This window comes from Sneathiella sp., from assembly GCF_047631475.1.
In the GTDB taxonomy this organism is placed as follows: domain Bacteria; phylum Pseudomonadota; class Alphaproteobacteria; order Sneathiellales; family Sneathiellaceae; genus Sneathiella.
The window spans coordinates 1-57,671 of record NZ_JBLHZT010000006.1 but is presented as its reverse complement, the minus strand read 5'-3'; the positions used below and the strand labels follow the sequence as shown (position 1 = coordinate 57,671).

General features: G+C 50.5%; 55 protein-coding genes (1 of these 55 running past the window's edge). 12 read left to right on the top strand and 43 right to left on the bottom strand.

The genetic code is table 11. From position 1 onward, the window contains the following. Both ACJAYR_RS03945 and ACJAYR_RS03940 read right to left on the bottom strand, forming a co-directional pair. Positions 1-792, bottom strand: the 5' portion of a protein-coding gene (locus tag ACJAYR_RS03945; RefSeq protein ID WP_415235381.1) for an amidohydrolase family protein. It extends 396 nt beyond the left edge of the window; 792 of the gene's 1,188 nt are visible here — the first part of the coding sequence; the start codon lies at positions 790-792; its stop codon lies beyond the left edge, outside the window. Positions 793-884: 92 nt separating this feature from the next. Then, positions 885-1,850 carry an ABC transporter ATP-binding protein gene (locus ACJAYR_RS03940; RefSeq protein WP_415235452.1) on the bottom strand — a complete coding sequence of 322 codons (966 nt, stop codon included), beginning with the start codon at positions 1,848-1,850 and terminating at the stop codon, positions 885-887. 168 nt (positions 1,851-2,018) lie between these two features. Here ACJAYR_RS03940 and ACJAYR_RS03935 point away from each other — a divergent pair, with 168 nt between their 5' ends. The 3 genes from ACJAYR_RS03935 to ACJAYR_RS03925 all read left to right on the top strand — a co-directional run bounded on the left by ACJAYR_RS03935 (position 2,019) and on the right by ACJAYR_RS03925 (position 6,101). Next, entirely contained in the window at positions 2,019-2,198 is a 180-nt protein-coding gene (locus ACJAYR_RS03935; RefSeq protein ID WP_169543585.1) for a zinc-finger domain-containing protein, read from the top strand. Between the two features lie 76 nt (positions 2,199-2,274). Next, a complete protein-coding gene (gene polA / locus ACJAYR_RS03930; RefSeq protein ID WP_415235380.1) occupies positions 2,275-5,151 on the top strand; it encodes a DNA polymerase I in 2,877 nt (958 codons plus the stop codon). A 5-nt stretch (positions 5,152-5,156) separates the two neighbouring features. After that, positions 5,157-6,101: an AEC family transporter gene (locus ACJAYR_RS03925; RefSeq protein WP_415235379.1), complete on the top strand. Its 945-nt coding sequence runs from the start codon at positions 5,157-5,159 to the stop codon at positions 6,099-6,101. Here the strand turns inward: ACJAYR_RS03925 and ACJAYR_RS03920 are convergent. After that, positions 6,098-6,532 carry a MarR family winged helix-turn-helix transcriptional regulator gene (locus tag ACJAYR_RS03920; RefSeq protein WP_415235378.1) on the bottom strand — a complete coding sequence of 145 codons (435 nt, stop codon included), beginning with the start codon at positions 6,530-6,532 and terminating at the stop codon, positions 6,098-6,100. The genes ACJAYR_RS03925 and ACJAYR_RS03920 overlap by 4 nt on opposite strands. A gap of 84 nt (positions 6,533-6,616) precedes the next feature. Here ACJAYR_RS03920 and ACJAYR_RS03915 point away from each other — a divergent pair, with 84 nt between their 5' ends. Continuing rightward, positions 6,617-7,282 carry a glutathione S-transferase family protein gene (locus ACJAYR_RS03915; RefSeq protein ID WP_415235377.1) on the top strand — a complete coding sequence of 222 codons (666 nt, stop codon included), beginning with the start codon at positions 6,617-6,619 and terminating at the stop codon, positions 7,280-7,282. Between the two features lie 52 nt (positions 7,283-7,334). Here the strand turns inward: ACJAYR_RS03915 and ACJAYR_RS03910 are convergent, their stop codons facing one another. From ACJAYR_RS03910 to ACJAYR_RS03900, 3 genes are all read right to left on the bottom strand, one after another. Next, a complete protein-coding gene (locus ACJAYR_RS03910; protein WP_415235376.1) occupies positions 7,335-8,147 on the bottom strand; it encodes a class I SAM-dependent methyltransferase in 813 nt (270 codons plus the stop codon). A gap of 103 nt (positions 8,148-8,250) precedes the next feature. Then, on the bottom strand, positions 8,251-8,676 hold the full coding sequence (gene arfB, locus ACJAYR_RS03905) for an alternative ribosome rescue aminoacyl-tRNA hydrolase ArfB (RefSeq protein WP_415235375.1): 426 nt from the start codon (positions 8,674-8,676) through the stop codon (positions 8,251-8,253). Between the two features lie 36 nt (positions 8,677-8,712). Then, on the bottom strand, positions 8,713-9,327 hold the full coding sequence (locus ACJAYR_RS03900) for a DJ-1/PfpI family protein (protein ID WP_415235374.1): 615 nt from the start codon (positions 9,325-9,327) through the stop codon (positions 8,713-8,715). A gap of 90 nt (positions 9,328-9,417) precedes the next feature. On the opposite strand from ACJAYR_RS03900, the gene ACJAYR_RS03895 reads away from it, so the two are divergent. Then, on the top strand, positions 9,418-10,755 hold the full coding sequence (locus ACJAYR_RS03895) for a PLP-dependent aminotransferase family protein (protein WP_415235451.1): 1,338 nt from the start codon (positions 9,418-9,420) through the stop codon (positions 10,753-10,755). A 64-nt stretch (positions 10,756-10,819) separates the two neighbouring features. Here ACJAYR_RS03895 and ACJAYR_RS03890 read toward each other — a convergent pair whose 3' ends face one another. Beyond that, positions 10,820-11,806 (bottom strand): 2-hydroxyacid dehydrogenase, encoded by a 987-nt coding sequence (locus ACJAYR_RS03890; RefSeq protein WP_169543576.1) that lies wholly within the window; start codon positions 11,804-11,806, stop codon positions 10,820-10,822. Positions 11,807-11,980: 174 nt separating this feature from the next. Here ACJAYR_RS03890 and ACJAYR_RS03885 point away from each other — a divergent pair, with 174 nt between their 5' ends. Then, a complete protein-coding gene (locus ACJAYR_RS03885; protein ID WP_415235373.1) occupies positions 11,981-12,475 on the top strand; it encodes an SH3 domain-containing protein in 495 nt (164 codons plus the stop codon). A 6-nt stretch (positions 12,476-12,481) separates the two neighbouring features. On the opposite strand, the gene ACJAYR_RS03880 is transcribed toward ACJAYR_RS03885, so the two are convergent. The 26 genes from ACJAYR_RS03880 to tsaB all read right to left on the bottom strand — a co-directional run bounded on the left by ACJAYR_RS03880 (position 12,482) and on the right by tsaB (position 38,126). Next, positions 12,482-13,069 (bottom strand): DUF3501 family protein, encoded by a 588-nt coding sequence (locus ACJAYR_RS03880; protein ID WP_415235372.1) that lies wholly within the window; start codon positions 13,067-13,069, stop codon positions 12,482-12,484. Between the two features lie 12 nt (positions 13,070-13,081). Beyond that, the gene (locus ACJAYR_RS03875) at positions 13,082-14,422 is read right to left on the bottom strand and encodes a heterodisulfide reductase-related iron-sulfur binding cluster (RefSeq protein WP_415235371.1); all 1,341 of its coding nucleotides are present in this window, start codon (positions 14,420-14,422) and stop codon (positions 13,082-13,084) included. Positions 14,423-14,497: 75 nt separating this feature from the next. Beyond that, positions 14,498-14,914, bottom strand: coding sequence for a rubrerythrin family protein (locus ACJAYR_RS03870; protein WP_169543572.1), 417 nt, complete (start codon positions 14,912-14,914; stop codon positions 14,498-14,500). Between the two features lie 139 nt (positions 14,915-15,053). Continuing rightward, a complete protein-coding gene (gene irrA, locus ACJAYR_RS03865; RefSeq protein ID WP_415235450.1) occupies positions 15,054-15,464 on the bottom strand; it encodes an iron response transcriptional regulator IrrA in 411 nt (136 codons plus the stop codon). A 129-nt stretch (positions 15,465-15,593) separates the two neighbouring features. Further along, positions 15,594-16,991: an NAD(P)H-dependent flavin oxidoreductase gene (locus ACJAYR_RS03860; protein ID WP_415235370.1), complete on the bottom strand. Its 1,398-nt coding sequence runs from the start codon at positions 16,989-16,991 to the stop codon at positions 15,594-15,596. A gap of 132 nt (positions 16,992-17,123) precedes the next feature. Beyond that, on the bottom strand, positions 17,124-19,229 hold the full coding sequence (gene pnp, locus ACJAYR_RS03855; protein ID WP_415235369.1) for a polyribonucleotide nucleotidyltransferase: 2,106 nt from the start codon (positions 19,227-19,229) through the stop codon (positions 17,124-17,126). Positions 19,230-19,433: 204 nt separating this feature from the next. Beyond that, a complete protein-coding gene (rpsO, locus tag ACJAYR_RS03850) occupies positions 19,434-19,703 on the bottom strand; it encodes a 30S ribosomal protein S15 (RefSeq protein ID WP_415235368.1) in 270 nt (89 codons plus the stop codon). A gap of 16 nt (positions 19,704-19,719) precedes the next feature. After that, complete coding sequence (gene truB, locus ACJAYR_RS03845; RefSeq protein ID WP_415235367.1) at positions 19,720-20,616, bottom strand: tRNA pseudouridine(55) synthase TruB; 897 nt, start codon at positions 20,614-20,616, stop codon at positions 19,720-19,722. Further along, positions 20,616-20,999, bottom strand: coding sequence for a 30S ribosome-binding factor RbfA (gene rbfA / locus ACJAYR_RS03840; RefSeq protein ID WP_415235366.1), 384 nt, complete (start codon positions 20,997-20,999; stop codon positions 20,616-20,618). The genes truB and rbfA overlap by 1 nt, the downstream gene beginning before the upstream one ends. A gap of 81 nt (positions 21,000-21,080) precedes the next feature. Next, on the bottom strand, positions 21,081-23,789 hold the full coding sequence (infB, locus tag ACJAYR_RS03835) for a translation initiation factor IF-2 (protein WP_415235365.1): 2,709 nt from the start codon (positions 23,787-23,789) through the stop codon (positions 21,081-21,083). Between the two features lie 19 nt (positions 23,790-23,808). Further along, a complete protein-coding gene (locus ACJAYR_RS03830; protein ID WP_246201940.1) occupies positions 23,809-24,468 on the bottom strand; it encodes an RNA-binding protein in 660 nt (219 codons plus the stop codon). Beyond that, positions 24,416-25,978: a transcription termination factor NusA gene (gene nusA / locus ACJAYR_RS03825; protein WP_169543564.1), complete on the bottom strand. Its 1,563-nt coding sequence runs from the start codon at positions 25,976-25,978 to the stop codon at positions 24,416-24,418. Before nusA ends, ACJAYR_RS03830 begins: the two co-directional genes overlap by 53 nt. A gap of 25 nt (positions 25,979-26,003) precedes the next feature. After that, the gene (gene rimP / locus ACJAYR_RS03820; RefSeq protein WP_169543563.1) at positions 26,004-26,495 is read right to left on the bottom strand and encodes a ribosome maturation factor RimP; all 492 of its coding nucleotides are present in this window, start codon (positions 26,493-26,495) and stop codon (positions 26,004-26,006) included. A 186-nt stretch (positions 26,496-26,681) separates the two neighbouring features. Next, the gene (trmB, locus tag ACJAYR_RS03815) at positions 26,682-27,380 is read right to left on the bottom strand and encodes a tRNA (guanine(46)-N(7))-methyltransferase TrmB (RefSeq protein WP_415235364.1); all 699 of its coding nucleotides are present in this window, start codon (positions 27,378-27,380) and stop codon (positions 26,682-26,684) included. 7 nt (positions 27,381-27,387) lie between these two features. Further along, the gene (gene metK / locus ACJAYR_RS03810) at positions 27,388-28,557 is read right to left on the bottom strand and encodes a methionine adenosyltransferase (RefSeq protein WP_169543561.1); all 1,170 of its coding nucleotides are present in this window, start codon (positions 28,555-28,557) and stop codon (positions 27,388-27,390) included. Between the two features lie 133 nt (positions 28,558-28,690). Next, positions 28,691-29,101 (bottom strand): helix-turn-helix domain-containing protein, encoded by a 411-nt coding sequence (locus ACJAYR_RS03805; RefSeq protein ID WP_415235363.1) that lies wholly within the window; start codon positions 29,099-29,101, stop codon positions 28,691-28,693. 214 nt (positions 29,102-29,315) lie between these two features. Beyond that, positions 29,316-30,875 carry an apolipoprotein N-acyltransferase gene (gene lnt / locus ACJAYR_RS03800; protein WP_415235362.1) on the bottom strand — a complete coding sequence of 520 codons (1,560 nt, stop codon included), beginning with the start codon at positions 30,873-30,875 and terminating at the stop codon, positions 29,316-29,318. Further along, positions 30,872-31,789: a transporter associated domain-containing protein gene (locus ACJAYR_RS03795; RefSeq protein WP_415235361.1), complete on the bottom strand. Its 918-nt coding sequence runs from the start codon at positions 31,787-31,789 to the stop codon at positions 30,872-30,874. Before ACJAYR_RS03795 ends, lnt begins: the two co-directional genes overlap by 4 nt. Continuing rightward, positions 31,786-32,388 carry an rRNA maturation RNase YbeY gene (gene ybeY, locus ACJAYR_RS03790; protein WP_415235360.1) on the bottom strand — a complete coding sequence of 201 codons (603 nt, stop codon included), beginning with the start codon at positions 32,386-32,388 and terminating at the stop codon, positions 31,786-31,788. Before ybeY ends, ACJAYR_RS03795 begins: the two co-directional genes overlap by 4 nt. A gap of 7 nt (positions 32,389-32,395) precedes the next feature. Beyond that, on the bottom strand, positions 32,396-33,436 hold the full coding sequence (locus ACJAYR_RS03785; RefSeq protein WP_415235359.1) for a PhoH family protein: 1,041 nt from the start codon (positions 33,434-33,436) through the stop codon (positions 32,396-32,398). Between the two features lie 20 nt (positions 33,437-33,456). Beyond that, positions 33,457-34,818, bottom strand: coding sequence for a tRNA (N6-isopentenyl adenosine(37)-C2)-methylthiotransferase MiaB (gene miaB, locus ACJAYR_RS03780; protein WP_415235358.1), 1,362 nt, complete (start codon positions 34,816-34,818; stop codon positions 33,457-33,459). A gap of 171 nt (positions 34,819-34,989) precedes the next feature. Beyond that, a complete protein-coding gene (locus ACJAYR_RS03775; RefSeq protein ID WP_415235357.1) occupies positions 34,990-35,772 on the bottom strand; it encodes a lysophospholipid acyltransferase family protein in 783 nt (260 codons plus the stop codon). Between the two features lie 28 nt (positions 35,773-35,800). Beyond that, positions 35,801-36,286 (bottom strand): Fur family transcriptional regulator, encoded by a 486-nt coding sequence (locus ACJAYR_RS03770; RefSeq protein WP_169543554.1) that lies wholly within the window; start codon positions 36,284-36,286, stop codon positions 35,801-35,803. An 80-nt stretch (positions 36,287-36,366) separates the two neighbouring features. Next, the gene (locus ACJAYR_RS03765) at positions 36,367-36,783 is read right to left on the bottom strand and encodes a MucR family transcriptional regulator (RefSeq protein WP_415235356.1); all 417 of its coding nucleotides are present in this window, start codon (positions 36,781-36,783) and stop codon (positions 36,367-36,369) included. A gap of 171 nt (positions 36,784-36,954) precedes the next feature. Beyond that, positions 36,955-37,422 carry a ribosomal protein S18-alanine N-acetyltransferase gene (rimI, locus tag ACJAYR_RS03760; RefSeq protein WP_415235355.1) on the bottom strand — a complete coding sequence of 156 codons (468 nt, stop codon included), beginning with the start codon at positions 37,420-37,422 and terminating at the stop codon, positions 36,955-36,957. Further along, positions 37,419-38,126: a tRNA (adenosine(37)-N6)-threonylcarbamoyltransferase complex dimerization subunit type 1 TsaB gene (gene tsaB / locus ACJAYR_RS03755; RefSeq protein WP_415235354.1), complete on the bottom strand. Its 708-nt coding sequence runs from the start codon at positions 38,124-38,126 to the stop codon at positions 37,419-37,421. The genes rimI and tsaB overlap by 4 nt, the downstream gene beginning before the upstream one ends. Positions 38,127-38,241: 115 nt before the next feature. Here tsaB and ddpX point away from each other — a divergent pair, with 115 nt between their 5' ends. Genes ddpX through ACJAYR_RS03740 form a run of 3 tightly spaced genes read left to right on the top strand, consistent with a single transcriptional unit; the run spans position 38,242 to position 40,653 of the window. Further along, the gene (gene ddpX / locus ACJAYR_RS03750) at positions 38,242-38,799 is read left to right on the top strand and encodes a D-alanyl-D-alanine dipeptidase (RefSeq protein WP_415235353.1); all 558 of its coding nucleotides are present in this window, start codon (positions 38,242-38,244) and stop codon (positions 38,797-38,799) included. 14 nt (positions 38,800-38,813) lie between these two features. Beyond that, a complete protein-coding gene (locus ACJAYR_RS03745) occupies positions 38,814-39,875 on the top strand; it encodes a polysaccharide deacetylase family protein (protein ID WP_415235352.1) in 1,062 nt (353 codons plus the stop codon). A gap of 7 nt (positions 39,876-39,882) precedes the next feature. Then, on the top strand, positions 39,883-40,653 hold the full coding sequence (locus ACJAYR_RS03740; protein WP_415235351.1) for an HpcH/HpaI aldolase family protein: 771 nt from the start codon (positions 39,883-39,885) through the stop codon (positions 40,651-40,653). Here the strand turns inward: ACJAYR_RS03740 and ACJAYR_RS03735 are convergent. From ACJAYR_RS03735 to ACJAYR_RS03710, 6 genes are all read right to left on the bottom strand, one after another. Then, the gene (locus ACJAYR_RS03735; protein ID WP_415235350.1) at positions 40,638-41,669 is read right to left on the bottom strand and encodes a glucosaminidase domain-containing protein; all 1,032 of its coding nucleotides are present in this window, start codon (positions 41,667-41,669) and stop codon (positions 40,638-40,640) included. The two genes, ACJAYR_RS03740 and ACJAYR_RS03735, sit on opposite strands and share 16 nt — an antisense overlap. A 280-nt stretch (positions 41,670-41,949) precedes the next feature. Beyond that, positions 41,950-42,438, bottom strand: coding sequence for a universal stress protein (locus ACJAYR_RS03730; RefSeq protein WP_415235349.1), 489 nt, complete (start codon positions 42,436-42,438; stop codon positions 41,950-41,952). Positions 42,439-42,490: 52 nt separating this feature from the next. Beyond that, on the bottom strand, positions 42,491-43,459 hold the full coding sequence (locus tag ACJAYR_RS03725) for a DUF2333 family protein (protein ID WP_415235348.1): 969 nt from the start codon (positions 43,457-43,459) through the stop codon (positions 42,491-42,493). 97 nt (positions 43,460-43,556) lie between these two features. Beyond that, positions 43,557-44,555, bottom strand: coding sequence for a tryptophan--tRNA ligase (gene trpS / locus ACJAYR_RS03720; protein WP_415235347.1), 999 nt, complete (start codon positions 44,553-44,555; stop codon positions 43,557-43,559). Positions 44,556-44,686: 131 nt separating this feature from the next. After that, positions 44,687-46,243: a murein biosynthesis integral membrane protein MurJ gene (gene murJ / locus ACJAYR_RS03715; RefSeq protein ID WP_415235346.1), complete on the bottom strand. Its 1,557-nt coding sequence runs from the start codon at positions 46,241-46,243 to the stop codon at positions 44,687-44,689. After that, positions 46,240-49,023 (bottom strand): [protein-PII] uridylyltransferase, encoded by a 2,784-nt coding sequence (locus tag ACJAYR_RS03710; protein WP_415235345.1) that lies wholly within the window; start codon positions 49,021-49,023, stop codon positions 46,240-46,242. Before ACJAYR_RS03710 ends, murJ begins: the two co-directional genes overlap by 4 nt. Before the next feature lie 107 nt (positions 49,024-49,130). On the opposite strand from ACJAYR_RS03710, the gene ACJAYR_RS03705 reads away from it, so the two are divergent. Then, a complete protein-coding gene (locus ACJAYR_RS03705; RefSeq protein ID WP_415235344.1) occupies positions 49,131-49,763 on the top strand; it encodes a LysE/ArgO family amino acid transporter in 633 nt (210 codons plus the stop codon). On the opposite strand, the gene ACJAYR_RS03700 is transcribed toward ACJAYR_RS03705, so the two are convergent. The 3 genes from ACJAYR_RS03700 to mutS all read right to left on the bottom strand — a co-directional run bounded on the left by ACJAYR_RS03700 (position 49,760) and on the right by mutS (position 53,630). Continuing rightward, positions 49,760-49,966 carry a GDCCVxC domain-containing (seleno)protein gene (locus ACJAYR_RS03700; protein WP_415235343.1) on the bottom strand — a complete coding sequence of 69 codons (207 nt, stop codon included), beginning with the start codon at positions 49,964-49,966 and terminating at the stop codon, positions 49,760-49,762. The two genes, ACJAYR_RS03705 and ACJAYR_RS03700, sit on opposite strands and share 4 nt — an antisense overlap. 127 nt (positions 49,967-50,093) lie before the next feature. Next, a complete protein-coding gene (locus ACJAYR_RS03695; RefSeq protein ID WP_415235449.1) occupies positions 50,094-50,870 on the bottom strand; it encodes an SDR family NAD(P)-dependent oxidoreductase in 777 nt (258 codons plus the stop codon). A gap of 90 nt (positions 50,871-50,960) precedes the next feature. Continuing rightward, complete coding sequence (gene mutS / locus ACJAYR_RS03690; protein ID WP_415235342.1) at positions 50,961-53,630, bottom strand: DNA mismatch repair protein MutS; 2,670 nt, start codon at positions 53,628-53,630, stop codon at positions 50,961-50,963. Between the two features lie 107 nt (positions 53,631-53,737). Between mutS and ACJAYR_RS03685 the strand changes: the two genes are divergently transcribed. Both ACJAYR_RS03685 and ACJAYR_RS03680 read left to right on the top strand, forming a co-directional pair. Continuing rightward, a complete protein-coding gene (locus tag ACJAYR_RS03685) occupies positions 53,738-56,002 on the top strand; it encodes an NADP-dependent malic enzyme (RefSeq protein WP_415235341.1) in 2,265 nt (754 codons plus the stop codon). Between the two features lie 150 nt (positions 56,003-56,152). Continuing rightward, positions 56,153-56,752, top strand: a complete 600-nt coding sequence (locus ACJAYR_RS03680) for a GNAT family N-acetyltransferase (protein WP_415235448.1) — start codon at positions 56,153-56,155, stop codon at positions 56,750-56,752. Here the strand turns inward: ACJAYR_RS03680 and ACJAYR_RS03675 are convergent. Further along, positions 56,749-57,671 (bottom strand): AMP-binding protein (locus ACJAYR_RS03675; protein WP_415235340.1); only part of this gene is annotated, 923 nt, incomplete at its 5' end. The two genes, ACJAYR_RS03680 and ACJAYR_RS03675, sit on opposite strands and share 4 nt — an antisense overlap.

Below are 57,671 nucleotides of genomic sequence, written 5' to 3'. Positions count from 1 at the left end.
ATTCTTGACGGCGGCCAGTGTGGGCACCAGATATGTGCCGCGTTCCAGCATGGCTTCCAGACATTGATCATCCATAAAGATACCATGCTCGATGGATGTAATGCCGCCTAGAACGGCGTTCATGATGCCCTCGGCCCCTTGCGCATGAGATGCGGTTGTCCGGCGGAACCGTTTGGCTTCGTTGATGCCGGCGGCCATTTCTTCTGCACTATAATGGGCATCTTCCGGATCGACGCCTTTGGTCATGACCCCGCCCGTTGCCATGATTTTCACAAGATCGCTGCCCGCATGAACCTGTTCGCGCACCGCTTTGACCACTTCATCGCAGCCATCTGCGACCCGGCCATGTCGGTTGCCGTGGCCCCCGGTCATGCAAATCATCCGGCCGGATGCCATGATATTGGGGCCTGTGAAGCGACCGCTGTTACAGGCATCGCGTACCGGGAATTCCAGATATTTGTGACCGCCGCAATCGCGAACTGCCGTCACGCCGGTTTTCAGACTGGACTGCGCATTTTCAAGAGCACAAAGCGTAATTTCGGCAGGATTTTGTCCTTCAACTTCTTCGGAAGGGCGGGCCCCGCCTTTATAGACAAGGTGAACATGGCAATCACCGATACCGGGCATGATGGTGCCCCCTGAAATATCGACTGTCTGACCATCAAATCCCGCAAAATTACCCACAGGGGCGACTTCTGTAATTGTGTCACCTTCGACCATGACGGCATGATCGGTCAGCATTGTTTCCTGTCCGTCGAAAACCTGACCACCTGTATAGAGAACTCTTGTCATTTAATTTCTACCTTTGGCAATTAAAGATGCACCCATTGTTTGCGCCCCAACAGTATGGCAATTGGTGAGATTTGAAAAGTGACGGCGGGTATTTATTTCTTTTTGGACGATGTCATTTGCAAAAACGCATCTTCCAGATCTGGCTCGTGGGTTGTCAGATCTACGATCGACAGGCCACTTGCAGAGACCTCCGACAGGATCTGGCTGATCCCAACTTCGCTGGGTTTGTAATCAATTGTCAGATGGCGCCCCAATTTCAAGGACGGGTTAAAACGCGCAAGACAGTTCGGTATTTCGGGGATGTCCGTTTCCAGTACCAACGTTATGGTTTTGGCATCCAGCTTGGACAGAAGTTTTTCTGTTGGCTCGCAGGCCACCACTTCCCCATGATTGATAATGGCGATCTGGTCGCATAGCTCCTCGGCTTCTTCCAGATAGTGGGTTGTCAGAATGATGGTTGTACCTGCTTCGTTCAGCAGGCGGATATGATGCCAAAGTTGCTGACGAAGTTCGATATCCACACCGGCTGTCGGTTCGTCCAGAATAAGAACTTCGGGTTGGTGAACCATCGCTTTGGCGACCAGAAGACGACGGCGCATACCGCCTGAAAGGGTGCGGGCATAGGAATCGGCTTTATCTGTCAGTCCCATTGCGGCCAGAATTTCGTCAGTCCGGCGGGCGGATTTTGGAACGCCGTATAATCCGGCCTGAAATTCCATAACTTCACGGGCCGAGAAAAAGGCATCCAGGTTCAGTTCTTGAGGCACAACACCTAAGGATCGACGCGCGGCGCGCATGTCCTTCTCGATATCAAATCCACAGACCCGCGCATGACCGGAGCTTTTATTCACGAGACCGGCGAGAATGTTGATCAGCGTTGATTTTCCGGCGCCATTGGGGCCCAGAAGGGCAAAGAAAGAACCACGGGGCACATCCAGATTAATCCCTTTCAGGGCTTCTTTGTCTGGTGCGCCGCCTTTTCCTTTATAGATTTTTCTAAGGTCCCGAACTTCCAGAGCGTTTTCGGTTCCGATTTCGTGAGCTGCAACAGCGGACATGAAGTGATACTCTTTCTTGGTGAAGAGCGGTTTTACGCATTTCAAACTTGCGAAAGCAACCGCAATCGATATCATCCGACCCCATACTGGTCATTCTGTGCAAAGACTTAATCACATTGGAACCGGTATGCAAGTCTGGCATATGAATTAGTGGAAATGGAACGGGTCATGGACGCACCTGAAAAAAGTGAAGTTGAAAGCCTTAAAGTGCATTGCGATGGAGGGAAAGGCGCCTTGGGGCACCCTCGTGTTTACCTCAATCTTGGCAATGACAACAAAGTTGAATGTCCTTATTGCGGGCATTTGTTTGTTCTAAAAGAAGGCGCAAAAGTTTCGGGTGATCACTGATCGTCTGATCAGCAGGACACGCGAACACTTAATCCAAATAAAGATGCCTTTCAGGGGCATGTAAAAGCGAGGCAGTATGCAAGAAAAAGACGTAACCGGCGATCCGAACCAGAAACATCGTGTCTATCTGGTGGATGGATCCGGTTATATTTTTCGTGCCTATTTTGCCATGATCCGAGGACGCGGGCCGATTTCGCGTTCGGACGGCACACCGACGGGGGCGGTGCTGGGTTTTTCGAACATGCTGTTCAAATTGATACAGGATACCCAGCGTGATGGGCGTATCAGTCATTTGGCGGTGATCTTTGATACAAGCCGAAAAACGTTTCGTACTGAAATATACCCCGAGTATAAAGCCAACCGGGACGCCCCGCCTGAAGATCTTATCCCGCAATTTCCGCTGGTGCGGGAAGCAACCCGGGCCTTTAACGTCCCGGCCATCGAAAAGCAGGGGTTTGAAGCGGATGATATCATTGCGACCTACGCGCGTCAGGCCCGTGAAAAAGACATGGAATGTGTCATCGTATCATCCGACAAGGATTTGATGCAGTTGGTTGGCGGCCTGGTGACCATGCTCGATCCGATGAAGGGTAAAGACATCGGCGTTGAAGAAGTGCATGAAAAATTTGGCGTTGGTCCGGATAAGGTGGTCGATATTCAGTCGCTGGCGGGGGATAGTGTGGACAATGTTCCGGGCGTGCCCGGGATTGGCATCAAAACGGCAGCCTTGCTGATTAACGAATATGGCGATCTGGATACCCTGTTGGAGCGGGCCGGCGAAATCAAGCAAAAAGGCAGACGGGAAAAACTGCTTGAGCATGCCGAAATGGCGCGTGTCAGCCGGGAACTGGTGCGCTTGAAAGATGATGTTGAACTGGACCTGGCGGTCGAAGATCTGAACCTTAACGAACCTGTAGCGGACGATCTGGGTGCGTTTTTGGCTGAAAACGAGTTTCGTCAATTAAGCAGCCGTGTTTCTGCTTTTTATGGCAGTGAGTTTAAAATAAATATCCCCAAAATAGAAACCGCGAAACCGAGGGAAGATGAACGGCCAACAAGTGATCTGAACCTGTCCGCAGTCGAAACGGAATATGAAACAGTTACGACCATGGCTGATCTTCAGCGTTGGATTGATCTTGCAACCTATAAAGGGCATGTGGCGGTGGATACAGAAACCACCAGTCTGAACGCCATGCAAGCCAAGTTGGTTGGGGTGTCGCTGGCCGTTGAGCCGGGAAAAGCCTGCTATATTCCGCTTGGTCACACAAAACCGGCGGCTCAGGGTGGTTTTGATTTCGGCGATGACGCGGCCTCTGATCAAGACGGCGAGGCGCTGGACCAGTTGCCGAAAGGGGAAGCGCTGGCGGCCCTGAAACCGTTATTGGAAGACCCATCCGTGCTTAAAATCGGGCAGAATATTAAATATGACCTTGTTATTCTTGCCAACGAAGGGGTTCATGTCAGTCCCGTTGATGACACGATGCTGATCTCTTATTGTCAGGAAGCAGGATTGCACGGGCATGGCATGGATGAACTCTCCAAGCTGCATTTTGGTATTTCGCCGATCCCGTTTAAAGAAGTCTGCGGAACAGGAAAATCCCAGATCACCTTTGCGGAAGTTCCGATCGATAAAGCAACGGCCTATGCGGCAGAGGACGCCGATTTGACATTGCGCCTGCATATGCAGCTTAAACCTGGCATTGCCGCGCAAAATGTAACCCGGCTGTATGAGCGAATTGAACGGCCGCTTGTGCCTGTCGTCGCCCAGATGGAACGGGAAGGGATTAAAGTTGATGTGCCGTTTCTGAGCAACCTGTCCGAAGATTTTGGCGCCCGAATGGCAGATTTTGTGACGGAAATTCATGAACTTGCCGGGGAAGAGTTTAATGTTGCGTCTCCGAAACAATTAGGAGAAATCCTGTTTGATAAAATGGGGATTAAGGGCGGCAAAAAAGGTAAAAACGGCGCGTATACAACGGATGTCGGAGTGTTGGAGGGATTGGCGGCAGACGGTGTTGAGCTTGCCCGTAAAGTGCTGGACTGGCGGCAGCTGTCGAAACTGAAAAGCACCTATACGGATGCCTTGCAGGCACAGGTCAATCCAAGCACCAACCGAATTCATACCTCTTTTAGCTTAGCGGCGGCGGCCACCGGGCGTCTGGCGTCCTCTGAACCAAATCTGCAAAATATCCCCATTCGGACGGAAGAAGGCCGGAAACTGCGGCAGGCTTTTATTGCTGAGCCCGGCCATAAGCTGATCAGTGCAGACTATTCACAGATTGAATTGCGTATTCTGGCCCATATGGCGAATATCGAAAGCCTGAAAGAGGCGTTTGCGAACGGACAGGATATCCATGCCAAAACAGCGTCTCAGGTCTTTGGTATTCCCATGGAAGGCATGGATCCGATGCAACGCCGGGCAGCGAAGGCGATTAACTTTGGCATCATTTATGGGATCAGTGCTTTTGGTCTGGCCCGTCAGCTGGGTGTTTCACGGACCGAGGCGCAAGGCTATATTGAAGCCTATTTTGAGCAATATCCCGGTATTCGAAAATATATGGACGAAACCAAAGCGTATTGCCATGAGCATGAATATGTCGAAACCATTTTTGGCCGCAAAGTTCATCTGCCGGGCATAAATGACAAGAACGGGGCGCGGCGCGGCTTTTCAGAACGGGCAGCGATTAATGCCCCTATTCAGGGATCCGCGGCGGATATAATCAAACGGGCGATGATCCGCCTGCCAGATGCACTGACGGCAGCCAAGCTGAACGGTCGGATGCTGCTGCAGGTCCATGATGAATTGATTTTTGAAGTTCCGGAAAGTGAAACTGAACAAACGGCCGCCGTGATCAAGGACGTTATGGAAAATGCGGCCTTGCCGGCTGTTGAAATTTCCGTGCCGCTGATTGTTGATGCCGGGATCGGGGATAACTGGGGCGAGGCTCATTAAAGCCAATGCTTGAGGTTTTATCCGTTGTCGGCCCGATTTTTGGATTGGTTGCCATTGGGTATCTAAGCGTTCGCTTTTCGCTTTATCCAGCCGCAGGTGTGCAGGGCCTGATTAGTTTCGTCAATAATTTTGCGACCCCGTGCCTGTTGTTTCAGGCCATGTTAAAAATCGACTTTGCGAAATTGTTCAACCCGCACTATTTGTCATCCTTTTATATTGGGGCCTTCGCCTGCTTTGCGGTTGCTTTTCTAATTGCCCGATGGGCGTTCCGGCGCCGGCCGGGTGAGTCTGTGGCGGTTGGCTTTTCGGCCTATTTTTCAAATACGATTTTGCTGGGGTTGCCGATCATTCAGCGGGCCTATGGCGACGAGGCATTGCCCTATCTGTTCGCAATTGTTGGATTTCATGCACCTGTATTGATGAGCTCGGGCATGGTAGCGATGGAAATCGCCCGGCGGGATGGAGCACCCCTTAAGAGCACGATAAAGGAAGCGCTAAGCCGCATTTTAAGCAATCCGTTGCTGATCGGTATCAGTCTTGGAATTTTCGCAAACCTGACCAGTCTGCCGGTTCCCGGGCTGATCAATGATGTGACCAAAATGCTGGCGCTGGCAGTATTGCCGGCTGCATTGTTCGGATTGGGCGGAGCCCTTAATCAATATCAGTTGCGAGATAGTTGGGAACAGGCGCTTGTCTCCTCGCTTATCAAGTTGGTTCTGCACCCGTTTATTGCGTTGGTTCTTAGTCATTATGTGTTCGGGCTGGATTGGAATATGACACGGGTTGCCGTCATTACTGCCGCCATGCCATCGGGACTGAATGTCTATATCTTCGCGACTTTCTATAATCGATCAGTTGATATCGCGGCGAATACGGTTTTGCAAAGCACCCTGTTAGGGGTCGTGACAATTTCAAGTTGGCTTCTGGTTTTGAGTTGGCTCGCCCCTTAATCCATCAGGGGTTTTAGCAAAGACGCGATCTTTCTTTGCTGGTCTAGTGACAATCGGCGGCCAACGGCCTGCTCTAATGCTTCCTGATAGATCGGCCACATGGCAAGCCGGGTTTTCTGACCGGCTGGCGTCAGGAAAAGCTGTTGCGCCCGCCTGTCTTCCTCGCAGGGTCTTCGGCGAATATACCCAGCTTTTTCAAGACGATCGAGAATACGCGATACCCCATATTGCGGGAGCAAAAGAGCATCGTTTAACTCGCTTGGACGCAGCCCTGCTTCGCCCGCCTGTTCAAGCTCCCAAAGGCAGTCATACCAGGCAAGAGGCGGAAATCCTGCCTTCTTTAACGCTGTCTCGATGGTGCTTAGCGCCCGCTCATGGGCACGCACCAAACGGATCCAAACCTGAACGGTTTCTTCATTCATTGATTTCATAAACACAATTTACATGCAAGTGCATTGAATTTCCAGCAATAAAGAACTAAATATATGCAACTGCATGTATAAGGAGAAATAACCATGAACGACCTGCATCTGATAAGCCACCATCTTTGTCCATATGTCCAAAGAGCCGTTATTGTATTGGACGAGAAAAAGATCCCTCATGAACGGACCTATATTGATTTGGCGAATAAACCGGATTGGTTTTCAACCCTGTCCCCGCTGGGACGGGTCCCGCTTCTACAGCATCAGGAGGCTGTGATCTTTGAAAGTCAGGTGATCGCTGAATATCTGGATGAAATAACAGCGGGGTCCCTGCATCCTTCGAACCCTTTGGAAAAAGCGCGGCATAGATCCTGGATCGAATTTGGGTCCGAAACCCTGAAAGAGATCGGGCGTTTTTATTCGGCGAAAACCCGGGCGGAGTTTGAGTTGAGTAGAACAGACCTCATTGCCAAATTACAGCGGATCAGTTCAGAGATTGACGGTCCTTTTTTTGGAGGGGCGACCTTTCATATGATTGATGGTGTCTATGGGACCATTTTCAGATATTTTGATGTCTTTGAGACCGAGTTCAATCAGTCTTTGACTGAGACACGGACCACACTTCATAACTGGCGCACAAGCATTGCCCAACGTCCGTCTGTGATCAATGCAGTGCCTGCGGGATATGAGGACAGGCTGAAAAACTTTCTAATCCAACGCGCTTCGTATTTATCAGGCTGCAGGACAGGCGTATCCTGAGGTGGTTCAGGCACGGGGGTCTCGTTTGGGGGTCTTTTTAGCGCGGCTTTTGCTAGGAAAATGCGGTGATTACATGTCCCCTGATTTTACTGTTGACCGGGCCGTCACCAAATCGTGCGGCAATTGCCTTTGTGGCAATGTCCGTTACATGGCCAAGTTTTTCAGGATCTCTTTGCTCAATCTCGTTTCGAAGCGGGGTGCCCTGACAATAGGCAATTGCAGGGATGCTGGCATTTAAAGCGCTGCTTTGTTTTTCCAGTGTTTCGATCTTGATCTTAGAGAAGCCCGCTTCTCTCAGTTCTTCCTCGATTTGAGAGATGTCATGATATCCGTGGGGCGTGCGCGCCAGGAAACGAGGAGGTGCCTCCGGGAACACTTCGGCCGCGGCTTGGGTCACAACATCGGCAAACTCGTTGACCGATATTTCGTCCCACACATTGAAAGCAAGCGCACCGTCTGGTGTAAGAACGCGTCTGGCTTCTTTATACCCGGCCACTCGATCGGGGAAAAACATGACGCCAAACTGGCAAATTGCGACGTCAAAACTTGACGAATTGTAAGGAAGGTTCAAAGCATCAGCCTGTTGCCAGATTATACGAGCATCGGCCGTTTGTTTGGTTTTCGCGTGGTCCAGCATGGCTTGATTAAGATCGGTCACACAATAATGTGACCCGGCCTTCAGCTTGGGAGCTAGGGCACGGGTGACAACACCACTTCCGGCTGCGATCTCCAGTATTCTGCTGGGTGACAGGTCACAAACGCGTTGTGCCAGATCATTGGCAAATTCTTCAAAGATCAGGGGGACCAAATAGGTATCATAGAATTCCGGTATAGATCCGCTGAATATTTTGTCGGTGTTAGACATGGCGCCTTCCAACTCTAATGAAATTCTAGGGACGCCCACTATATTCAATTTTTTTTATATTAGATAGGTCAAGTTGCCCGTCTCACCTTTGACGGTCAGTTGATCAATAATCGGACCGTGAAACCCGGCCGCGGTTTTTCTTGATAGCCCCGCGCTGGGTTTTCTTTTCCATGCGTTTTTGTTTGGACGAGTAGGTGGGTTTTGTCGGGCGTCTGTATTTGGGAACGACCGTGGCTTCACGGATCAATGATACAAGCCGTTCCAACGCCGCTTTGCGGTTTCGGTCCTGACTGCGAAACTCGCTGGCAGTCAGGATAAGAACACCTTCTTTGGTCATTTTCTGGCCGGCGATCCTGACCAGCCGATTATACACAGCGTGGGGCAGGTTAGGGCTTTCTTTTGCTTTGAAACGGAGCTGAACAGCCGTTTCGACTTTGTTCACATTCTGGCCACCAGGACCGGATGACCGAATAAAGCTCTCTTCAATTTCATCTTCGTGAATAAATATCTGTGGCGTAATCTGGATCATGCCAAATCATACCGGTTGAACGGTTTTTGAAAAGCGCTATGTTGCAACAGTCGCAGATAAAAAAGGGCGCGTGATGTCACGGGCACGTGCCACATAGTCTTCTTTTTCTCCGACCGGAGCTACATAGTGCAGGGCGTTCTCTGCGGCCTTTAGCCCCTCTGTCCGCGCAAGCACCCAAAAAGCCAGATATTGGGAGGCCAAGCACCCGCCGGCAGTTGCGATATTCCCAGAGGCATGAAACGCCTGATCAAGCACCTCTATCCCCGCCTCTTCCACCCATGGCCGGGTTGTAAGATCCGTACAGGCCGGTATATCGCTGAGGAGCCCCAGCTTAGCCAACAGAAGGGTTCCAGAACATTGTGCCCCGATAAGATGATGACGCGGGTTAAGGTCGATCTGGCCCATCAGGGAATGATCATTGGCAATTTCCCGCGTTTTTGACCCACTACCAACAAGAACAACCTCTGTCTTGCAGGCTTCTTCCAGTGAAATGTGACGTTCTAGGACTACACCGTTCATAGAGCGGACTGTGCGCGTTGGGCTTGCTATGGACACCCGCCAGTTCTGTTTTTTGACACGATTGAGAATGCCCAGAGCAATAAGGGTGTCCAGTTCGTTAAAGCCGTCGAAGGTCAAAAGGGAAATATGCATCGGAAATAAGCCTTGTTGTTTAGGGTTGTTGAGTGTCAGCATAGCCGCTAAAATCATGACAATAAAATTATTGTCATGGATACAATTGATATGCCGCAAGCCCGCTATAAACAGGTAGTCGACCGAATTGCTGCTGATATCCGAGCCGGCAACATAGCGCCCGGGACCCGATTACCCACCCATCGGCAATTATCTGCAATGAAAGGAATTGCGCTGGTTACAGCAACCCGGGTATACGCTGAGCTGGAACAAATGGGCCTTGTCAGCGGGGAGCGAGGGCGCGGGACATTTGTCCGCGAAAGCGCAGTTCCAGATGGCCACGGTGCGGACCAGCATCCTGTCGCTCCCGATATGATCGATTTGACGTTTAACTATGGGGTTCTTCCTCAGCAATCGGATCATTTGAGAAATGCCTTGAGGCAGTTGGCGGGGGGCGGTGAGGTGGAGACACTGCTTCGTTATCAACCTCATGAAGGGCGCCTTCATGAACGCCGTGTGATTACCGACTATCTTGCGTCGCAGGGTGTTAATACGTCGTCAGAACAGGTTATGATTGTCAGCGGCGCCCAGCACGGGTTGTCTCTGGCTGTAATGTCACTGTTGCGTCCGGGGGATGTGATTGCCGTCGATGCTTTGACTTATCCGGGAATAAAGGTGGTTGCTGATGCGTTTCGGGTAGAACTTGTGCCAATCCCTGCGTTGGATCACGGTCCGGACCTGTCGGCGTTAAATGAAATTTGTCAGGCGCGAACAGTTCGGGCCCTTTATGTCATTCCAACGCTTCATAATCCGTTAGGCTGGGTTCTGGATCTGGCCCAAAGAAAAGAATTGGTGTCGATTGCCCGAAAATACGATCTTTGCATTATCGAAGATGCGGCCTATGCATTTTTGGCCGAAAACTCCCCTGTTCCGCTTGCCGCCCTTGCCCCTGAAAGAACGGTTTATGTTTCAGGTGTATCCAAAAGCATAGCGACAGGATTGCGAGTTGGATTCTTGTCCGCGCCCTCTGAGTGGGTTCCCGCAATAAGAAGATCTATCCGTGCGACCACCTGGAACACACCACCGGTAATGACAGCGATTGTGTGCAAGTGGCTGACGGATGGCAGTATCCAGTGGTTGGAAGAGGAAAAACGCAAAGACGCGGAAAAACGGCAGGCTATTGCCCGTAAGGCGCTGAAAGGGTTGAACTATAAAGCCCATCCGGCCTCATATTTTGTGTGGATCTCGTTGCCTCAAAATGTGCGGGCCGATCAGCTTGTTATGGATTTGGCGCGTCAGAATATTTCTATTTCAACGGCCGAGCCGTTTGCGGTTTCCAAAGATGTGCCCCATGCTATCCGGCTGGCGCTTGGCTCTGTTGATTTGAGCCTGTTGCCGGACGCGTTGATCAAAGTCCGCAAAGCGATTGAGGAACGGGCACTCTATTAGCCGTCCCCCACAAAGGGTATTTGCACGGTAAAAAGAAAAGGCCCGGATTTCCGGGCCTTTTAATTCAAAGCATAGCTGCCAGCACCCGGTCTGTCGGGGTATGACCATCAATGAAGGTTTTAATGTTGATCAAAACCTTTTCACCCATATCGATCCGGCCTTCTATGGTCGCAGAACCCATATGGGGCAGAAGGATAACGTTATCCAGTTCTAGCAGTTTCGGATTGACAGCCGGTTCATGTTCAAACACGTCCAGGCCAGCACCAGCGATGTCGCCATTGCGCAGCATACGGGTCAGTGCATTTTCATCAACCACCTCACCGCGGGATGTATTCACGATATAGGCATGCTTCTGCATCAGCTGCAAACGACGGGAATTCAACAGATGGAAGGTTCCGGGTGTATGCGGACAGTTGATGGAAATGATATCCATCCGGGCTAGCATCTGATCCAGACTTTCCCAATAGGTTGCCTCCAGCTCATCCTCGATATAATCGGGAAGCTTGTTGCGATTGTGGTAATGAATAGACAGGCCAAAGGCTTTCGCCCGGCGGGCAACCGCTTGACCGATCCGGCCCATGCCCACAATTCCAAGACGTTTGCCCCAGATGCGATGTCCCAGCATGCTGGTCGGCGACCATCCGGTCCAGTCACCACTTCGCATCAGGCGTTCACCTTCCGTCAGGCGGCGAGGAACAGCCATAATAAGCGCCATCGTCATATCTGCGGTGTCTTCTGTCAGAACGCCGGGTGTATTTGTCACCGTGATGTTGCGTTGCCGGGCTGTCGCCAGATCAATATGATCGACACCGGTTCCGAAACTGGCAATCAGTTTAAGATCTGGATTGGCTTGTGACAGGACGCCAAGATCGATTTTATCCGTCACTGTTGGTACTAATACATCAGCGACTTTTACCGCTTCGACAAGTTCTGCTTGTGACATGGGTTTGTCGTTGTGGTTGAGACGTGTATCAAATAGCTCCATCATGCGGGTTTCAATCGCATCCGGAAGCTTTCGGGTAACAACGACAACAGGTTTTTTCTTTGACATTCGAAGCCTCTCTGGTCCCGGTCTCTTTTTAAAGTTGACCACTCATTTTCTAGCAGATCATCCGGGATCAGACAATTCCGCCTTGTGCGTTTGCGAAATTTTTTTGCTTTCTTGACCCGGAACAGGGTTGCACGGCATAAAGATGAGGACTTTTTCCAATTGAGGCCAGTTGTAATGTTCCGTGCGCTTTCTCTTTGCGTTCCGTTTTTCGTAAGTCTGATTCTGATGGGCAGCACTTTTGTTGCCACTGCGCAGACCGGGCTGCCTGTTCCGCGTTTTGTGTCCCTTTCTGTTGATGAGGTCAATGTGCGTGTCGGGCCCGGACGCCGGTATCCGATTGCCTGGACATTTGTTCGGGTTGGCTGGCCTGTGGAAGTGATCGCGGAATATGAACACTGGCGTCAAATAAGGGACATCGAAGGAGCCACCGGCTGGGTTCACAAAAGCCTCTTATCGGGGCGCCGGACCATATTGATTACAGGGGATCGCCGACCCGTTTATGAAGAACCCGATACAGACAGCGAGGTCGTGTTGCTGGCCGAGCCGGGTGTTCAGGGAACTCTGGCAGAATGCGATGGTTTATGGTGTGAGGTTGATATCGCGGGCAATCGCGGCTGGCTCAAAGCCAGCCACTTTTACGGGGTGTATGAAAACGAGAAAATCCGTTAAGCCGATTTAAAGATCGGTTGCAAGAGCGCTGCGTGTCGCTTCGTTCAGACGGGCCATATGGCCGTATTCCGGATGTTCAATGCTAATGATAACTTCGGCGTCCGGTGCTTTCATGGCGGTTGCCATTGTGTCACTCAAGGGAAAATGCAGAAAATGAATGGCGGACGTTTTACCGTCTTCTGTCGTCCGCTCCACATCCTGTTCCGGAACGGCCAGACATTTTTCACCGCCGATAGACAAATAGATCTTGTCTTCGATATGGCCTAGCTGACGCAGGGTAAAGTCCCGTCGCACCGGATCATCGATTTCGATCATGAATGTTGCGACAAGTTCATTTCCCTGCGGGATAAGCGGATTATAGGCAGAAAGTTCATCCGCGATCTGGTCTTCACCGCCCCGTTCGATATACAGCATCTCATGGATCTGCGACCACATGGTATCGTAATTTTCGAAGTAGAAGGTTGCGAAAGGGCCAACTGCGACCCGACGATCTTTTTTGATGGCAATCAGCTTCTGCTTGTTTTCTTTTCGGATCTTTCCATAATCAGAAATGTCCAGAATATCACTGCGTGAAATGTTCCGTTTTACTGTCATAATAAATATGCCTTATTCAAAACCGTAGGCTTTTGCGATCAATTCAATAGGGTGGGCGGTCGTCTTTTCCTTTGCGGCTTCCGCGTCCTGCTTTTCAATGCCTTGCAACAGATGTTCTGCGGCGAGGGGACATTCAGAAGCGATGAAGGGTGCGCCGGATTTTAGAGCATTTTTGGCCGCTGTCTTGCCGACTTTCAAGGCTGTTTCGTAATTGCCTTTCATAATCCCCCAGGATCCACCATGCCCTGAACAGCGTTCCACGATAGCGACGCGGGTTTTCGGGATCAGCCGTAGCATTTCGGCGCCTTTAGCCCCCATATTTTGCGCGCGGGCATGGCAGGCCAAATGCATGGAAACAGGGCCTTCAAGAGCCTCCATCCCCTCGGCAATGCCTTCTTTTTTTGCAATATCGACGATATATTCGGACACATCATAGGTTGCCTTGGCAAGTTTCGCCAGATTTTCATTTTCCGGATCAATCAAGGGCCATTCAAATTTCAGCATCAGGGCACAGGATGACACCAGTGCAATGACGTCATAGCCTTTGTCGATCCATGTGCATAATTCGGCAGAAACCATTTTTGCATTTTTGGCAACGCCTTCAATGTCGCCCTGTTCCAGCAGTGGCATACCGCAACAACCGGGATAAACCACTTCAGTTTCAACACCGTTTTTGGCCAGCACCTTGCGGGTGGCTTCACCAATGTCGGGGTTGTTGTAGTTTCCAAAGCAGGTGGCATATAAAACGACTTTTCGGCCAAAGCCCGGGGCTTCCTGGTTCAGGGTCAGTGTGTTTGCCTTGGTCCGATCCAAAAGGGTCTTGCTATTATATTCTGGTAACGCTGCTTCCCGGTGAATACCGAGTGTTTTTTCCATAATGCCGCGGGTTGTTGTGTTCTTTGTGTCGGTTGCCCAATTGGCAAGGCCGGCCACCGGTTTAGCAAGCTTACCGTTTCGGTCCGTTTTGGACAGTTGCCGCGAAACAAAACTGTCTTCACCTTTTTTCTTTTCCACCGCCCGGTAGCGAAGCATCAAATGGGGAAAATCCAAATTAAATTCATGGGGTGGGACATACGGACATTTAGTCATGTAGCACATGTCGCAGAGCGTACAGGCATCGACCACAGGTTTAAAATCATCGGACGAGACGGAGTCAAGTTCTTCCGTTTCTGAGGCGTCAATCAGGTCAAACAGCCGGGGGAATGAGTCACATAGATTAAAACATCGGCGACATCCGTGGCAAATATCAAAGATGCGTCTAAGTTCTTCGTCTAACAGTTTTTCGTCGTAGAAATCTGGACTGTTCCAGTCAATCGGATGCCGTGTAGGGGCATCAAGGCTGCCTTCGCGCATGATTTATATCCCGTTTTTTGTGAGGGGAAACGGGCGGCGGTGTCGCCGCCCGAAAATCAGGTAATGGTCCTGATATTAGTCCAAATCGTCCAGTGCTTTCTGGAAACGACCTGCATGGCTTTTTTCAGCTTTTGCAAGGGTTTCGAACCAATCAGCAATTTCGTCATGGCCTTCTTCGCGTGCAGTTTTAGCCATTCCTGGATACATGTCTGTATATTCGTGGGTTTCACCAGCAACAGCGGCTTTCAGGTTGTCGCTTGTACCACCGATTGGCAGACCGGTTGCCGGATCGCCAACTTCTTCAAGATATTCAAGATGGCCGTGCGCGTGACCTGTTTCACCTTCTGCGGTTGAGCGGAAAACAGCAGCAACATCGTTGTAGCCCTCAATATCCGCTTTCTGGGCGAAATATAGGTAACGACGGTTGGCTTGAGATTCACCAGCAAAGGCATCTTTTAGATTTTGTTCTGTTTTACTTCCCTGTAGAGACATTGAAGACCTCCTCAATCGGGGTTGGCGGGTTCACATTCTTCACCATTAAAGAATTGCGAAGAGTATAAAACCGCCAAGACAGGCTGTCAATAAACTAGAATGTTTCTAAAGAGGAAAAAATTGTTTTTAAAACAGGTTGTTAGGAATTGTTCGCATTAGAAACACGAACAATGACATCAATGCTGGAGATCTTGGTTCCATCCGGAAGATCCGGCAGGTTGGTAACCGCCATTTTTTCGCAGCAAATGTCTTCCAGTAACCCCTTATCTTCATGGAAGAAATGGTGATGGGGCGTAACATTTGTATCAAAGTATGATTTGCTGGCATCGACGACAACTTCGCGCAGCAGCCCGGCTTCTGTAAACTGGTGCAGGTTGTTGTAGATGGTTGCGAGAGAAATGCGGACACCCGCATCCAAGGCTTCGCCGTGCAATTTTTCGGCTGTAATATGCCGGTTTCCGGAAGCAAACAGAAGTTCGGCCAACGCTATACGTTGTTTGGTCGGCCGAAGCTGAGCAGTCCTGATTTTGTCTTCAAGCTCTGCTTTCATCGGCGAAATATTTCTGTCGATCGGGTTCATAATACCGGCACTCACTTTATTACTGCTGAATTATTCCTACTTTATATAGTGTATTATTTGGAATAATTCAAATCAGCAATTAAGAAAACGATAAAATATTTATTTCCCGGTCATTATTCGGTCAATCAACTCTTTTACGGTTGGAACAAAGCCATCCGCATAGAAAGGGTCTGTCGCAAACCGGTAGGCGCCGTGTCCGGCGAACATCAGGTTATTGTCTACGTTTTCCGAATGAATAACATCCTGCAGTGTTTTTTGAATGCAGAAACTTCTTGGGTCTGCCTTGCGTCCGGTATTTCCGGTTTCGCCTTCAGCCCAGTTGGAGAACGAACATTGTGACAAACAACCCATGCAATCAACCTGATCTTTCCGAATTTCAGCCATTTTCTCTGGCTCAACAAAGATCATGGTGGAATCTGGCGTTTTCAGACCGGATGTATAGCCTTGAGCAACCCATTTCTCTGCATTGGCCTTGTCCGCCGGTGTCAGATAAATCTCGCGCTTGCGGGCCCCGAAGCTGAACGCTTCACTATGTTCACCGATTGGCGATGTCACAAACGCAACCTGACGGTCGGAGCGGCCTTTTAATTCTTCCAGAAACTCGTTGCGGACCGCAGAGGACCAGAAGCCAGTTGGACTGAATTTATTGAGGAACACGTCACCCTTTTTCAGCGTCAGAAGTTTTTTCTTCCAAGCGTCGGAGATCGGGCTTTCTTTCGTCAAAAGCGGGCGGGTGCCAAACTGGAATGTAATGGGGCCAATTTCCGGATTGTCCAGCCAATGCTCCCAGTCCTGAATATGCCAGACACCGCCGGCCATGATGATCGGGACATTATGCAATCCCATTTCGTTCATCAACGTCCGCAGAGACGCGACTCGTGGATACGGATCTTCCGGCACCATGGCATCTTCAGAATTGCTGAGGCCGTTATGACCACCCGCGAGCCACGGATCTTCGTAGACCACGCCGCCCAGCCAGTCAGCAAATTTGTGATAGGCCCGTTTCCAAAGGGCACGAAACGCGCGCGCAGAAGAAATGATCGGGTAATAATGAATTTGATAATCTGCTGCGATCTGCGCAACACGGTAAGGCATACCGGCGCCGCATGTGATGCCGTCAATCAGGCCACGAGCACCTTCCAGCACACCATGCAGAATTCGCTCTGCACCGCCCATTTCCCACAACACATTCATGTGGATGGCACCTTGGCCATTGGAAATTTCGTGCGCTATCTGAGCCTGAGCGATACCCCCCTGGATACCATATGCAACAAGCTCGTCGTGGCGTTCACGACGGGTACGGCCATGATAGACTTGTGGAATGATCTGCCCATTCTCGTCATAGCTGTCTGCATTTACACCGGAAAAGGTGGCGACACCGCCGGCCGCAGCCCACGCACCAGAGCTTTCGCCAGAGGAGACAGCGATACCTTTACCGCCTTCGATGAGGGGAAGAACTTCTTTTCCCGACATAACAATGGAGTTCAGTGACTTCACGAGACAATCCCTACAGCAGAGTTACTTTGTACCTTACCACTTAGAGCAAGTTTGGCTTAGCTTCAAGCGGTGAACAGTATATGGAGCGGCCCAGCCACGCTGAGCCGCCCCCATTTTCTTGAAAAATCAGCCTTATTCGGCGTCTTCTTCGGTTGTTCCTTCTTCGGCCTGTACAGCCTTGATGGACAGGCGAACCTTACCTTTACCATCAATTTCCAGAACCTTAACACGAACTTCGTCACCTTCGTTGACAATATCTGTCACTTTAGCAACACGTTTCGGTGCGAGTTCAGAAATATGAACCAGACCATCGCGGTTACCAAAGAAATTCACAAAGGCACCGAAGTCGACAACTTTAACAACCTTACCAGTATAGATAACGCCTACTTCAGGATCATCAACAATTGACTTGATCCAGGCAACAGCGGCATCTGCGCTTTCGGTTGTTGTCGCAGCAACTTTAACAGTTCCGTCATCTTCAATATCGATTTTGGCGCCAGTTGTTTCGCAGATTTCGCGAATAACCTTACCACCAGTACCGATGATATCACGGATCTTGTCTTTCTTGACCTGAAGCTGTGTGATGCGCGGGGCACCGTCACGAACGCCTTCACGGGCGGCATCAATGGCTTTTGCCATTTCGTCCAGAATGTGAAGACGGCCTTCAGTCGCCTGAGCCAATGCAATACGCATGATCTCTTCAGTAATGCCGGCGATTTTAATATCCATCTGTAATGATGTAATACCTTTATCTGTACCTGCAACCTTAAAGTCCATATCACCCAGATGATCTTCATCACCGAGGATGTCTGAAAGAACAGCAAACTGGCCGTCTTCTTCCAGAATAAGACCCATTGCGATACCAGCACATGGCCGTTTCAAAGGCACACCTGCATCCATCAAAGCCAAAGACGTACCGCAAACAGTCGCCATGGACGATGAACCATTGGATTCAGTGACTTCAGAAACAACACGCAATGTGTAAGGGAACTGATCTTTACCCGGTAGCAGTGGGTGCAATGCCCGCCAGGCAAGCTTACCATGCCCGACTTCGCGGCGGCCAGTAAAGCCAACACGGCCAGCTTCACCTACTGAGTAAGGAGGGAAGTTGTAATGTAGCATGAAGTTTTCGCGATATTCGCCTTCAAGGGCGTCAACGATCTGTTCATCCTGGCCCGTACCCAATGTCGTAACGACCAGCGCCTGAGTTTCACCGCGTGTGAACAGGGCAGAACCGTGTGCGCGAGGCAGGGCGCCAACTTCAGCAACGATTGGGCGGACAGTTTTTGTGTCACGTCCGTCGATACGAGTGCCGTTGGAAATGATGTTTCCGCGAACGATGTTTTTCTCAATTTTCTTGAGGATCCCACCAGCGGCTTCAACTTCATCTTCTTCAAGCGCTTCAAGAGCAGCGGCTTTCGCCTCTGAAATCTTGTCCGTCCGTGTCTGTTTGACCTGTTCTTTGTAAGCGTCAGTCAAAGCAGCTTCGGCAGCTGATTTTACTTTGGCTTCAAGAGCAGCATCCACTTCTGGTGGCTGGAAGTCCCAAGGTTCTTTTGCACAATCTTCGGCCAGATCAATGATCGCATCGATAACAGCCTGTGTTTCTTTGTGACCGAACATAACGGCGCCCAGCATCTGTTCTTCAGACAGTTCGCTCGCTTCAGACTCGATCATCAAAACCGCTTCGTCTGTACCAGCAATGACCAGATCCAGATCTGTATCAGCCATCTGTTCAGATGTTGGGTTAAGAACATATTCGCCATCGATGAAACCAACGCGGGCTGCACCAACCGGGCCAAGGAACGGAATACCTGAGATTGTCAGGGCCGCAGAGGCACCAACCAAGGCAACAACATCCGGATCATTTTCAAGATCGTGGGCCAAAACAGTACAGATAATCTGTGTTTCGTGTTTAAAACCGCTGACGAATGATGGGCGCAATGGGCGGTCGATCAGACGGGAAACCAGTGTTTCCTTTTCTGTCGGGCGTCCTTCACGCTTGAAAAAGCCGCCCGGGATTTTACCGGCAGCATAGGCTTTTTCCTGATAATTTACTGTGAGCGGGAAAAAGTCGATTCCCGGCTTTGGGGTCTTTGCAGCAACTGCTGTACAAAGGACCTGAGTACCACCGTAGGTGATCATGACAGCACCGTCAGCCTGACGGGCAACTTTCCCTGTTTCCATTACGAGCGGACGTCCGCCCCACATCACTTCTTTGCGATGTACTTCAAACATTTTCTTTCCTTCCAATGCAAACAATGCCCTATGCCTGTTTGCCAATTCCCATCGCCCTATGCGACGGTATTTCAATCTCTTTTACTTCCTGACTGGAGAGAACTCCAGAATCACCGAACGCCGGAACGCCAGAGGCTATTGCCTAAAGCGGAACCGGCGCCGGAATTTCAGTCTTTGGCTTAGAATATACGCCAAAGATACACGTTACTTACGGATGCCAAGACGTTTGATGACAGTCTGGTAACGGCTTTCATCATTCTTTTTAAGATAGTCCAGCAACCGACGACGCTTGCTCACCATCTTAAGGAGACCACGACGGGAATGCTTGTCCTTTTTGTGGCCTTTAAAATGTTCTGTAAGGTTTACGATGCGCTCTGATAGAATGGCAATCTGAACCTCAGGGGATCCTGTATCGCCTTCTTTAGTCGCGAAATCCTTGATCAGGTCTGCTTTTTTTTCTGCAGTGATCGACATCAATATACTCCATAAGTCAAATATTAAACACACGGACAGGAAACAGGTTGTTGTCTTCTATACGACAAATAGCAACCGGGATATTTCCCTCCATTGCGCAGACAACACCGTCTGCTTGATTTGGGATCACCACGTCATTGCCGTGCCTCACGCGATTAGCCTGAGTTTCCGAAATGGCCACCGCCGGGATGTCGTCCAGCGCGGTCGTCAAGGGAAGTAAATCCTCAAATTCCGCCGGACACTGCCACAGCTTTTCCAATTTATCCAGTGAAATCGCATCTTTATCGGAAAAAGGCCCGACTCTAGTGCGGCGTAGTTGCGTCAAGTGCGCAACAGTGCCTAAAGAGACCGCAATATCCCTAGCCAATGCCCGTATGTAGGTGCCTTTCCCGCAGGAAACCCGGAAGATCGCATGGTCGGGATCAACGATATTTTCGAGTGTCAGCGAGAGAATCGATACCTCCCGTTCCGGAATAACAACATCCTGACCATCCCGCGCCAGTTTGTAGGCCCGTTTACCGTCTATTTTAATCGCTGAATAAGCGGGAGGTGTCTGCCGGATGGTTCCGATGAATTGCGAAAGAATGGCGGTGATGGCGTCACGGTCCGGACGGTGTACCGACGTTTCGACAACCTCTCCTTCAATATCGTCTGTATTGCGGCTTTCGCCCCAGCGGGCGGTAAACGTATATTCTTTCGTTCCGTCCATCATATAGGGTGTGGTTTTTGTCGCTTCTCCCAGCGCGAGAGGGAGAACACCGGTCGCGAAAGGATCCAGCGTCCCTGCATGGCCTGCCTTCTGGGCGTTGGTGACCCGCTTGACGATGGCCACCGCAGTGGCTGAACTCATATCAGCCGGTTTATCGATGTTGAGCCACCCGTGTATTGGACTCCCTTTACGTCGCCGTGCCATTAGTCGTCCTGTGGCTTGTTCCGCCGGATCAGGTCTTCAATATGATCCCCGTAATCAAAGGATTCGTCTTTTTTAAACACCAGCTTGGGGGTGAACTTCATGCTAAGCTGTCTTGCCATCTCGCTTTGAATAAAGCCAGCGGAGCGGTTTAAGCCTGCCAGGATGGTGTCTTCGTTCATTCCGCCCAAAGGGATCACATAAACGGTGGCATGGCGCATGTCGGGGCTCGCCTGGACTTCTGTAACGGTGACAGAATTTCCGGCAACATCCGGATCGTGAATATTTCCTTCGGCGAGAACCTCCGCCAGAATATGGCGCAGCTGTTCGCCAACGCGAAGCTGTCGTTTGCTTGCTGTTTTGCTAGGGTGTTTTCGGGATGCCATGGGATCCTCATAAAGCAAAAAAGGCAGGGGTCTGAACCCCTGCACTCTTAATTAGACTTAGTGGCCGGTCTGAACCGGAAATCAGAGTTCGCGGGCGACTTCCACCACGTCGAAACATTCGATGAAATCACCGACTTTCAAATCATGGTAGTTTTCAAACGCCATACCACATTCCATACCGGATTTAACCTCTTTCACTTCGTCCTTGAAGCGTTTCAAGGTTGAGAGGGTTCCTTCATGGATAACCACGTTATCGCGCAGCAGACGAACTTTGGCACCGCGTTTCACAACGCCTTCTGTTACCATACAACCACCGATGTTACCCACTTTCGTGATGTTAAACACTTCACGAATTTCAGCATATCCGAGGAAGTCTTCCCGCAATGTCGGTGCCAGCATTCCAGACAGCATCGCTTTAATGTCGTCGATGACATTGTAGATGACGGAATAATACTGGATATCAATGCCCTGAGCTTCAGCCTCTTCACGCGCCTGTTTATTGGCACGTGTATTGAAGGCGACGATCATGGCCTGAGAGGCTGCTGCCAGCGAAATATCGGATTCTGTAATCCCGCCCACGCCGGACAGAAGAACATTTACCTTCACTTCGTCAGTTGCCAGTTTCTCCAAGGAGGTAACAATTGCTTCGGCAGAGCCTTGAACGTCCGCTTTCACGACGATCGGAAGTTCATCCGCTGTACCTTCTTTAATTGCAGAGAACATCTGCTCGATGGTACCACGTGCCTTCGCTGTTACTTTCTTCTCTTTGGCGACCCGCTGGCGATATTCGGCAATTTCTTTTGCCTGACCTTCGGTTTCGGTTACGACAAAATCGTCACCGGCAATCGGCGATCCCTGAATACCCAGAACTTCTACTGGAACAGAAGGACCGGCTTCCTCTACCTGGTTGCCGCGATAGTCGAGAAGGGCCCGAACTTTACCGTAGGCAGGACCGGATACGAAGTTGTCTCCAACCCGCAAGGTTCCTTTCTTAACCAGAACTGTTGCCACCATGCCGCGACCGGTTTCGATCTTGGCTTCAACCACTGAACCATGGGCTGAGCGGTTCGGATTGGCTTTAAGTTCCAGAATTTCAGCCTGAAGAAGCACGGCTTCCTGAAGGGCGTCGAGACCTGTGCCTTTCAATGCAGAAACTTCAACCGTTTGAATGTCACCACCCATTTCTTCAACGAACACTTCGTGCTGAAGAAGTTGCTGGCGCACTTTATCCGGATTGGCATCTGGTTTGTCACATTTATTGATCGCGACAATCATCGGTACCTGAGCTGCTTTCGCGTGCTTAATCGCCTCAATGGTTTGCGGCATGACGCTATCGTCTGCGGCCACCACCAAAATCACAATATCCGTTACCTCAGCGCCCCGCATCCGCATTGCCGTAAAGGCTTCGTGGCCCGGTGTATCAAGGAACGTGATGAGATCGCCTGATGCCAGATTAACCTGATAGGCGCCGATATGCTGCGTAATACCGCCTGCCTCACCAGAGACAATGTCAGTTTTCCGCAACGCGTCGAGAAGCGATGTCTTACCATGGTCAACATGGCCCATAACAGCGACAACAGGTGCGCGTGGCTGCAATGTGTCAGGTGAATCCATATCATCGCCACCCAGCCCGATTTCAACGTCAGACTCGGCAATACGTTTTGGCGTATGGCCCAGCTCTTCCACAACCAGTTCAGCCGTGTCGGCATCGATGGTTTGGCTGGCGGTCGCCATAATACCCAATTTCATAAGGGACTTAATCACGTCAACAGACCGCTCTGTCATCCTGTTCGCCAGTTCCTGTACGGAAATAACTTCAGGAATGGTAACTTCACGGAACACTTTTTGCGGGCTGTCCGCAGGCTGTGCCATCTGTTTTCTACGGGCGCGTTTGACGGCTGCAAGAGACCGTTGCTTAGGACCGCGATCATCAAGGGCTTCCCCGATGGTCAAGCGACCAGAGCGACGACGTGGTTGAGCATCACGGCGTGTGGCTGTTGCCGCACGGTCGTCAGCAGCGCCACGTTTGACGGTTTTCTTCCGTCCAGCAGGGCCAGTTGTCGCTGGCTTGTCTGTGCCCGGTGCATCGTTTGTTTTAGGGCGCGCGGGCTGACCTGCGCGGTCCTGGGTTGGCTTTGCCGTGCGTTGGCGCGGCTCTTCCTGTTGCGGTGCTGTTTTCTTTTTCTCGCGGTGAACGGCAGCCTGTGCTTCTTTCGTTGCATTGACTTCTTCAAGCAAGCGGCGCGCTTCTTCCTCTTCGGCCTTGCGGCGTTCTTCAGGAGAGCGTCGTTTGGAAACTTTTTCCGCTTCTTTCTGTTCTTTGCTGCTTACTTTCTCGGCAGCGGCCTGTTCTTCAGCGAGGCGCTGTTCCTGCTCTGCTCTCAGGCGGGCATTTTCAGCGTCAATTTCTTTCTGTTTAACAGCCTGCTCCCGGGCACCCTGAAGGGCGGCAGCGCGGGCAGCCATTTCATCGCGTGTCAGAATGCTACCGTCTTTTTTACCGCGGGATTTTGATCCCTGGCCTGATCCGGCATTCTTTGAAACACTTAAGGTGCGTTTCGGGGATTTCGGTGCAGGTTGCGCAGCCGAAGGGGTTGCCACAGATTTCTGTGAACTTGGTGCGGCGCCAGCTGGGGCACCTCGTTTTTTGCGCACTTCTACTTGCACCGTTTTAGTGCGACCTACAAGGTTCTGGTGAACCTTACCGCTGTCACCGGTGCCCTTTTTTACTTCCAGCGGTTTGTTCAGGCTAAGCGATTTGCGCCCACCCTTGTCGTTTGATTCAGTCATTCTTACTCCGACCCGGTCTTTAACCTTCATAGTTGGCGTTTCTCAGACCTGCCAGCCTGGAAACTTCAACCAAAAACTTTTCTGTTGGTCCCGCTCGGACCATTGACACATGGATGGCATTTTCAAGCCCCAGTGCCTTGCTTAGTTCATCGCTGTCAAACAGCTCTACTAACGGGAGCGAACCCGCCAGTCGTCTCAATTTTTGTCTGCCGTCATCCGCACCATCTGAAGCCGCCAGCAAAATAGCTGCTTTGCCGTTCTTCAATGATGCCTCGACTTTGGCAAACCCCGTTACAACAAGCCCGCCTTTTCGCCCGAGGCCCAGAAGATCCAGACATCTTTTCGCCAAACCCGCTTCAACAATATCGCAAAGATCGTCTGCGACAGAAACCGGTTGTTTGGCAGAACGCGCAAACAAGCCTTTTTTTCGGGCTAATTCAATATTCTCTTTTTTACTCTCAATCCATATACCGCGCCCGGGCAGTTTTTTATGGACATCGTGAACCAGTACACCGTCAGGTGAGACAACAAAGCGCAAAAGGCCACTTGTCTTCAAAACCTGTCCAGTCGCTATACATCGCCGGACTGGTTCACTCAAGTCTTGTTGTTGACGCCTTGACGCTGATTTATGCGTCTTCCTCGTCACCGTCTTCCGCCTCCGCTGGTGTTTCTTCGTCATCAAACCAGTGAGCGCGGGCTGCCATGACAATATCATTGGCAGTATCCATATCAAGACCAAACCCTTTAAGGATTCCGTCTTCTTCACTGATCAGCTCATCGCCAGACAAATCGGCAAGATCATCGAGCTCTTTAACACCCGCTTCACCTAGAGCAACCACCATTGGTGGTGTCAGAACTTCAATCGCAACAATATCGTCGCTGACACCAAGCTCAAGACGTTTTTCTTCCATCTCAGCATGGTAGTTTTGAATATATTCCTGCGCACGACGGATCAGCTCTTCAGCAATCTCTTCGTCGAAACCTTCGATTTCTGCAATTGAAGAAGCTTCTTCATACATGATTTCTTCGATTGTTGCGAACCCTTCTGCAGCTAAAAGCTGAGCAATTGTCTCATCAACGTCCAAAGCCCGCATGAATTCATTCGTCCGGTCTGTAAATTCAGCCTGACGGCGGTTTGATTCTTCTTCTTCTGTCAGAATATCGATGTCCCACTTGGACAACTGCGTTGCCAGTCGAACGTTCTGTCCGCGCCGACCAATTGCCAGTGAAAGCTGGTCATCCGGAACAACAACCTCGATACGGCTGGCGTCCTCATCCAGAACCACCTTGGCCACTTCAGCCGGAGCCAACGCGTTCACAATAAAGCTGGCTTGGTCTGGCGACCATTGAATGATATCGATTTTTTCGCCTTGCAGTTCGTTCACAACTGCCTGTACGCGGGAGCCCCGCATACCAACACAGGCGCCGACTGGGTCGATGCTTGGGTCGCTGGAGATAACCGCAATTTTTGCCCGGCTGCCCGGATCCCGTGCAACGGCCTTGATTTCGATAATACCATCATAAATTTCAGGGACTTCCTGACCAAATAGTTTGGCCATGAAATCCGGGTGGGTCCGCGATAGAAAAATCTGCGGTCCGCGCTGTTCGCGCCGAACATCAAAAATGTAGGCCCGGATGCGATCGCCCTGACGGAAGCTTTCCCGTGGAAGCAGGTTGTCGCGTCGAACAACGGCGTCTGCTTTACCAAGGTCAACCGTTACATTGCCAAACTCAACCCGTTTCACGATGCCGTTGATGACATCCCCGATACGGTCTTTATATTCGATATACTGGCGCTCACGCTCAGCTTCCCGAACTTTCTGAACAATAACCTGCTTCGCAGTCTGAGCCGCGATCCGGCCAAAATCAATGGGCGGTAATGGCTCAGAAAGGAGGGTGCCGATTTCAGCATCTTCTGCCACATCACGAGCTTGCTCCAATGTCATTTGGGCCGCTTCGTTCTCGACTTCTTCGACAACTTCGATCACGCGGGCAAGGCGAATTTCGCCGGTGCCCCGATCAATGTTAGCCCGAATGTCATTTTCGTGACCATATTTTGCTCGGGCTGCTTTCTGGATCGCTTCTTCCATTGCTTCCAGAACAATATCCCGGTCAATCAGTTTTTCTCGGGCAACCGTATCAGCGACCTGTAGTAATTCCAGTCGATTTAAACTCGCGGCTGATTCCATGACTCTCTATCCGTCCAATATCTGATCAGGACCTGTTGCCGTCTTGACTAGCGGCAATCAGCTCATCTGTTAATACCAGCTTTGCTTTTCGCAACTCAGCGAAAGGCAGCAATATTTTTTCTCCAGCGTCATTCAGAAGAACAATTTCTTCATCCTGTAGACCAAGTAATTTACCACGGTATCTGCGCTGGCCATCTACCGCTTCGTCCAACTCCACTTTCGCTTCGAATCCGGACCACCTATCAAAATCTTTAAGGCGTGTCAGCGGGCGATCGATACCCGGTGAAGAAACCTCAAGTTCATAGGCTTCGCTGATTGGGTCTTCCACATCCAGCAAGGCAGAAACTGTTCTGCTTACTTCTTCGCAGCCTTCAATTGTCATTGTACCATCTTCACGTTCGGCCATGATCTGCAAAATCTGCCGATCGCCTCCTGTAAAGGTCACTCTGACAAGCTCATACCCCAAATCTGATAAAGACGGTGTAATCAACTCTGCAATCTTAGCGGTTGGATCCAATCAATCCTCTTTCCGGCCTTTTTTTCGGTACGAAACCAAAAGCAAAAGGCCCATAAACAAAAACAGTGGACCATCGGCCCACTGTCCAGAAGCTCATCCGGACGGTGAGCGAACAGTAATAATTTCCTGTATAATAGTCCGAATGCCGCCAATGCCAAGCCTTTTCTTGCTTGGAGAAGATCAAATTTAGCGGGGCCGCCGGATGAAACGGTAGTAAACAGATTGACGTCCTTCGCGCAACGCTTTTGCTTCATACCGGGTTTGAGGCCAGTCATCGCCGCGAATGCGCCAATCTTTTGGCGACTCAGCGATCCAGACAAAGTCTTCAGATTGTAACATATGCCACAAAATCCAGGCTCCGTAATTGGTATGATCTGTACCAATCCTCAGTTCTGCATTATCTTCCAGAACCCGCGCGAGGGCTGCGATATTCTTTTCTGAAACGAATCGCCGCTTGTGATGAGACGATTTTGGCCATGGATCGGCGAATAACAGAAAGCCCTTATTGATTGACGCTTCGGGGAGCTTTTCCATTAATAATTCGGCGGCTTCGTTATGAATCCGCACATTGTTACACCCTTTTTCCTCAAGTTTGAGGATCAGAGCAGCGACACCATTGATGAAGGGTTCGCAGCCAATAATTCCCACATCCGGGTGATGGTCTGCCTGCCACGCCAGATGTTCGCCGGCGCCAAAACCGATTTCCAGCCAGGTGGTTTCAAAATTGCCGCCGAACAGGGCGTTCAGGTCAATCGTTTCTGCCCCCAGCGGTACCTGGAGGGTCGGAAAGATATCATCGATGGCATGCCGTTGGCCTTTGCGCAGGGTTTTACCCCTGCGCCGCCCATACAGAATACGCTTTCTGTCCGGTCTGTCGTCGGCCATTAATGGATTATCCGAACGCTGATTTCAGGCTATCGACAAGATCCAGTCTCTCCCATGAGAAACCGCCATCGTCTTCTGCGTCCCGTCCAAAGTGACCATAGGCCGCTGTTCTGGCATAGACAGGCTTGTTCAGGTTCAAATGTTCCCGAATCCCGCGAGGGCTCAGATCCATTACGTCCATCAGAACTTCAGACAGACGGCTTTCGTCCACCTGACCTGTGCCATACAGATCAACATACAAAGACAATGGTTTGGAAACACCAATGGCATAAGAAACCTGAATGCAGCATTTATCTGCAAGGCCGGCAGCCACAACATTCTTTGCCAGATATCGGGAGGCATAGGCTGCAGAGCGGTCCACCTTGGTCGGATCTTTGCCGGAAAAGGCGCCGCCACCGTGCGGGGCTGCCCCGCCGTAGGTGTCTACGATGATTTTACGTCCGGTCAGGCCGGCATCACCGTCCGGGCCGCCAATGACGAATTTACCGGTTGGGTTGACATAAAACTCTTCTTCCGGGCACATCCAGCCATCTGGCATGACATCGGTTACATATTTGCGCACAATCTCACGGACTTCGTCTGTTTCGACATCGTCTGTATGCTGTGTGGAAACCACAATGGATGACGCGCGGACAGGCCGACCATTTTCATAAACCAGCGTGACCTGACTTTTCGAATCCGGGCCCAGTGCTTTTTCCTGACCGGAATGGCGTGCGGCCGCCAGTGATTTCAGGATTTCATGTGAATAATAAATCGGGGCTGGCATCAGCACGTCTGTTTCATTGACGGCAAAGCCAAACATGATGCCCTGATCCCCCGCACCTTCATCCTTATTGCCAGTGGCATCGACGCCCTGTGCAATATCAACGGATTGCTCATGCAGGAAAATATCGACCGCAGCATTTTCCCAATGGAAACCATCCTGCTCATAGCCAATATCCCGAACGGCTGAACGGGCAGCCTCTTCGATCAGGTCTTTGGTGATTGTGTCCGGACCGCGTACTTCGCCAGCAAGGACGATGCGGTTCGTTGTGGTAAGGGTCTCACATGCAACACGTGCATAAGGGTCTTGAGACAGATAAAGGTCCACGATTGTATCAGAGATACGATCACAGACTTTGTCTGGATGACCTTCAGAAACAGATTCGCTTGTAAAGAGATAGTTGGATTGTCGCACGGATAAACCTCGGCTTTCATATCAGGGATTGCTGCTAGCGCTCTGGCTACGCAAATTGATCACAATGACCGGCAATGTAACGTGCTTACCGTCTGGGTCAAGCCTAGAATATCATGGATGTGCGTTGCCGCTGTTACAGATCATCCAAATCGATATTCTGAGCGCCCACAGCTTTAATAAGATCGAACACCCGTTTTCGAACGTCTTCATCCGGTATTTTATAATAGGCACGCACCAGTTCAAGGGTTTCACGTTTTGACAGATGCTGGTGTTCGAAGGCGGTTTCTTCCTCCTGCAGGGTGGAAAATGACGACGCATTTTCCTGCGGCATATCGTCAAAGAAGAAAGCAGGGGGCGCATCCAGAATCTGACTGATTTCATACAGGCGACTGGATCCGATCCGGTTCGCGCCTTTTTCATATTTTTGTATTTGCTGAAAAGTGAGGCCCAGTTCACGGCCCAACTTTTCCTGACTGATCCCCAAAAGGGTTCTGCGCAGTCTAACGCGACTTCCAACATGTACGTCCACTGGATGATGTGGCATGTGTATTCCCCTAAATTTGGATGGGTTTATATCGTCAAACACGTTTCAGCATTTTTCCGGCACCGACAGAAGAACACCTGATAAGAAGGATTGAATACACTATATCGGTGTAAAAATATACTGAATATTGGTTTTCAGTCGCCTGTATCGCTTGTTTCCCCGACTGAAAGTACGCTTTTTTCGTGCATTTTATTGGCCTTACGGACGGGTTTTTTTATTCTGTTGACGGGCGCCTTTGCCAGAACAATCCAACGATCAGAAACAAGCATAACAAGGAGGCCGGCAGGATTTCCCCCGCACGTTTATAAAGGGGAACACTGGCCAGTGGTGCCGGTATGTTGCCATCCAGAATGCCGGGTTCATTCAATGGCAGGCTTTGCAGGACCCGCCCGTATCCGTCAATAACCGCAGAAATGCCCGTATTCGCCGCGCGAATAACGGACATGCCCTGTTCAATGGCCCGGGTTTTGGTCATAACTAAATGTTGATACGGGCCCGATGTGTTTCCAAACCAGCCATCATTGGTCGCATTTAAAATCCAGGAAAAGTCGTCTGCCCCGGATACCTCCCAGGGGAACGCCACTTCATAACAGATCAAAACCCGTGCAGTGGGAAGCCCGGGCAGGGTGACGGTTTGGGATCCTGATACGCCGGCGGAAAAGTCGGACATCGTATCAAGGACAGGAATAACGCGCGAAAGTCCGCTTTCGATCAGCAATGTCCGAAAGGGAAGATATTCGCCGTAAGGGACCAGATGCTGCTTGTCATAGATCCCGGTTACGCCCTGACCCGGTTGTAGAACCTGCACGCTATTCCAATATTGTCTTTTTTCAGGATCTTTGCGCGGTGCCCCGGTTGTTAATGAGCCCCCTTCGGGGATAACCCGGTCCAGATAGGATTGGATAGGTTGATCAGTTGTCAGAAAAAACGGAACGGCAGTTTCCGGCCAAATCAAGTGCCGGATCTGTCCTTTTGCAGGCAGTTTACTCAGATCCGCCAGCTTTTTGACATGCCCGCCTTTCAGTTTTGGCACCCATTTGTCTGCTTGCCGGATATTAGGTTGAACAATCCGAAAGGCGCTATTGGTCAAAGGCGCCGGAGTTTCCGCCCCAAGACGCCAATATCCAGTCAGGATCATAATCCCCAGCAGCGCCGACATGAAAAGCATGGCCCGGTTTTTGTCTTTTTGCGGCATCGCGGCATCCGTCAGGACAACAGGAATGCTGCTGATCAAGACGGTCAGAAGACCAAGTCCAAAAATACCGACAAACGCGGACCATTGCAGCATCGGCAGAATATTGCCCCAGCTATACCCCGTCAGGTTCCAGGGAAATCCAGTGAAAATTGTCCCGCGGACATATTCAGCCAATATCCAAAGACTACTAAAGGCGAGGATTTTGGGGCCGGTTCGCCATCTTAGTAAAAAGGTGCCAAGGGTCGCCAGACCGGGGAAGAGGGCTAAAAAGGCGGGAAGCGCCATGACCGGCAGGGGTATTAAGGCGGCATGTGCGTTTGCATCGATTGTGAAGGCAACGCCGATCCAATAAAAACCGGCAATAAATTGACCCCAGCCAAACCACCAACCAACGAAAAACGCCTGTTTTTTTGTTCGAGCCAATCCCAGCAGGAAAAGGATTGCTGAAAAGCAGACCGGTAGCAGAAAAACAAGATGCAGCGGCGCGAACGTCGTTGCAAATAAAAGTCCCAGAATAAAAGAGAGAGCCGCGATTTTCCAAAAGGCTAGTTTTTCAAATCGCGAAAGCAGGTTGGTCATTCGTCTTCCTGAAGGCTTTCAGGGTCTCGGCGAACCCGAATTCGTTTCACTTTTCGTGGGTCTGCGTCAATGATTTCAAAATTAAGGCCACTGATGTGGGGGATTATTTCGCCGCGGGTTGGGATATGTCCGGCAAGCTGGAAGACCAGTCCGCCAACCGTATCGACATCCTCGTCTTCTTCTTCGGGCAGCAGATCCAGACCCAAAAGATCTTCCAGTTCTGTTATTGCCGCCCGGGCATCCGCTTCGATGGTGCCATTTCCGGAGACAAAGATTAGCGGGCCTTCCTGCTCATCATGTTCGTCTTCGATATCGCCGACGATTTCTTCCACCAGGTCTTCAATCGTGACAAGCCCGTCAATACCGCCATATTCATCCACCACATTGGCCATGTGGATGTGCGTGGCGCGCATTTTGAGCAAAAGATCCTGAACCGTCATGGACGGCGGAACAAAAAGGATTTCGCGGGTAAAATTTTGCCAGTTGGTATGTTCGGTTTGTCCCCAGAAATTGATCAGGTCTTTGATGTGGAACATGCCCACAACATTATCCAGGTTTTCTTTATAAACGGGCAAACGTGAATGGCTGGTATCGCTAAACCGGGCAACAACCTGTTCCAGGGAAAGGCTATTGTCGATCGCTTCAATATCAGCCCGTGGGATCATGACATCGCTGACATTCAGTGCCCCGATTGACAGAATATTTGTCAGCATGGCTTTTTCAGTCGCGTTTATCGCCTGCTCGGGATCGTTATGTTCTTCGATGAGTTCTTCAAGTGTGGATCTGACACTTCCATCTGTTTGGGGGGACAGACGGAAAATGTTGAATAACCTGGAAAAGAACCCTTGTTTCTCAGGGAGGGTCTCTTCTTCAATCTGTTCAGGGACAGGGGCGTCAGTTTGTTGTGTATTCATTTCTGTTCAGGTGTCTCCATCCTGAAAGTATCGTTTGGTTTATAAGGATTGTCGATATTCATTTTTTGCAGGATTTCAATTTCCAGCAGCTCCATAACATCGGCTTCGTTATCCTCTTCATGATCATAACCCAGCAAGTGTAGCATACCATGTGTAATCAAATGACTAAGATGTTGATCCAGTGTTTTTTTCTGATCTATTGCTTCCTGACGGATGGTTTCTTCTGCAAGAACAATATCGCCCAGAATAAGCGGTTCTGAAAATCGGGCGGCTGAAAGCAGGTTATCCTGTGTCAGGGTAGTATCGGGGAAAGACAGAACATTTGTTGGTGCATCCTTGCCCCGGAAATCCCGATTTAAAATCTGAATTTCTGCGTCACTGGTATAGCGAAAACTGATTTCTATACAGGGTGAGAAGTCGTCCAGATTCAGATCCAGTCCGGGCACGATATGGAGGAGCGACTGCACACAGCACAGGCGGGTTCGCGACTGAACCAGATCAGCCTCCGATGCCCAACAGTCTTCTTCCATGGAAACAGCACTCTCACAGGCAAAGCCCATGTCGGCCAAAGCTGCCTCAGCTTGTTCAATATTTGTCACGCGTGTCTCAATCAGGCCGTTTCAAATTCAATTTTTTCTCACGTTCATGCTCGCCGTAGGCCCGCACAATCCGGGTGACCAGCGGGTGCCGGACAACATCAGATTCGCCAAAATTAATGAAATCAACGCCTTTGACCCCATCCAGAATTTTCACAGCTTCCTGCAATCCGGAACGGACGCCAAGCGGCAGATCGACCTGCGACAAGTCACCGGTCACGGCCATGCGCGAATTTTCACCCATCCGGGTCAGTAGCATTTTCATTTGGACGGGCGTGGTATTTTGTGCCTCGTCCAGAATGATGGCAGCGTTTGACAGGGTCCGACCCCGCATGAACGCCAGTGCCGCCACTTCAATTTCCCCATTTTCCAGCCGCTTAACCACTTCTTCGGCCGGCAGCATGTCATACAGGGCGTCGTATAAGGGACGCAGATAAGGATCAATTTTATCGCGCATGTCGCCGGGCAGAAATCCGAGTTTTTCGCCGGCTTCCACAGCGGGGCGTGCCAGAATAATCCGGTCGACCTGATTTTCGATCAGCATGGCCACAGCATTGGCCACGGCCAGATACGTTTTGCCCGTACCGGCTGGCCCTAATCCAAAGACCAGTTCATGTTTGCGCAGGGAGCTGACATAATAAGATTGATTGGTCGAGCGTGGTGTAATCCGCCTGCGTTTTGTTACAATCATTGCTCCGGTTGAGGCGACAGAGCCCCGGCTTCCGTCAGATGCGGGAAGGTCACGGGCCATTCGAATGGCCGCATCTACTTCGCCTTCCGTTACTTCCAGATCTTTTTCAAGCCGGGCATACAAGTCCTGTAGAACTTTTTTGGTAATGGTCCGGTTTTCCTTGGGGCCTGAAATCGCCATTTTATTGCCGCGCGGTGCCACAGAAACATCCATTTCCTGTTCAATGCGGGCCAAATAACGATCATGCTCTCCAACCAATTGAGCGACCAAGTGATTGTCATCAAATTCGATGATCGTCACCTTGTCATTGGCAGACTTTTTACTGGTTTTTGTTGTCGCGTCCGAGGGTTGTTGTGGCACTTTCTCTCCTGATGCCCGAATTATGCGGCGCTGGCCGTTGATCCGGTTTTGAGTTTGCCCCGAAGGGAATTGGCATTGCCTTCTTCGACAACAACCGTTGCAATACGTCCGATCCGATGGGGAGGGGATTGGACAAACACTGACTGCATATACGGGCTTCTTCCAATAAGCTGCCCTTCTTTCTTGCCTTCACGTTCCAATAAGACGTCAATTTCTTCTCCTTCAAACGTGCGGTTGAAGGAAAGCTGTTGTTCGTTTAACAAAGCCTGAAGGCGCGCCAGTCGTTCAGATTTTACCTCTTCTGGTATCATCTGTCCCTCAAGGGCCGCAGCCGGAGTTCCGGGCCGTGGACTGTATTTGAAACTGTAGGCTTGCGCGTAATTTACATCACGAACCAATTGCATGGTGTCTTCGAATTCAGCATCGGTTTCACCAGGAAAACCGACAATAAAATCCCCGGACAGGGCAAGGTCAGGACGATAATTCCGCAGCTTTTCGATAATGGTTCTGTATTGAGCGCCAGTATGCCGGCGGTTCATTGCTTCCAAAATCCGGTCTGACCCTGCCTGTACAGGCAAATGAAGATATGGCATCAGGATGTCTACATCCCGGTGGGTCTTGCACAGGTCTTCCGTCATTTCCAGTGGGTGGGACGTCGTATAACGAAGGCGTTGCAACCCATCAATCCCGGCCAGTTCCTGAATAAGTTCAGCCAGAGAATAGGCGCGACCGTTCGGGCCTTCGCCATGATAGGCGTTTACATTCTGTCCCAACAGCGTGATTTCCCGGGTACCTCCGGCAATCATTCGTTTCGCTTCCGCAACGATACTGGCGACCGGGCGCGAGAATTCAGCGCCTCGCGTATACGGAACAACACAAAAGGCGCAGAATTTATCGCAGCCTTCCTGAACCGTGAGAAAGGCACTCAGATTTGTATCAATGGCTTCGTCGGGCAGATAGTCAAATTTAGGCTCGATCGGGAAGTCTGTGTCCAGAATCTGACCAGCACCGCGGGTAGCTTCGGCCATCATTTCCGGCAGCTTGTGATAAGATTGTGGGCCAAAGACCATATCGACATAAGGTGCGCGTTTCATGATTTCGGCGCCTTCGGCTTGCGCAACGCAACCGGCGACGGCGATGATCATGCCGCCCTGATCTTTCTCTTCCTTGGCTTTGCGCATATTGCGCAATCGGCCCAGCTCTGAAAAAGTTTTTTCAGACGCCTTTTCCCGAATATGGCATGTATTCAAAATTGCCATATCGGCGCCGTTTGGCTGGTTTGTCAGAGAATATCCCAAAGGGGAAAGAATGTCGGCCATACGTGCAGAATCATATACGTTCATCTGGCAGCCGTATGTTGAGATATAAAGTTTTTTGGTCACTGGTCCTCGCTGACCATTGTCGTCGTAAAAATACTGTTAGACACTGGCACTACTCATAATATGTCTCTATGTATCTTTGTCTTATCAGGAAACAATAGATTAATGAAGAAGTAGATAAGCAAAGTCGAGTCGAATACAATTCAAGGTACCGATAAAAGACATGTTATACTACTAAAACTCGGGTCTGCCCGTCATTGCGCGGGACAAACCATGAGCAATGACCCGTTGGCAGTCGGCGGCCATGTCTTTTCGGGAATCATACTGATCGATCGTTACGGGTTTATGAAAGCGAAGTTCGGCTGTTATTTTGCCGGATTTCAAGAAATCCCAAACATGCGATAACAGATTTTCATCCCCCACCCAGGCAACAATACCCATGGTCCCGCGGGTCATCATCAGATTATCCATCATGCTATAGGCCAGAGTTACGGGCTGAACCGTCAGGGGAGCGTCCCCAGCGTGACTTTCGGCCAACGCAAAGTAGGCGCTTTTGAAATTTTGGATAACAATACCGTTGGAAGAGGTGCCTTCGGGAAACAGAAATATATTATCGCCCTGTTCCAGATGCTCCTGCATGTCGTCCTTATGGGTTTTTACGGAGGGGCGGGATCTTGAAATGAAAATGGTTTGTTGCAGCCGGGACAAGCGTCCAATAAACGGATATTTGGCAACTTCCTGCTTGGCGACAAAACTGCCTTTGATGGCTTTGCCAACGACGGGGATATCCAGCCATGAAATGTGGTTGATGACAAAAAGGGTCGGCTTGTTCTGCGCCGGCGTGCCATGGATTTCCACTTGAACTCGCAACAGGCGGCAAAGACCACGATGAAAAAGTTGTGGCAGGGTGTAGCGGTGTTTCGGCATCGCCATCAGAACAATGAATTGTGGCAGGACCAAAATGCCCGCCCATAAAAGAACGGCGGCAATAACGAAAAGAGAACGGATAAATGTCATGGCGTTTCAGGCAACAAACTGTTGTTGCCTATTTGTCCTTCTTTTGCAAAGAAGTCTGGTTGATGTTGACAACAGATTCTTCCGGTGTAGCCGTTGAGACTGCATTGTCATCCAGCGGTTCTCCGTACAGTTCGAGACGGTGGTCAATCAACCGAAAGCCCAGTTCCTTTGCGATCAAGGTTTGCAGTTCTTCGATCTTTTCACTGGTAAATTCGATAACCTGGCCTGTTTTTACATTGATCAGGTGATCGTGATGCTGGTCTGATACTTCTTCATAACGGGCGCGACCATCACCGAAATCATGCCGTTCAAGAATACCATTTTCTTCAAACATCCGAACGGTTCTATATACGGTCGAAATGCTGATTGTATCATCAACATCCGAGGCCCGTTTATAAACCAGTTCCACGTCAGGATGGTCCTGGGACTCTGACAACACACGGGCAATCACCCGGCGCTGTTCTGTCATTCGCAGACCTTTGTCCACACACAGTTGTTCCAATCGCGATGGCATACGTGCCCTCTATCTACCTGAATATCTAAGATGTTCGGCCAGTCTATACGATTAGGTATAAGCGGGCCAGAAAAGAAATGCTATTTGGCGACAGCTTTTTTGCGGCGTGTACCCAGCCCGATTTTCTTGGCAAGGTTCCGGCGCTGATTGGCATAATTGGGCGCGACCATTGGATAGTCTGATGGCAGGCCCCAGCGTTGGCGATACTCTTCTGGCGTCATGTTGTAAGCTGTCTTCAGATGGCGCTTCAGCATTTTCAGCTTTTTACCGTCTTCAAGGCATACGATGTAATCAGGCTGTATAGATTTGCGGATGGAAATGGCAGGCTGAGGTCTGTCGCTGATAGGCTCGGACGTTCCAACATTGGCAAGCGTGGAGTATACTTCCCGAATAAGACTCGAAATTTCAGCTGTTTCCAGCGTATTTCTGGACAGATGAGAGGTCACGATGTCTGTGGTCAGAGCAAGGAGCTCCATTTTCTCGATTTTCTCAGACACTTTTTCAATTCCTCCATTAAAAAGTAGAGAGCCTTATAATGTATGCCCTTAATATGTGCAATAGTTGGTAAAGAATAAAGGGGTATGTAAAAATACTTTTCTTCCTTGCGCGTATCTCGTCTTTCCAACTACTTGGAACTGATCAACTGTTTTTATCCATTTGTTGGTATTTCAATGAAAATTGTTTGAATTTAATAGCTTGCTCATGATCAGGGCATCAACCTTCTCTGCCGCTTCTGTGTAATAGTTCTTGCGGCGGCCAGTTACTGAAAAACCTATGTTTTCATATAGTTTTTGGGCTGAAAGGTTAGTCTCTGACACCTCAAGAAAAAGGGTGTTTATGTTTAAACCGGCGAGTCTTTCCTGACCATTTTCAAGTAACTGGGCGCCAACAGTTCTATTTCGATATTCCGGAAGAACCCCGATCGTAATAATTTCAGCTTCCTCCGCGACAAGACGGTAAAAACAGAACCCGACGGGATTGTGATCAAGGGAGGTGATTTGTACCAGCCCGCCCGGAACCGAGAGGAGGCTTTTAAATTCTGCCTCCGTCCAGCCTGGATCAAAGCAGGCCTGATGAAGAGCCGCGATAACAGGGGCGGCTGTTTCTTCTGTCAGATAATCGTGGGAGAGCCTCATTCTTTTCCCTTGAAAGGATCGATGCCGCCGGGAAGTTTGGCATCTGGAGAGCGTAAATAAAGCGGTGCGGGTGGCTCTGTAACCGTCTCAAAACCGCGATGGGCGGCGATGCGTCCCACATGAGAGGCATCAGGATTTTCCGGTAGATCCAGAATTTCGAACGAAAGCGCCTCCAGCATTCCTGCCTCTTGAAGAAGTCCGGTGCCGCTTCCCAAAAGAACGAAGGGCTCTTTTGGTAAAAAACCGGTGACATTTTTTATAGGAACGGCTCTGGCGGGGGCCAGCGGGACCGGTGAGGTGGAAAGAGATTGCGGATCGAACGACTGAAGATAGACTTCCTGTCGCCGGGCATCGATGGCGACGGTTACCGGGCGCGTTTGATGCTGATCCGCTGAAACCGACGCTGCTAGCGCTTCAAGTGTGGTTATACCAAGGGCGGGGATCCCGGCGGCCAATGCCATGCCCCGTGCTGCGGACAAGCCAATTCGCAATCCGGTAAACGTGCCGGGCCCGACAGAGACAGCGATACCATTGAGTTGGGCAAAGTCAAGATGGCACTCTGTCATCATGTCACGAACCATGGGAAGAAGCTTCTCCGCATGTCCGCGCGCTCTCGGCTCACTTCTTTTAAGAAGCGTCTCGGTGTTTTCCATAAGGGCCACCGAGCAGGCGTTGAGTGCCGTATCAAGTGCAAGTATCTTCATTGCCTTTAAGTCCATGTCCCTGTAGGCTTTTGTCCGCGTGAAAGGCTAGGCCATATCACACCTTAAAGCACCTGTCTGGTGGAAAAAAAGAATTTGAGCATTTCACAGGGATGTTATGACACTTGTAGAGATTACCAAAGCTCACTTTGATGTGGCGCTGGATATTCGCTATGCGACTGATAATAATTTTACAGGCGCCCCCATTTATACCCGCCAAGCCTGCTATTTGAATGAAGAGGCGGCTGATAAGCTGGCCACTGCAATCCGCCTTGCCAAATCCATGGGATATCGGTTCAGGCTCTTTGACGGCTTTCGGCCAACGGAGGCAGTTCAAGCGCTGTGGGATCATACACCCAACCCGCATTATCTGTCCCATCCTGCCAATGGTTCGCCGCATTCGCGGGGGGCGGCAATAGATCTGACATTGCTGGACGAGGCGGGCGAGGCATTGGAGATGGGGACCGAGTTTGACGCTATGACGCCCCTATCCCATCATGGGGTCACGGAAGTGTCGGCGGAAGCCCAGCAAAATAGAGCCTTGCTGCTTGGGATTATGAGTGCGGCCGGCTGGGATTTTTATATGAACGAATGGTGGCATTATCAGTTGTTCAAACCGCGCCGCTTTGCGACCTTGTCTGATAAGGCTGCGGGAACAAGAATGATGCAGGAATAACATAGAGACCGCTTATGAAGAAAAATACAAATATGACGAAACTGGGACATATTGGCCGCCAGATCTTATTGGCTGCCAGCGTATTCGTGCCTTTGATCGCGCTGCCCGGCCTAGCGGCGGCGGCTGATTGGGCCAGCGTTATTATGTATCATCGATTTGGCGATGGTAAATATCCCAGCACCAATATCAAACTCGATCAGTTCAAAGAGCATCTGCAGGAACTGAAGGCGCAAAAATACACAGTTCTGCCGTTGGGCCAGATCGTCGATAAAATCCAAAGTGGTCAGGCTCTCCCGGATCGCACTGTTGCGATTACGATCGATGATGCGTATTTGTCGGTCTATGAAAATGCCTGGCCCCTGCTGAAAGAAGCGGGATTCCCCTTTACGATTTTTACGTCAACAGATGCGCTGGATAAAAAAATTCCGGACTATATGAGCTGGGCGCAGCTTAAAGAAATGGTCGATGCGGGTGTTTATGTAGGGCATCATACAGCGACCCACCGTCATTTACCGGCGCTTAGCATCGAACAGGTGAAAGAAGACATTCAGCGTGCCAGCGCAAGTTTTGAAAAACAGCTTGGCTTTGTCCCCGGTATATTGGCGTATCCTTACGGGGAATATGGCCGCGAAATTAAAGACGTGGTCAAGCAAGCCGGATTTAAAGCAGCCTTTGGACAGCAGTCGGGTGTTTTTTATTCTGGATCTGACATGTACGGGTTGCCCCGATTTGCCTTGAGTGAGGCCTTTGGATCAATTGGTCGATTGCGTTTGGCCGCGAATGCCATGCCGCTGCGGGTCAAACAAGTGATGCCAAAAGACAATATTTTGAAGCGAAATCCGCCCGCCTTTGGTTTCACATTGGCGGAACAATATTCTAACCTGAACCAGTTGTCCTGTTTTTCGTCTAACCAGTCCGGCGGCGCCGTCCCGATTGAACGGTTAGGAAATGCCCGGGTTGAGGTTCGGCTGAGTAAAGCCTATTCAGCCGGTCGCGGACGGATCAACTGCACATTGCCGGGGCCGGAAGGCCGGTATCGCTGGTTCGGTGCCCTATTTTATATTCCAAGGAGATAACGCCATTATGAACCGCATTGGTAAGATAAAAAAAACGTTGGCTGCGGGCCAGAAAGCCAAGGGGTGCTGGTTGTTCACCGGATCGGCTGATCTGGCTGAAATAATTGGCGGTGCCGGTTTTGATGCCATTATGATTGATCACGAGCATGGAAGTGGCAATTTACCTCAGGCAATCGATCAGCATCGGGCCATTCGATGCGCCGGTGATACCAGCGTATTAATGCGCATTCCGTCCAACGATCCGGTTGCCGTAAAACGGGCGCTGGATGCCGGGATGGAAGGGATCATGTTTCCTGCTGTCAATACGGCAGAGCAAGCCCGCGCGGCCGTTGCCGCCTGCCGATATCCGCCAAACGGCACCCGCGGTGTCGGTCTTGGTGCGGCACGGGCGGCCGCTTATGGGCGCGACAAAGAACGCTATCTTGAAGAATTTGAAGACAAGCTTCTTATTATTTGTCAGATCGAAAGCAAGGAGGCGGTCGGCAATATTGAGGAAATCGCGGCTGTGGACGGCGTTGATATGCTGTTTATTGGGCCCTATGACCTGTCAGGCAGTATTGGCAAACCCGGCTGGTTTGACGATCCGCAGGTCATCGCACAATTTGAAGATGCCCGCGATAGAATTAAGGCAAGCGGTAAATGGCTTGGTTGTATTTCGAGTGGTGCCGAGCGGACCAATGAAATGTTTGCGGAAGGTTTTGATTTTCTTCTGTGCGCGGCCGAGACAACTCTGGTTTCAACCGGTGCACAGGAACTTCTTGATCAGTTGAAAAGCTGAGCAACCTCTTCTTTTTTGAGGCTGGCATTGTCAAATTGCTCCAGGTTGTTGACCCGGATGAGCATTTGCAATGTTGCCGTATAATCGTCGCCGCGCTCTGAATAGGACTGCAGAGCCGTGGCGACGTCATAGCCATTGGCCTTTCCATACAGACTCTTCAGAAAAGAGCGCTGCTGGCGAAATTCTTCATAAGCGCTGAAACTGTTCAGGTTCCGGGCGTAATCACGAATTGACGAGACAAGAGCATCATAGGCTTTTACTTCGTAGTTCGCGCCTTCTTCCCGCTCAACCGGAATAAGGCCGTCTCCCGTAGACCAGACCCGCTGGCCAAAAAGGGCGTTGCCTTCGCGGGCAAAACGAGAGGTTCCCCAGCCGCTTTCTTCAATACTTTGTGCCAAAGCGAGGGAGACCGGAATTGTATCGACCCGTGCAGACAAGTCAGCGAGGTTTTTTGTGCTGCCTTTATATTTCTTCGCCAGACGGCGCAGCCAGCGTTTGTCCTTCGAACTGATATCCTGTCGGTGAGATCGCGCGGTTATAATGCGCTCAAGGCGTTGTCGCTCGGCCTGGATCTCTTCGTTGACTTTTAGAATGAGGGGAAGCGCCAAAGATAAAAAGACCCGTTTTCGTTCATCAACCTGAGTGATGTCCAGAATATCGACGGGCATCTGCTCAACAAAATAACGGGGAACTTCCCGGCCAAAACGGATGGCATCCAGATCAAAAGACATGCCAGACCATTTTTGATCCAGAGACACGACGTTCACCTGATGGGGTTGCTCTACATATGGCAGGTCTGCAGGTCGGGTTAAAGGAACCGGAACAGACAGCATCGCCAATTTGTCTGGATCGACCGCGTCACTCGAAACCACGGCATAGGGCTTCGGCATTTTTGCGGCGGCACTTTGCTGAGACGGATAAGTACCGAAATCAGTTGCCACGTAAAGACCAGCAACGCCCAATACGAGCACTGTGGCAAGTCGAGCTGATTTGAATAAAGTCGTTATCTGATGCATTAAGATTTCGTCACACAAGTTGTACCCGTTGAAACGAGCCTGATTGTAACACTATATTCAGTACTGTACAACATTCAAGCATACTAAATAGGGTGTATTTACCTCAAATTTGGGGTAATTCCGCTACAAGAGTTGGGGACTATGTCCTAACAAAAAACGAAATGCAAGTTTTCCCTTAGCAGTGAGAATTGCCACTGTTAATCAATTGTTTACCATATTAGTTTTTCTGAATTTTTCGACAGGGGAAACTTAAAAAAAGAAAGTGATTCATTTTAGAGCGTTAGGTGACGGCATCCAGTTGTTTGTCACTCAGGTTCCCCGGAATAACCGTAATGGGGACCGCAAAGGTGCCTGACATCTCGCCAACAAGGCTTTTGACCAATGGTCCGGGTCCCCCGGAATCGGGAGAGGCGGCAAGGACCAGAATACGGATGTCTGGATCCTCTTCGATAAGCGCCAGAAGCTCGTCCTTTTTATATCCGTCCCGAATAACGAATTCAGGAACGATATTTGTGTCCCGGCGAATGTCGTCCGCAAGGGATTGGAGTAATTCTTCGGCAGCTTCCCGGGCCTCTTCGCGCATGACCTGCTCGACGCCCATCCAATGCTGAAAATCGGGAGGTTCGATTACGTATAGGAGAATTACGCCGCCGCCCACATGCCAGGCTCTACGGCAGGCAAAATGGATTGCAGATTTACATTCGGGTGTCTCATCAACAACAACAAGAAATTTGTTGCGCCGTCCAGGAGACCGGGTTTCATCGTTCATGAAACTTCCATTTGTAATTTCAATCAGCGCTATCCTGCCACCATCAGCGCCTCTATTTCAAGAGAATGTTGCTAATTTCGCGGAGTTGAGTGCGGGCCCGCAAGATATAGAAACCTTGAACAGCCAGGTGATTGGGGAAAAGTTGACCATCAGCTTTGGCATTTGAGATAACATAGGGGTCCAGCTCGACAATCGAGCGAAAGCTGACCAGCATCTGGTTCCAGGCATTTCCAAGTTCTCTCTCGCGGATCAGATTCTCAAAATCCTGCGAAAGGGCTGTAAGGACAGTGTAATAAGCGTAGGCCTGACCTTTGAACCCGTAAAACAGGTCATCGGCTTCGAAATCCACATAGGCACCGGCATGTTCGGCGATATGCTTGTCAATAACGGCGGTTGAAGAGCCGATATCCGATGCAATCCTGTTCAGGGTTGCCTGCAGATTGTCTCCTCTTTTTTCAAAAACCGCCCGGCCATCCGCCAGACGCTGATTGTATGAAATGAGGGCTTTTCGGGCTTTATTATATTGTTTTTCTGAGGACGCCGTCGGCAGCAGAGAAACAGTCGGATCCCAACTCCAGACAGTACCGGAATATTGCAGGAGCCCGGCCGCGGTTTGAAGGTCTTCGTCTGTCTGGCTGGATCCTCTTGTTCGTCCGATCTGGTCGGTCAGTTCGAAGCTGAACCGTGCGAGTGCTGACATAATGCCCTGCTGATAATTAGGCATGTTATCCAACAGTGCGCCCGGCATGAAAAAAGGATCATTGGATGTCCAGCGATTTTGATTGATTTCCCGATCGATCAGGCCTGCCGCTACTTCAACGGCGGCGCTGCCACCCTTAACGGTATTTCTTTCAGCGGGCAAAAAGGTCAGATCGTCATTGATTTTGTGGATCCAGATCATTCCGCCCACATAATAGCCAAAAACAATCAGCAAGAGGAGTAACAGGATTGGCCGCCAGCGGGATAACAGTTTGATTTTACGTGTACCCTGGGCTTCGCCGCCCGTTCCGATTTCACTCATGGTATCTGCCCTGCTTCTTGCTTGGGTGTGAAAAAAATCCTCTTAAGATGTAAGCCTAGACAGGGAAAGTTACAAGTTTTCCCTGTCTAATGCCGGGTTACGCGCCCAGAAATCCAACGATTTCCTTGACTTCTTTTATGATCGGATTGGCAATAGCTGACGCGCGTACGGCGCCTTTTGCCAGAACGTCATCCACATATGCCGGATCGGCCATCAGGCGTTTCATTTCTTCGCCAACAGGTCCAAATTTTTCAACGGCCAACTCTGTCAGTGCAGGTTTGAATACCGAAAATTGTGATCCGGCATATTCCTTCAGTACATCCGCTTTGGACTGACCAGACAGGGCAGCATAAATGCCCACCAGATTAGCCGCCTCTGGGCGATCTTCCAGACCGTCAACAGTTTCCGGAAGGGGATCCGCATCCGTCCGCGCCTTTTTCAGTTTCCGGGCAATATCATCCCGTCCGTCTGTTAGGGCAATGCGCGAATAATCACTTGGGTCGGATTTGGACATCTTCTTGGATCCATCGCGCAAGGACATAACCCGTGTTGCTTCGCCAAAAATCAGGGGTTCGACAATGGGAAAGACCTCTTTGCCGAAATCGTTATTGAATTTTTGCGCAATATCCCGTGTCAGTTCCAAATGTTGTTTCTGGTCCTCGCCGACGGGAACATGGGTTGCTTTATACGCCAGAATGTCTGCTGCCATCAGGGACGGATACGCATACAGGCCAAGGGAAGCATTTTCTCTATTTTTCCCTGCTTTTTCTTTAAACTGGGTCATCCGGTTCAGCCAACCGATACGGGCGACACAGTTGAAAATCCAAGCAAGTTCAGCATGGGCGTGAACGGCGCTTTGCGCAAAAATGATGGATTTTTCAGGATCAACACCGGCGGCGAGATACGCGGCCGCAACTTCGCGGGTATTATTGCGAAGTTCACTTGGGTCCTGCCATACCGTAATTGCATGCATGTTCACGGCACAATAGATGCATTCATAATCATCTTGCAGGCCGACAAAATTGCGGATTGCGCCCAGATAGTTACCCAGATGCAAGTTACCAGTAGGCTGTACGCCAGAAAAAATACGAGACATAAAACGCTCCTCACGCTTTGGACACGGGCCCGGGGTTGCGGCTTTCACCTGAAATCCGCCCGGACTGGAGAAATGGGACAATTCCCAATAGAAAACGGGTTATTGCAGGGCCCTTCGAGTTCGTCAACTGCCTAGGCACTTTTTTGTCGGGAGAGCATGGATTTAATGTCTGACAGACGGGCGGCTCCGAACAACAGCGCGCCAATGGCGAACACGAGACCTCCGCCTAGAACCAGAACGGCAAGGCCAACAACCTGAAGAAGAAGCGGGCCTTGAAGCAGGGGCGCCAGAACGGGTTGTATGAAATAGAGGGCCGCAGCCATCCACCCGCTGGATAAAAGCGTTGCACTGACCCGAAGCCAAAGGCGCCTGTCGGCTTTGTATTGGCCTTTGCGCCTTAGCATTATCAGCAGGGTGGCCGCGTTCATCCACGCCGCAACAGATGTTGCCAGCGCAATGCCCACATGGGCGAGGCTTTCAAGCAGTAGCAAACTAAGCGTTACATTGATGATCATGGCGATCACCCCAATGACCACCGGTGTCGTGGTATCTTCACGGGCAAAAAATCCTGGCGCATAGACTTTGGTCAGCACATAGGCGGGAAGGCCACTTGAGAAAGCGATTAATGCTTCTGACGTGATCCGGGCGGCCTCAGAATCAAACGCGCCATGTTGAAAAAGGACAATAACAATCGGTTCAGCAATCATCATCAATGCAGCCGCTGCGGGCAGGGTGAAAAGCATCGAAAGTTCAACAGCCCGGTTCATGGTATCAAGGGCAGGGCCGCTATCGCCGGCCCGCAACTGGCGCGACAGCATCGGCAGTAACGCGGTGCCAACGGCAATACCGATAACCCCCAGCGGCAACTGATAAATCCGGTCTGCATAATAAAGGGCTGAAATCGACCCTGTTGCGAGTAAAGAGGCGATAATGGTTCCAACAAGGATATTGATTTGCAAAACGCCAGCCCCGAGTAGACCGGGGAGCATCAATTGAAACAGGCGTTTGATTTCCGGGGTAAATCGAGGCCGCTGCAACGGGGGGAAAATATTTTCTTTTTTGCAGGCGATGACCAGATAAATGACCTGGGCGACACCTGCGGCTGAAACGCCCCAGACCAGAACCAGACCTGCCTCGTAAACGGGAAACAGGATCTGTATTACCAGAAGGCCGCTTAAAATGATGTTGAGCAGGATCGGCGCTGCCGACATGGCGGCAAAGCGGTAAATTGCGTTTAGCATACCCCCCAGCAAGGCGACTATCGCCATGGCAATCAGGTAAGGAAAAGTAATGCGTGTGTAGGTAACCGCCAGTTCAAACCGATCGCCGCCAATTTCAAAGCCCGGTGCCAGAAATTGCATCAGAAATGGCATGAAAACCATGAAGGCAATTGAAAATATGAGCAGAAATCCGGTCAGGAAACCAAGCGCGTGGGACGCAAATTCCAGCGCGTTTTTATTATCCCCGTCTTCCAGTTTTCGCGAAAACAGAGGAACAAAAGCGGCTGAAAACGCGCCTTCCGCCACCAGCCGGCGAAACATGTTAGGAATGCGAAAGGCAACAAAAAAAGCGTCCGAAACCGGCCCGGCCCCCAGAACAAATGCAACAAGGATATCGCGGGTAAAGCCCAATATGCGGCTGACCATAGTAAAGCCGCCAACGGTGGCGACAGATCGAAACAGGCTCACGATGTATTCTTTTCCAAACTGCTGGTTTTACTTTTTTTGGACTTTTTCTTTTCTGGCCCTTCTAGCGCCAGCATAAGTTTACGTTCGATATTCTTTATCTTCACTTTGTTGGTGATTTTAAGGCCAAACATGTCTTTCACGTAAAAAACGTCAACCACCCGTTCTCCGAAAGTGGAAATATGAGCCGAAGCAATTGTGACCGATAAGGTAAACAAGGTGCGCGTCAAGTCGGCCAGCAGGCCGGGGCGATCCCGCCCGCGGACTTCAATAACAGTATGAATATTGGACGCGACATTATTGACCAGAACCGACGGTTCCGCCTTAAAGACACGGGTGCGGCTTGGAATAGATGATTTTTTGCGTTTTTCCAGCTCCAGATGAGCCTTCACTTTACCGCTTAAAGTATCTCTGATGGCTGTCCGCAGCTTATCCATGCGACCATATACGTCCCCTTCATGGTCCTGAACAACAAAACTATCCAACGCCATGCCATCGGTTGTCGTGTGGATTTTGGCATCGACAAAATTGGCCCCGGACAGGGACATGGCTGCGGCAATCCGGGCGAACAGACCTGGATGGTCTGCTGTATAGACCGTGACTTCCGTGACCGAACGAAACGGGTCACTATGGGCTTCGATGGTCAAGGTATCGCCGGCAGCATCCGCCTTCTTCAACATTTCTGCATGGAGGATCTGGGTTTCCAGACTGGTAGCAACCCAATAGGACTCGTAGAAGCGATCTAAATGCTTGTCCATTTCCTCTTCGGACCAGGTTGGCAAGGCTGCGCGTAATTCTTCTTTTTTGTGGCGTGCCCGATCAGCACGCCCTTCGGAAACATGGCCGCCGGTCAAAGCCGTTTCGCTTGCGTAATAAAGTTCCCGTAGTAATTGCCCTTTCCAGCCATTCCAGACATTCGGACCAACGGCGCGAATATCAACAACCGTGAGGATAAGAAGCAGTTTTAGCCGCTCTGGGCTTTGAACGATCTGTACAAAGTCTGCGACTGTTTTGGGATCGGCGATGTCTCGCTTGAAAGCAACATTACTGAAAAGAAGATGATAGCGAACCAGCCAGGCAACTGTCTCGGTTTCCGAACGGGACAAGCCGAGGCGCGGACAGACCTTTTCTGCAACTTCCGCCCCCAGAATAGAATGGTCACCGCCTCGCCCTTTTGCGATATCATGCAGAAGCACGGCAACAAACAAAACGTTTCTGGAAATGATTGTGGGCATGATGCGGTGGCTGAGAGGATGATCTTCGGCCAGCGCGCCCTGTTCGATCTGCGCGAGAATGCCAATGGCACGAATGGTATGTTCGTCCACTGTATAGACGTGGTACATATCATGCTGCATTTGTGCAATTACACGGCCGAAATCCGGAATAAATCGCCCGAAAACGCCAGCTTCACTCAGGCGTCTCAAGGTGGTTTCAGGATCTTTTTTACTGGTCAGCATTTCCAGAAATAATCGGTTGGCTTCCGGATTTAGCCGGACTTTTCGATTGATCAGTTTCAGGTTCTGACGAATAAGCCGCAGGGCCTCTGGATGGACATCAAAGTCCTTTTGCTGGGCCACATGAAAGAGGCCAAGGATCTTGACCGGATCTTCTTTGAATTCATCTTCTGAAATGAAGTTCAACCGGCCGCCTTCGGCGGAATAGCCTTTGACTTTCCGTCTCAGAAGACCCAGACCGGGTATAGGAAGGCGGTTCTTTTTCTGTTGCTCCGCTTCCAGATTGGCACAGAATATTCGGGTCAGATCCCCCACATCCTTTGCCACCAGAAAATAGTGCTTCATAAAGCGTTCAACGCCCAGCGCCCCGGCGTGATCTTTATAGCCCAACCGGGATGCCAATTCTGTTTGGACATCGAAGGTTATGCGTTCTTCCGGTCGGTCTGTCAGGTAATGCAGGTGGCAGCGGACCGTGCGCAGGAAGTTTGAGGCTTTCTGAAACCGCCGCCGTTCAGCCTGTGTAAAGGCGCCTCGGGACAGCATTTCAGGAATACTGGTCGTGCTGTAAATGAATTTGGCAATCCAGAAAAGTGTCTGGATATCTCGTAGGCCGCCTTTGCCTTCTTTGATATTAGGCTCGACGACGTATCGGGAATTTCCGAACCGTTCGTGGCGTTCATCGCGCTCTGCAAGTTTTGCTTCGATAAACTGCTTTCCATTGCCGGAAATAATGTCTTTGAAATATTTTTCCCGCAATTCATTGGACAGGTCCTGATCTCCCCAAACATACCGTGCTTCCAGCAGGGCTGTTTGTATGGTGATGTCTTTTTTCGCAAGGCGAATACATTCATCCGGTGTCCGGGTGGAATGCCCCACCTTCAGTCCAAGATCCCAAAGGAGGTACAGGCAAAACTCAATAACCTGTTCACACCATGACGTTTGCTTGTACGGAAACAGAAAAAGCAGATCAACATCGGAATGAGGTGCCAATTCGCCCCGTCCATAACCACCGACGGCCAACAGAGAGAGTTTTTCCTCCGAGGTGGGATTGTTCAATGGATATACATGAACACTCGCCACATCGTAAATGGTCCGGATTAACTGATCGATCAGAAAGCAGGTCGCATGCATGGAAGGGCGGCCTTTGTTATTGGCCATGAAGCGACGTTTGATTTCTGCCTGTCCGCTGGACAATGTATCTTTCAGCAGCTGAAGAAGAGCGGTTCGAAAATCAAACCCTTGCGGGTCATGTTCTTCTGCCAATTTACTGATTTGGGCGACGATTGTCTTGCGATCAAAGATGGCTCGCTGATTGGGAACTTTATCCATACGGTTTCAATTCTTGCGCTTCTTCGTGTTGCTGTATAGATTTTTTATATCACATTCGGACAGTTTATCAGTAACTTCCTCCTGATTTTGGGAATTTCGACGAATATATGTCAATTGCAGCTTTTGCAAATGGTGCGCTTCTTGGCGGCGCCTTGATTATTGCCATTGGCGCTCAGAATCTATTTGTTCTGCGTCAGGGAATTGCACGGGATCAGGTTTTTATCGTGTGTCTGGTTTGTTCGTTGATTGACGGCACATTGATTGCGGCGGGCGCGTTGGGCCTTGGGACATTGATTGCGACTCTGCCCTGGCTGGTGACGCTGGCAAGTTGGGGCGGTGTTGCGTTTTTGCTCATTTTCGGAGGGATAGCGTTGTTCCGTGTGTTTATCCCAAAACCGGTTGATACGTGGGTCGACGAGCCACCGACCTCCAGTGTTAAAAAAGCGATCATGCTGACTCTGGCCTTTGGATTGCTTAATCCGCATGTCTATTTGGACACAGTCATATTACTGGGCGGAATTGCATCGGCCTATGCGTTTGATCTGCGCCTGTTTTTCGTTGCTGGGGCGGTTCTTGTGTCTTTTGCCTGGTTCTTTTTCCTAGGCTATGGCGCGCGGCTCATGGCGCCGATCATGAAGCATCCAGCGGGCGCACGGCTTTTGGATCTTCTTGTGGCAGTCATGATGTTTGTGGTTGCGGCCAGTCTGGTCCATGATCAGATGGTAAAGGGTGCTTTTTAACAGCAGTCTTTTCCCTGTTGGATCGGCGGGCAGGCAACATCCCCATAGCTGCAAAAAACACAGCAATCGCCAGCTTTCGGTTTTAACAGGGATTGGCAGCCCTTGCAGTCGTAAAACCATTGGCAGGCATCGACAGGCATGGTTTCCTTTTCAACATGTCCGCATTTGGGACAGGTGATTGTGGATGTGGGAATATAATTCATGACGCCCTCAAAAGATCAAACAGCCAACTTTGTGGTCCTGTTTTTAATGGCTTGACGGGCTTGATTGCCCTGTCAGCCTATCGTAACGGGGAAAGGCTGACAGGGCGAATAACATTCTGGTGACGCGTTAGACGATTGTCTGACCACCATCTATTACCATGGTGTGACCGGTCATGAAGCTTCCGGCTTTTGACGCCATGAAAACAGCGGCACCCGCAATTTCTTCAGGTTCGCCAATCCGTTTCAGGGGTGCCCGGGATGTCGCTTTTTTAAGGATTTCGGGGTTTTCCCAAAGGGCACGGGCAAAGTCAGTCCGGATGAGGCCAGGGGCAATCGCATTGATCCGCACGTTATCCGGTCCATGTTCCACGGACAGGTTGCGCACCAGCTGCATATCAGCGGCTTTGGAGATGCAATAAGCGCCCAGTTCCGCAGAGCCTTTCAATCCACCGATGGAGGAGACAATAATGATGGCACCGTCTTTGCGCGCCTTCATTTCCGGCAAGACCATATTACAAAGCCAATGGTTCGATTTGATATTGGCGCTCATAATTTTATCAAACGCATCATCCGGGCAATCCATTGCTGGTCCGAAATACGGGTTCAGGGCTGCATTACACACCAGAACATCGATCTGACCCATTTTATCGTGCGCTTCGTCGACCAGGTTCTGAAGGCTTTCCTTCGAGTTAATGTTTACGGGAATGACGATCGCACTTCCGGCGCATCCATCGGGAAGGCTGGCATTGATTTCTTTGGCGACTTCTTCGCAGACATCTGCTTTCCGGCTGGAAATCGTGACTTTTGCACCGGCCAGCGCCATCTGATGTGCAATTGATTTTCCGATCCCTTTACTGGACCCAGTGATAACAACATTTTTCCCGGTTAAATCAAACATCAGGATACTCCCATTTTCATTTTTATTGTGTTTATTTGACTGATAAACGCAGATTAAAGACAAATTGATAATTTGTCATCTTTATGTTGCGCTGCGTTATTCGGGCGGTAAAAGTCCTTTTAATTCATAAAGTAAAGTCTGCGCTTCTCGCGGGGAAAGATCGTCAATGCTGATCTCTTTCAGTTTCTCCTCAACATCAGAGGGACCGTTGGATGATGCCGGTTGAGATACTTCTTCAACTACCGCCGCAAACAATGGCAGATCATTGGCAAGACGGGTTGTCGCTGAATTCTGGTCTTTCTCTTCAAGATGGCTGAGAACGCTTTCTGCGCGTTTGACAACGGCTTTGGGCAAACCTGCCAGTTTGGCAACCTGAATACCATACGACCGATCAGCAGAGCCTTGACCCACTTCGTGCAGAAAAATCACATCACCTTTCCATTCCCTGACCAGCATACAATGATTGGACAATGCCGGTAATTTGGCGGAAAGGGCGGTTAATTCGTGATAGTGGGTTGCAAACAGCCCACGACATTTATTAATGTCGTGGAGATTTTCCACCGTAGCCCACGCAATGGACAAGCCGTCAAACGTGGCTGTGCCGCGACCGATTTCATCTAGAATAACCAATGCGCGTTCACCGGCCTGATTGAGAATAGCCGCGGTTTCCACCATTTCGACCATGAAGGTCGATCGCCCGCGCGCCAGATCATCAGCGGCGCCCACACGGCTGAATAATCGATCAACAACCCCAATATGAGCCTTTTCGGCAGGGACGTAGGCACCGATTTGGGCAAGTACGGCAATCAGGGCATTCTGCCTCAAAAAGGTACTTTTACCCGCCATGTTCGGACCGGTTAAAAGCCATAACCGGTGATCATCGCTGAGGCTACAATCATTGGCGATAAATTTACCTTCATTGCCTGCCTCAAGGGCAGCCTCGACGACGGGGTGTCGCCCACCTTCAATATCAAACTTCAGGCTGTCATCAATCAGCGGCCGACTATAATTTTTTTCTACGGCGAGTTCCGCATGGCTTGCCGCAACATCTAACGAGGCCATGGCTTCAGCTGCTGACAGGATCTTGCTCGCATGGGCAAGAATAGTCTGGTTCAAACTGTCATACAGTTCCATTTCGAGGGCAAGTGCCCGTTCTGCCGCTCGCGAGATTTTATCTTCAAGTTCTCCCAGCTCCACCGTTGTATAGCGAATGGCGTTGGCCATGGTTTGGCGATGAATAAAATCGTCACCCATATTGTCAGCAAACCGAGGCGTAACCTCGATAAAATATCCCAGAACATTGTTATGTTTGACTTTAAGCGAGGGAACGTTCGCTTTGGCGGCATAGTTAGCCTGAAGGTTGGCAATATGTCGCCGGCTTTCATCGCGCAGCGCCTTTAGTTCGTCCAGATCGAGCCTGTATCCTTTAGCTACAAAGCCGCCATCGCGGGCAAGAAGGGGCAAGTCTGCAGACAGAGCCCGGGTCAATTCGTCAACAAGGTCAGCGTGAAAGCCAAGCTGTTCTGCCGCGGCGTCAATTCCCCGGCGTTCAGTATCGATATCCAGTTGGGTCAACGTCGCGCGAAGGTTGGCGGTTTCGGCAAGCCCATCTCGAACAGCCGCCATATCACGGGGCCCGCCGCGTCCAAGCGACAATCGGCTCAAGGCACGTTCCATATCGGGGCAGCGCCGCAGGATCGTGCGAAGGGCTTCGCGCCGGGCGGTGTCGCGGATAAAATAATCCGTCATCTCCAGCCGGTAATAAATATCATCGGGCCGGGTAAGCGGACTGGACAAATCAGCACCCAGCCTGCGGGCGCCGGCCCCTGTGATGGTTCGGTCAATAACCCACAGCAAACTACCCTGCCGCTCGCCGTTCATGGTACGGGTCAGTTCCAGATTGCGGCGGGTTGCCCCATCAATGGACATAACATCCGTTGATGCCTGCTTTAAAGGGGCTTTGATATGTGGAAATTTGCCTTTTTGGGTGAGCTCTACATAATCAACCAGCGCCCCGCAGGCGGCAAGTTCAGCCCGGTTAAAATGACCAAATGCATCCAGCGCAGAAACTTTAAAGAGGGCCTTCAGTCGCCGTTCCCCATTTTGGCTGTCAAAACGGACCGAGGGAAGGGGGGTCAGTTCTTTGTCCCAATCTTCAAAAACAGGGCCGAGTTGAGCATCGTCGAGCCATTTATCCGATAACAGGATTTCGCCCGGCATCAGGCGGGCCAGTTCTGTCTGGATGTCCAGTTCCGCGACAGTGCTGTAAAAAAATTCGCCGGTCGACATATCTGCCCAGGCAAGAGCGTGATCTTTTCCGACCCGGGCAACGGACGCCAGAAAGTTATGAGAGCGGGCATCAAGAAGATTGTCTTCTGTAATTGTGCCTGGCGTGACCAGCCTGACCACATCGCGGGCCACAACGGATTTGTGACCCCGTTTTTTTGCTTCGGCCGGGCTTTCCGTCTGTTCTGCAACAGCGACCCGGTGGCCTTTGCGGATCAGGCGTTGAAGATAGCCATCTGCTGAATGAACCGGAACCCCACACATCGGAATGTCCAGCCCGTCATGCTTTCCGCGTTTGGTCAGGGCGATATCAAGGGCTGCCGAGGCAATTTCAGCGTCTTTGAAAAACAGCTCATAGAAATCACCCATGCGATAAAAAAGAAGGCTATCAGGATAGCCTTCCTTTATTGCTAAATATTGCGCCATCATGGGCGTGACAGACTTATTCTGTTGCGACTTTGTTTTTACTACTGTAGGCATGAATGAAAACTATCATAGACGCCGGTTTTGCCAACTCATTTGTCAGAAATTTTTTTTAACGGAGAGTTTGGTCGCCGGGACAAGAAAGAAACTGAGGAAACAGTGAAATGAGTGACAAGCGGGATTCCAGCCAATATGACGAAGCGCTGCGATATCATGCGCAAGGCAAACCAGGTAAATTAGAGATTGTTGCGACCAAAGCCGTTGCAACCCAACATGATTTATCACTCGCCTATTCTCCGGGGGTTGCGGCACCCTGTCTGGCCATAGCAGAAGACCCGGATACTGTTTACGACTTTACAACCAAAGGAAACCGGGTTGCGGTTATCTCGAACGGAACGGCTGTTCTGGGTCTTGGGAATCTGGGGGCTCTTGGCTCCAAACCTGTGATGGAAGGAAAAGCGGTTCTTTTCAAGCGCTTTGCCGATCTGGATTGTTTTGATCTGGAACTGGATACTGAAGACGTGGATGAATTCGTCAACTGCGTCCGCTTGATGGGTCCAAGTTTTGGCGGCATTAATCTGGAAGATATCAAAGCCCCCGAATGTTTCATCATTGAACAGCGTTTGCGCGAAGAAATGGATATTCCGGTTTTTCATGATGATCAGCACGGAACAGCAATTATCTGTGCGGCCGGTGTTATTAACGCGCTGGACCTGACGGGCCGTGATATAAAAAATACCAAAGTCGTCGTAAACGGCGCGGGCGCTGCTGCAATTGCCTGTCTTGAATTGATCAAGGCGATGGGCCTGCCCCATGATAAAGCCATCCTGTGTGATACCAAGGGTGTGATTTACAAAGGCCGTGAAGTGGGCATGAATCAGTGGAAGTCGGCCCATGCTGTTGAAACAGAAGCGCGGACGCTTGAAGAAGCAATGGTCGGTGCTGATGTCTTCCTGGGCCTGTCGGTCAAGGATGCGGTGTCTAAGGAAATGGTCAAGGAGATGGCGGCCAAGCCGATTATCTTTGCCATGGCTAATCCCGATCCGGAAATTCGCCCCGAGGAAATTGCTGAAGTGCGCGGGGATGCAATTGTTGCAACAGGGCGCTCTGATTATCCCAATCAGGTAAACAATGTGCTGGGTTTTCCGTATATCTTCAGAGGGGCGTTGGACGTGCGTGCAACAACCATCAATGAAGAAATGAAAATTGCAGCCGCCGAAGCCATTGCAGAATTGGCCCGTGAAGATGTACCCGATGAAGTGGCAGCTGCTTACAAGGGAAATCGGCCCGTTTATGGTCCAGATTATATTATTCCTGTGCCGTTTGATCCGCGCCTTATTACACATGTTCCAACGGCGGTTGCCAAAGCGGCGATGGATAGTGGCGTCGCCCGCAAGCCGATCATTGATGAAACAGCCTATCGTAACATTCTGCGGGCGCGACTGGATCCAACCGCCGGATCGTTGCAGTTGATCATGGATGAAGTCCGCGCCGCGCCGCGCCGAGTGGTTTTCGCGGAAGGTGAGGAAGAAAAGGTTATCCGGGCTGCCATTGAATTCCAAAAAGCCGGATATGGTGTTCCTATTTTGATTGGCCGTAAAAAGTTTATCGAAGAAACCATGTCGGAAATCGGGATCGATAGCCTGGAAGGTGTCGAGATTTACAATGCCCGTGAAATGGAAGATCGTGAGAAATATCACGATTTTCTCTACAAGCGTTTGCAGCGTAAAGGTTATATTTTCCGGGATTGTGTGCGACTGGTGAACCGGGATCGGAATATTTTCGGTGCCTGCATGGTTGCCCTCGGGGATGCCGACGCTATGGTAACGGGCGTAACCCGCCGTTTCTCTGGCGCGTATAAAGATGTTCGTAAGGTTATCGATGCAAAAGAAGGCCAGAATACCATTGGTGTATCCATTGCGGTTGGCCGGGATAGAACGGTTTTTATTGCCGATACAGCTGTAACAACCTTGCCCGATGCAGGCGAACTGGTGAAAATTACCAAAGAAGCAGCAGAAGTTGCACGCAGGCTTGGTCATGAGCCGCGGGTTGCCTTGCTATCTTATTCAAACTTTGGCAATCCAGCCCATGTGACTTCTGAACAGATCCGGGAAGCCGTTCGGATGCTTGATCAGGAAGAACTGGATTTTGAATATGATGGTGAAATGTCCGCAGATGTGGCGTTGAACCCCGATATCATGGCACTTTATCCGTTCTGTCGATTGTCTGGTCCGGCCAATGTCCTGATTATGCCGGGTCTGCATTCCGCGCATATCACATCCAAACTGATGCCCGTTCTTGGGGATACAGAAGTTATTGGACCGCTGCTGGTTGGCTTGTCCAAGCCGGTGCAGATTGTGCCGATTGGTGCGACGGTTTCAGATCTTGTTAGCATGGCAGCGCTGGCTGCACATGAGGCTGGTCAGTAAATCAACAGATCATTCTGATGCTTTTGAAAAGCCGCCTCGAAAGGGCGGCTTTTTTGTTGGCACTGTGTGAAGTTGTCAATTGGCTCTTTCACGGTGGGCTAAACATTTCTAAACACAGGCAACGGATCCCTGTTCTTTAGGAAAAATATGATGCCTTGGATACACCCCCTGACCTTATCGGACGCGCGTGTCTCGTTAATACCCTTGTCCCACGATCACCATGATGATCTTGTCGAAGCCACACAGGACGGAGACCTTTGGACGCTTTGGTATACCAGTATTCCGGATTCTCACACGATGCGAACAGAAATCGACAGGCGGCTGGGGTTGCTCGAGGCGGGGACAATGATGCCCTTCTCCATTGCCCAGACAGAAAGCGGAAAAGTGGTCGGGATGACAACCTATATGAACATTGATGAGGTTAACCGGCGGGTGGAGATAGGATCAACCTGGTATCGGAAATCCGTTCAGCGTTCCGGACTGAACACCCATGCCAAACGGTTATTGCTCGCTCATGCCTTTGAAACACTGGGGGCCGGCGCCGTTGAGTTTCGGACCCATTTCTTTAACAAGCAAAGCCGTGCTGCGATCGAACGGTTGGGCGCTAAACTGGATGGTATCCTGCGCAACCACATGATCCTGCCGGACGGATCCCGGCGGGATACATGTGTTTACAGCATTATTGAAAATGAATGGCCTGCTGTTCGCACGCATCTGGACTATCAGATCAATCGGCCCAGAATCCGTTAGTTTTCTAACCTTTTGCGAAGGTCTGTTTTAAGGACCTTTCCATAATTGTTTTTTGGTAATGCTTCGAGCATGAAATATTCTTTGGGTCGCTTGAAGCGAGCCATGTGCTCGTTGCAAAAGGCATCCAGCGTTTGCGGATCAATAGACGCGCCTTTTGCCAAAACAAGGAACGCAACGGCTTCTTCTCCCCAGTCGGGATGACGGCGACCGACGACAGATACTTCGTCGATCTTGGAATGAGTGAGCAGGACCTCTTCGATCTCTCGTGGATAGATGTTCGTTCCGCCGGAGATAATCAGATCTTTCGACCGGTCTTTCAACGTAACAAAGCCATCTTCATCAAAGCATCCCATATCGCCGGTATAAAGCCAGCCGTTTCGAATGGTCGCCTGTGTCGCTTCCTCGTTTTTCCAGTAACCCAGCATAACAACATCGCCGCGCACAGTGATTTCGCCCACGGTGCCGATGGGACAGGGCTGGCCCTCTTCATCGACAATACGTACTTCCACATCGGTGCGTTCGGTACCGACGGAGGCCAGTCTCTCAGCCCGCCTTGGATGGTTGTGATTTTCACTGAGTTCCCATTGGGTCAGGACAGTGATGGTCATGGGCGCTTCGCCCTGTCCATATATCTGACAGAATTTAGGGCCAATGGCGTCCAATGCGCGCCTAATATCGGCTTCATACATCGGGCCACCCCCATATACGATCAGCTTGATATTTTCCGTATTTGCCCCTGCAAAAGCGTCACTGCCGATCAGGCGGTGGATCATCGTCGGGGCAAAGAAGAAACAGGAATTGGGATAATGGGCAATCAGGTCCAGTGTTTCGGCGGGATCAAAGCCACCGCTTTCCGGCGTTACCTGTATACCGGCTTTGGCAACAAGTGGAATGCCGTATATGCCCGATCCATGCGTTT

Coding starts and splice junctions, on each gene's coding strand:
- ACJAYR_RS03885 (WP_415235373.1), top strand. CDS start 11,981: ATGTTCCGTGCGCTTTCTCTTTGCGTTCCGTTTTTCGTAAGTCTGATT.
- ACJAYR_RS03795 (WP_415235361.1), bottom strand. CDS start 31,789: ATGAATACACAACAAACTGACGCCCCTGTCCCTGAACAGATTGAAGAA.
- rbfA (WP_415235366.1), bottom strand. CDS start 20,999: ATGGCATCCCGAAAACACCCTAGCAAAACAGCAAGCAAACGACAGCTT.
- ACJAYR_RS03895 (WP_415235451.1), top strand. CDS start 9,418: ATGCCGCAAGCCCGCTATAAACAGGTAGTCGACCGAATTGCTGCTGAT.
- ACJAYR_RS03740 (WP_415235351.1), top strand. CDS start 39,883: ATGAACCGCATTGGTAAGATAAAAAAAACGTTGGCTGCGGGCCAGAAA.
- ACJAYR_RS03730 (WP_415235349.1), bottom strand. CDS start 42,438: ATGAACGATGAAACCCGGTCTCCTGGACGGCGCAACAAATTTCTTGTT.
- ACJAYR_RS03870 (WP_169543572.1), bottom strand. CDS start 14,914: ATGTCTCTACAGGGAAGTAAAACAGAACAAAATCTAAAAGATGCCTTT.
- irrA (WP_415235450.1), bottom strand. CDS start 15,464: ATGAAAGCAGAGCTTGAAGACAAAATCAGGACTGCTCAGCTTCGGCCG.
- ACJAYR_RS03725 (WP_415235348.1), bottom strand. CDS start 43,459: ATGAGTGAAATCGGAACGGGCGGCGAAGCCCAGGGTACACGTAAAATC.
- ACJAYR_RS03710 (WP_415235345.1), bottom strand. CDS start 49,023: ATGGATAAAGTTCCCAATCAGCGAGCCATCTTTGATCGCAAGACAATC.
- rpsO (WP_415235368.1), bottom strand. CDS start 19,703: ATGTCGATCACTGCAGAAAAAAAAGCAGACCTGATCAAGGATTTCGCG.
- ddpX (WP_415235353.1), top strand. CDS start 38,242: ATGACACTTGTAGAGATTACCAAAGCTCACTTTGATGTGGCGCTGGAT.
- ACJAYR_RS03920 (WP_415235378.1), bottom strand. CDS start 6,532: ATGAAATCAATGAATGAAGAAACCGTTCAGGTTTGGATCCGTTTGGTG.
- ACJAYR_RS03925 (WP_415235379.1), top strand. CDS start 5,157: ATGCTTGAGGTTTTATCCGTTGTCGGCCCGATTTTTGGATTGGTTGCC.
- ACJAYR_RS03830 (WP_246201940.1), bottom strand. CDS start 24,468: ATGACGAAGAAACACCAGCGGAGGCGGAAGACGGTGACGAGGAAGACG.
- arfB (WP_415235375.1), bottom strand. CDS start 8,676: ATGATCCAGATTACGCCACAGATATTTATTCACGAAGATGAAATTGAA.
- polA (WP_415235380.1), top strand. CDS start 2,275: ATGCAAGAAAAAGACGTAACCGGCGATCCGAACCAGAAACATCGTGTC.
- ACJAYR_RS03685 (WP_415235341.1), top strand. CDS start 53,738: ATGAGTGACAAGCGGGATTCCAGCCAATATGACGAAGCGCTGCGATAT.
- rimI (WP_415235355.1), bottom strand. CDS start 37,422: ATGAGGCTCTCCCACGATTATCTGACAGAAGAAACAGCCGCCCCTGTT.
- trmB (WP_415235364.1), bottom strand. CDS start 27,380: ATGGCCGACGACAGACCGGACAGAAAGCGTATTCTGTATGGGCGGCGC.
- infB (WP_415235365.1), bottom strand. CDS start 23,789: ATGACTGAATCAAACGACAAGGGTGGGCGCAAATCGCTTAGCCTGAAC.
- ACJAYR_RS03775 (WP_415235357.1), bottom strand. CDS start 35,772: ATGACATTTATCCGTTCTCTTTTCGTTATTGCCGCCGTTCTTTTATGG.
- tsaB (WP_415235354.1), bottom strand. CDS start 38,126: ATGAAGATACTTGCACTTGATACGGCACTCAACGCCTGCTCGGTGGCC.
- ACJAYR_RS03705 (WP_415235344.1), top strand. CDS start 49,131: ATGTCAATTGCAGCTTTTGCAAATGGTGCGCTTCTTGGCGGCGCCTTG.
- ACJAYR_RS03700 (WP_415235343.1), bottom strand. CDS start 49,966: ATGAATTATATTCCCACATCCACAATCACCTGTCCCAAATGCGGACAT.
- truB (WP_415235367.1), bottom strand. CDS start 20,616: ATGGCACGGCGACGTAAAGGGAGTCCAATACACGGGTGGCTCAACATC.
- ACJAYR_RS03880 (WP_415235372.1), bottom strand. CDS start 13,069: ATGACAGTAAAACGGAACATTTCACGCAGTGATATTCTGGACATTTCT.
- nusA (WP_169543564.1), bottom strand. CDS start 25,978: ATGGAATCAGCCGCGAGTTTAAATCGACTGGAATTACTACAGGTCGCT.
- ACJAYR_RS03680 (WP_415235448.1), top strand. CDS start 56,153: ATGCCTTGGATACACCCCCTGACCTTATCGGACGCGCGTGTCTCGTTA.
- ACJAYR_RS03935 (WP_169543585.1), top strand. CDS start 2,019: ATGGACGCACCTGAAAAAAGTGAAGTTGAAAGCCTTAAAGTGCATTGC.
- ACJAYR_RS03915 (WP_415235377.1), top strand. CDS start 6,617: ATGAACGACCTGCATCTGATAAGCCACCATCTTTGTCCATATGTCCAA.
- ACJAYR_RS03900 (WP_415235374.1), bottom strand. CDS start 9,327: ATGCATATTTCCCTTTTGACCTTCGACGGCTTTAACGAACTGGACACC.
- ACJAYR_RS03805 (WP_415235363.1), bottom strand. CDS start 29,101: ATGCCACATCATCCAGTGGACGTACATGTTGGAAGTCGCGTTAGACTG.
- ACJAYR_RS03940 (WP_415235452.1), bottom strand. CDS start 1,850: ATGTCCGCTGTTGCAGCTCACGAAATCGGAACCGAAAACGCTCTGGAA.
- trpS (WP_415235347.1), bottom strand. CDS start 44,555: ATGTCTCGTATTTTTTCTGGCGTACAGCCTACTGGTAACTTGCATCTG.
- ACJAYR_RS03770 (WP_169543554.1), bottom strand. CDS start 36,286: ATGCCATCGCGATTGGAACAACTGTGTGTGGACAAAGGTCTGCGAATG.
- ACJAYR_RS03875 (WP_415235371.1), bottom strand. CDS start 14,422: ATGCGCGAAGGCAGCCTTGATGCCCCTACACGGCATCCGATTGACTGG.
- lnt (WP_415235362.1), bottom strand. CDS start 30,875: ATGACCAACCTGCTTTCGCGATTTGAAAAACTAGCCTTTTGGAAAATC.
- ACJAYR_RS03735 (WP_415235350.1), bottom strand. CDS start 41,669: ATGCATCAGATAACGACTTTATTCAAATCAGCTCGACTTGCCACAGTG.
- ACJAYR_RS03890 (WP_169543576.1), bottom strand. CDS start 11,806: ATGTCAAAGAAAAAACCTGTTGTCGTTGTTACCCGAAAGCTTCCGGAT.
- ACJAYR_RS03745 (WP_415235352.1), top strand. CDS start 38,814: ATGAAGAAAAATACAAATATGACGAAACTGGGACATATTGGCCGCCAG.
- ACJAYR_RS03910 (WP_415235376.1), bottom strand. CDS start 8,147: ATGTCTAACACCGACAAAATATTCAGCGGATCTATACCGGAATTCTAT.
- mutS (WP_415235342.1), bottom strand. CDS start 53,630: ATGCCTACAGTAGTAAAAACAAAGTCGCAACAGAATAAGTCTGTCACG.
- pnp (WP_415235369.1), bottom strand. CDS start 19,229: ATGTTTGAAGTACATCGCAAAGAAGTGATGTGGGGCGGACGTCCGCTC.